Raw genomic sequence first — 57,671 nt, 5'->3', positions numbered from 1 at the left:
CAACGGCTGGCCGCTTTCGTCCAGCACCTGCAAATAATATCCTGCCGGAGCATCGGCCGAACCGGACGAGCCTGCTTTCGTCCAGCTCGCGCGGAACAATCCGTCGCCCGCAGGCTCCAGCTTCACTCCCGCCAATGCGCTCGGCTGATGAGGGTTCACGATGGAAACCGAACCGTCGGCATACCGGCTGCTATAGTTCGTGCCGTCCTTGTACAACACGGTTCGGACGTAATACGTTCCGCTCGCCAGCGTCTCCGGCAGCTCGATGTCCGCCGTTCCTTCGCTTGCCTCCAGGCCGTCGACCAGCTTGCGGCCGGGATCGACCGTATTATCGCCGCTCAAATAAATCGCGACCTTGTCGCCCGTGGATGTATGCGCCGCTTGCCAGTCTACGGTCAATCGGTGCGAGTCTGCCGCATCCGCGGTTACTTTCGCGCCGGTCAACGCAGGCGTTGCTTCGACGCCCATCAACTTCCATTCGACGGGTTTGTCCGAGGACAGCGTCCATGTCCCTTGCATCGGCTTCTTGAAGGAAACGTACATGCGCCGCTCCAGCGTCCCGGATTCGCTTTCGTCCGCAGGAATTTCTTGGACAAGGTAGTTGGCCTCCGCCCCGTCCTTCTTCAGCGCATACGGATTTCCTTCCGGATCGCGAATCTCGAGCTTTGGCGCATCGCCTTGATATTTCACTTCCATCAGCGCATAATCCCGTACATCCGGATTCGACGCATCGATCGTGAACGTATCGCTTGTCACGCCTGACGAGCTGATCGACGCCTTGCCGCGAGGAACCGACTTACCGGACGAACTCGCAACGGGCACCATATTGGTCCCGAAGGACATAACGCCCGATCTTGCTCCGCTCTCCGAGTCGTAATGAACCATGCGGCCGATGCCTTCCTCGGGCTGCAGCATCATGTCCGAAAGCCCTCTTGAGGCGATCTCCGCTTCTTTGCTTCCCCACTTGTATTTGAAGCCGACCGGGATGCCGATCACCTCCACGGAGCCGTACACCTCTTCCGTGCTCAGTTCGATTTGCGCGCCGGCAAGCTGAAGGCCGCCGACGAGCGGAATCTTCTTCGGCACGTATATTTTCACCCAGCCGCCGCCCGAAAGGGAGACCGGACCGAAGATGCCGTTCTTGGAGGAATCGAATTCGAGCATGGCGTGCACATTGCCTTTGATAATGTCCAGGATGTTCAGCGTCGCGCCCATTCTCGCGGCGACCGCAAAGCGGTCCAGCGAATCTTCGACGAGCACGCTGCCGTACACTTCCTCGAACAGATCAAGCTTCATCACCTGCAGCTTGCCGGAAAATTCGATGCCGCGCAGCGACATTTCGACCGTCACGTCGTCGCCGCCGATCACCTTGGCGATTTCGAAACCGCCGATGAACACCAGCTTGAGCGGCGGCAGGACGTTATAATTGCCGGTCGCCGTATCGTATAAGTTTTTGAAACCGCCGCCGCCCTTCGTAATATACGCGAGAACGTACGGAGGAACGAGCGGAATGCCCGGCTGCCCGCCGACGGTAAAGATGAGATTGTCCGGTATCGGCACATTGCTCTCCGTAAAACGCAGCGTTAGCAGACCATGCACCTCAACCACCTTGAACTTGACGTCAGCCTCGATCTCGTATTTGCGGCTGAACGTATCGACAAGCACCCGGCCCTTGGCGCCGAAATCCATGCCCGGCACGATGCCCGCCGGCAGTTGAGCCTGCCCTTCGGCATGGAGGCCCAGGAAGCCGAACTCGTTGGCAGGTCCGAAGAGATCGGCTTGCTTCCGAGTGCCGAATTTGGCTTCTTGCAAATTGACGCCGAACTTCAGTTTATCGGCATCGTCCTTGCCTTTGCCGACCCCGATGCCAAGCCCCATCGAACCGCTGAACGAAACCGATTTGTCCCCGATCGTCGCCATCCGGATGTTGACGGGAAAATAACCGATAATATTCATGTACGGCAGCCCTTGCAGCATCTCCCATTTCACGACGATCGGTTCTTGGCCGTCTTTCGGCTCCAGCTCATACCGTTTCCCGTCCGTCAGCTTCATGTTGAACGGCCCCTTCTCGAACGGAAGGTTCGGGATCGAAAGCGCGCCATTGCCGGAAATATCGACGTAACCGGGCTTGCCGCCGGCTGCGGCGATTTTTTGGATCGTTATTTTTTGCGAAGCGCCGCCGTATATTTCCTCGGCCATTCGATCCCGGTTATATTGAATCACGGAATTGATCGTCGCCGTCGTGTCGATCTCGTATAGGTCTCCGGACTGCTTCACTTTGCCGCGGATTTCCATCAAGATGCGCTTGTTGGTCTTTTGCTTGAACTCGGCCAGCTTTTGCTCGTTTTCGACCGCCTCGACGCCGTACGTTTTGTCGTCTCCCACGACGAGCAGGATGCCGTAGCTGCGCGACTTATATTTCTCCTCCAGCGTGAATTCGATCTTGCTTTCGAATTTGCCGTATTTCCCCGCGTCCAACGCGATGATATACGTCCCCGGATCCGCTTTGATCGCGAACTGGCCCAAGGCGTCGTCAATTTTCACGCTTAACCGGTTATCGTCGATGATGCTGATGCTCGAGCGCGAAAGCGGAATGCCGAGCCTGTCCTTTTCCCTTACCAGCTCCACCTTCAAGTCGGCGAACCCTTTCAGCAGCTCGAATCCTTTGCCGCCGAGCGTGATCGTCGGGCTTGTGTCGAGCGTGTAAATTTTGTCCGGTAGCGCGCTCGTGACCTGCACCGTCGGCAATTCGCCGGTCAACGCCGGCAAAATCACATAGCCCGCCTGAAGAACCTCTTCGCCGCCGTCCGCCTGAACGCTGACCCGGAATTGCGGAGCTTTATAGCTCGATTGCGGCTTCGCCTTCACCTTCCAGGTCACCGTCCGGGTCGCGTTTACCGCAATGTCTCCGACGAGCTGACTCGAAGGCTGTCCGTCCGCCAGCTCCAGCTCGTCCGGCAGGCCGAGCCTCGCAACGACGTTTTTCAGCGGCACAGCCCCTGTCGTGGCGTTGTCGATTTCCATCGCGACGTCGAACGGCTGCTCGACGTAATTGTTTTTCGCTCCGTTCACCGTTAGCTGTTTCGGAGCAACCAACTGCGTTGCATACTTGGCTTGCGTCAGCGATGTCGAAAAGCTGCCCATGCCGTAATAAGTTTCGAACGTCTTCGTATCGCCCGGAGCGATCGACATCGGGTCCCAGTATAGGGCGACGGCGCTGTCCGCGCTGCCGTATTCGTTCATCGCGTTCGTGAAATCCAAATCGCGGTTGACCGCATAGTCCCATTTGGTCGCGGAAATGCCTTCCCAATGGGCGATGATCATTTTGCTCGGGCTGATGTTGCCCCAACCCTTCAGGAAACCGTAAGCCGTCACCTTCGGCACGAGCGGATCGTCGGCCGCCTTCCAATAATAAGGCATGCTGCCGCCTTCGATCACCGTTTCCTTATGGATGAACCGGCTGTCTCCGGACACGGTGACCGGCGAGGCGTCCTGCGGCCCCAGCATCGTGTCGAGCAGGATGCGGGAGCCGACTTGAACGTTTTTCGCCGTCGTATTTTTCACCTGGTACGAAATTTTGACGTTGCCGACATTCGGATTTGCCGTGTCCTCAACAAGCGCCAGCGTTTGCGTAATCTCCAGCCCTTCCGCTTTCCAGACCGATTGGTTCGTAAGCCCTTGGGTCGTCGGATCGTAGGTGAAATAACCGCCGGAACCGAGAAATCCGTATTGATTGCCATAAATATAATCTTTGCCGTTAATGCGGAACGTCGTAAACGACGTATCCGGCACCCGGTCCTGGAACAGCAGCTGCTTGTTATCGTCCGTTTCCTTGAGCGGATGGCCCTTCGCCGTCTTGATGCTGAACCTTCCGTCCTGCTTGTGAATCGCCACGTCGACGAACTTGTTGCCGACCGTCGCCACTTCGTCCGCTGCCGGCTCGGCGAAGACAAGACCCGAACCGCCGGATAACCCGACCAGCATGCATAACAGCACAAGCGTTAATTTTCTCCAAAATCGCAACCGCGCCTTCTCCTTCATCTCTTCCATTCCCCCATCAACCCGGTATGACGAACACGCGGATCAGCTTGTACTGCCGCTCCTGATCTTGAATCAGGAACGTGTAATACCCGTACCGGTCAGCGACGAGCGTTCCGCCTGCCAGCGGTTGTCCCTTCGTTTTGAAATCGCCTTTGCCGTATTTTCCAAAAGCCCACTTCACGACGGTGTCTCCCTGCTGTCCGAACATTTGCAGCGTCAACGTCTTGCCGTATACCGTCAATTCATTCGATCGCGGCAGCTCCGAGTTCACGAACACCGTCAGCTTGTCGCCCGCGACGACAATCGCTTTTCGTTTCACGATCGCTTCGTTTCCTGCGCTATCCGTCGCTTTGTACGTGATCTCGTACTCGCCCGCCACCCGGCTGTCGATCTCGTGCGTGACCTCCGTCTTGCTTTTCAAATCGCCGTCGATGTTGTCGATAGCCGTCACGTCCGCCATCGGATCCACGGATCCGCCTTGCGGAATGAGCAGCTGCGCGCCTTGCGCGAAACGAATATCCGGTGCCGTTTTGTCAATGTTGCCGACCTTGACCTCGATCCAATATTCGTTATCCAGTGCATCCTTCGCTTGAACCCAACGGACGCCGTTGTCGGCGAACGTCACGACGGCGCTTCCGCCGTTGTTCAGGATCGTCAGCGGATGTTCCGCATCCGACGCAATCGTCGCTTTCACGTTCGACTGCGTTGGCGCCGTTATATCGTACGTGACGGTAATGTTCGCTTTATCTTTGTTGATCAGCGCGGTTTGCGCCTTGATTTCCGCCGTGTTGCCGGCAATATCTTGAATGTAGAACGTAAAGGTGCCGTTGTCCCTGAACACGTACTCTTTGTTCCGGTTATTGTTCAGCACGTAAAACGGCTCGTTCGCCGTCACCGTCGCCGTCACGCTGTCCTTCGTCGGCGTCGTCGTGCTGTAGCTCACCGCCGGCACCGGCGGGGTTTTATCGATGTTGGCGACCTCCGCCTTCACCTCGCTTGTATTGCCGACCCGATCCTTCAACAGAAACGTCATTGAGCCGTTGTCCGTGAAATCGTAATAATTCGCGCCGTTATGGTTCAGCACCGTCACCGGCTCGTCCGCCACGAGGATCGCCCGCACGGTGCCGTTTGTCGGCTGCGTCACGGAATATTGGACGGTTCCGCTTGGCGGCGTCCGGTCGATCCGATCGACGGTGGCCGTCACATCCTTGCGGTTGCCCGCCGCGTCGACCAGTTGGAACGTAAATTGCCCGTTGGCCGTGAATGTGTACCGATTGCTGCCGCCGTTGTTCAAAATCGTCGGCGCGACACCCGAATTGTCGGACGCCGTCAACGTGACGGTTATATCGCCATTCGTCCATTGATTCGTGCTATAGGCTAATACGGCCGTCGGCGGCTCGCGGTCGATATAGTCGACGCGTGCTTCCTTGCAGCCTTCATTGCCCGCCGCATCCCGGTAGCAGAACAAGAAGCTGCCGTTTTGCTTGAACGTGTACGTATTGCTGCCTTCATTGTTCGTGATGACGATCGGCTCCGGTTCCTCGTTCGTAAACGTCAACGTTGCAGTGACGTCGCCGTTCGTCCATCGGTCCGTGCTGTAGCTGATCTCCGCCACGGGCGCTTCCTTGTCGATATAATCGACGGTTGCCGTCGCCGTTCCGGTATTGCCCGCTTCGTCTTTGAATTCGTACGTAAACGAACCGTTTTCCGTAAAAATATACTGGCTGCTTCCATCGTTGTTCGTCACCGTGACGTTGCTTAGATCGTCCTGCGCGACGAGTGTCGCGATCACGTCGCCGTTCGTCCACCGGTGCGGTTGTTTCGGTACGCTGTATTGAATGGTCGCCGTAGGGGCGGTCTTGTCGATCGTATGAACGACGGCTTCCCCTTCGCCTTCCAGCTCCGTGTCCAAATCGCGGATTTTGAACTTCAGCGTGCCGTTAGCCGCAAATTCATACACCGCTTCCTTCACGGTCAACCCGTTCTCCGGTGCCGTCACCGTCCCTTTCTCGACGGTTTCCAGCCGGATGAGCTTTGCGTCCGCCGGCGCCTCGAAGCCAAACAACGATCGCGGCGGATCGCCCTGAACGCTTACCGTCACCTGCACGACGGCGTTCGTCCATCCTTCCGGCGTCATCGTTACGCGAGCGGTCGGCAGGCTGGCATCGATGTTGTTCACCGTCGCCGTCGCCGTGCCTTCGTTACCCGCTTCGTCGACGAAACGGAACGTATACGTGCCGTTCTCCGTAAACGTATGCTCTTTCTTGCCGTCCGCCGGTTCAATCACGGTGACCGGCTCGTTCACCGACAAGTAGGCCGTCACCGGCAGCGAAGTCCGGCTGCTCGTGCTGTACGTCAAGGTGCCGACCGGCGCCGTATTGTCAAGCTGAAACGGCAAGCTGTGGCCGACTTGCTCATTGCCAGCCTCGTCGATCGCCTTCACCCACAAGTACCATGCTCCATCGCCTTGGCTCAGCGTTATCGGGCTGCCGGAGGAGAAAGCATCCGACCACTCGGCCGCCGCAGGAGCTGTCGCGGCAGCCTTCGACCACGCGTGGAACAATTTCACCGCTTCGGCGGGGCTGGCGTTATCCGTGGCGTATACGCTCGTCGTGACCGACTTGCTCTTCGATGTCGATCCGTTCGGCGTCCAGCCGATTTGCGGTTTCATTTTATCGATATGGGCGACATGCACGATTGTAGAGCTCGCGTTGCCCGCCGCATCGGCGAATTCGATCGTATAATCGCCGTTGTCCGCCACAACGCGGGACACTTCCCCGGCCCCCGAGACGTTGTCGTTAAACTTGACCGTGATCGTCACGGGCTGGTTCGTCCAGCTTGTGGGGCTTTGCACGACCGCCGCAAGTACTGGAGGCGTCGTATCGTACACGACCTTGTCGGAGAACGGGCCGCTTTCGTTGCCGAGGCTGTCGCGGAATTTCACTTGCAGCGTGTGCTCGCCTTCCGAAGGTGAATCGAGCCCGATTTCCTTAACGGCCTCGTACTCCTCCCACGGGCTCCAGCTGCCACCGTTGTCCCATGAGTACGACATTTGGACGTCATTGGCATCCGTTGCCGTCAGTTCCACACGCACCCGGTTCTCTTTCGTATAATGGCTGCCGATCTTCACCTGCCCGACAGGACCTTCGTTATCGAGCAAAAACGGTTTGCTTCGGACGATCGTTACGTTGTCCGCGGCATCCTTCACTTTGGCATGGACGTAATACGTTCCGCTCAAGCCGGTCAAAGCAATGGCACCGTCGCCCGTATCTTGCCATCCGGCTTCGTTCCCGCTTGCGCTAGCCGACGTGGTAATCCAATATTGCATCCGGTAACTGCTTAGCCCGGACGTCAAGCCGTCGACCTGGAGCTGCGTCGCTGCCGAGCGCGCCCAGACGCCGCCATTCCCGTCCGGGACGAACACAACCGCAGGCGGCGTATTGTCGAGTTGGAACACGTTGCCGGAGTGCGCATATCCGGTGTTGCCGCTGCTGTCGCTCATTTTGATATGTAAATAAGGAGCCCCCGTCAAGCCGGGATCGGACGAAATCGTCGAAGAAAACGTCTTTTTCCCGCCCGAACCGTCGTAAAATGGCTTCCACCTGCTATCATCCGCCGCGGGTTGCGAAGCGGACGTATCCCACAAATACGATACCGCACCCAATGTACCTGTCGCTTCATTTAAAACGACTTCGACCGTATGTGACGATTTCGGCTGCGCACTGCCATCCGGCGTAAACGTGGCGCTCGGCGCGGTTTTATCCACCGTCACGGGAGTAGATTCGACGGTAGTCTCGTTGCCGGCCTTGTCCGTTGCCATTACGCTCAGCTTGTACACGCCGTCCATCGCCGGCGGACCGATCGTCACGGCATTGCCGTTATTGACCGGATAGGGGCCGTCTTTCAACGTCCCGGATGCGGCGTCGTTCCAGCTATATTCGAACTTGCTCACGCCCGAGCCGACGTCCGCCGGCGTAATTTTCGTCGCAGCGTCGGCGGGCGGCGTATTCGCGTTCACCGTATCGCTTGTCCGCGCAAAAGAAACGGCAGGCGGCGTATTGTCGAAGTCGAACGCGCCGGAGTCGATAATCTTCTCGTTGCCTGCCCGGTCCGTCGCCTTGACATGCAAATAATACGTGCCGGTCGGCGACATCGGATCAGGGATTTCCGCCCCGCTGGTCGCGATTTTGGAAGGGGCCCAGCTTCCCGGCGTTGACGGCGACTGATTCCATTCGTAGAGCAGCGACGCCAGCCCTTTCTCGTCGCTCGCCGTTGGCGTGACCCGGTGGCTTTTGCCATATGAGCCACTAGATTTGTTCAAGGAAAGTGACGGAACCGTCGTGTCAACGATGATATTTTTCGTAAACATCGAAGTTATGTCGGAGTTGCCGCCGTAATTGCCCACCCCGCTGTCGTAGCTGCAGCTCATGTCCGTGAAGTTCATTAACTTGAAGAGACCGTTGGTCGTATTAGCTGCTACCGTATACGAATAAATCAGCTCATCGATCTCGTTGCTATTGTTATATTGGATAACACCCCCAAGCCGCCTCTCCGGGTTATCCCAGATCATGTCGATTCCTCCGAACGAAACCCGCAGTTTCGCGACGCTGCATACGACCAGTCGGTTGAATTTAAACGAGACCTTGATCTCCGTTCCCTGCTTGTAGTAACCGTCCGCCAGCGGCGAAGTCACCGCAATGATGGTTGCCGGTTCGGCATTAGCATGACGGATTTGCCCAAAACCCGAGCCGAAAACAATCAAAAAAACGACAAAACTTGCAATAAACCTTTTCATCCCGCTCCTCATTCCCCCTTGCCTGCTTTTAACCACTCCCCAGTATAGAAACTGTAGTTTAAAACTGGTTAAAAAAACGAAAAAAATGTCGCATGAACGAAGATGTTGCCGATGGGCGCACGAAAAAAAACCCCGACGATGTCGGGGTCAATCTTGAATATGGAACTCGAGGTTATAAAATGATTCGTAGTGCATGGTTTTTTTACTTTATTTGGAAAAACCGTCTTATGAAACTCTTTCTTAAATCTCCTTTTTGTCGATATCCCCTTCGTTCAGGTTGTATGAGTACGTTTCATCAGCACCAACCTGGGTCCCGGCATGGCTTTGCCTTGCACTTAATCGTCCTGGTAACTCCACCGATATCTGTGATCACCCCAACGATGCATCACTTCGGCTTTCTCCTGAGCGAACGGGATTCCGGCAAAAGGACACTTCCATCGATATCAGCGTTCGACCCAACGATGCATCACTTCAGCTAGCTCCTGAGCGAACGGGATATCGGCTAAAAGGCGCAGTCCGGCAATCCTACACCGGTCCGGCGCCCCCCGCCGCCTTCAGCCTTATTCCTCCACGCGGCTCATATAGTGGTCGACCACTTTATCGAGACGCTTCAGCTGAAAGCCGTATTCGTAAATCGACGAAGCGACGGCGACCATACGCAGCCGATCCTCGGGCTGATCGTTGTAGTATCCGAGCACCTCGCGCATAAACTGCTCGTTGTCGGCTTCGACATCGTGGTGGCTGCTGCCGGGCTTGATTTTGCCTTCGTATTTGAGCAGGATGTATTCGTGGAATTTGATCAATTCCTCCATATGCCGGTCGAACACGCGATCGATCTCGTCATTGTGCGCCGAGGCGAAATAATGCTCCTCTACGTTGCCCAGTACGTCGGTGCCGCGATGCAATGCCCCGAGCAGGTGCTTGAACAGAACAAGCTGCCTGTTGTGACGGTGCTTGGAACGCTGGCGAATGATCCGTTCATCCTCAAAAACGCTATATTTCTCCTCCAGCCTGCGCAGGGTGCCAAGCAGCGCCTGATGCTCCGCTTTAAAAATCGCCTCTTTCATCTCGTTCGAAACGACCGTTCGCAGCAGCAGCGACATTTGGTTAAAGGCCGAAGAAATTTGCGTCGTAAAATGGTGCTTATGTTTCGGCGGAAATATGACAATATTTACGAGAAACGCCGATCCCATCCCGATCAGGATGATCAGGAACCGATTCAAGGCAAATTCCCAGCCTTCTCCCGGCGCTTCGATAATCGCCATCACGGTGACCAGCGTCAGCGCGATCGTGCTGTCCATCTTGATCTTAATGCACAAGATGATGACAATGATGCAGACGAAACCAACCGCCATCGGGTCGTTGCCGAACAACATGCCGGCCGCAAGCGCGATGACCGCGCCCAGCACGTTGGTCGACAGCTGTTCCCAGATATGCTGCCATGATTGATAGATCGACGGCTGAATCGTGAAGATCGCCGCCACTGCGGCAAAAATCGCCGGCGAATAGTTAAGCAAAGAACATATATATAGTGCAACGGAAACGGCAAGTCCCGTTTTGAGTACGCGTGCGCCAATCGTCATGTGTAAGAGCCCCCTCCATCATATCTTACACGGAAGGGGGCACTTCTTGCAAAGGTGCGTTACGTCGCCGGTATTATGGGATGCGCCGATAACGGAATACCCCAGGCACATCGTACTGCGGCTAATTCACCGTAAAGGCGTAGCTGCCGGAGCTCAGCTCGAACGCGATACCGCCATCGGCCTCCGCGCAGCCGGCAATACCGTCGACGCCCGTCCGGAAGCCGCCGGCACGCCAAACGGCGATTTCGGACTCGCTGACTTCCGCGGCTGCAGGATCGGAAACGGGAAGTATCGCTTGAACACGCATCCCTGCCGGAATGACGACATGAATGCGGTAAGCAAGTTCACTTTCGCCGTCAGGCCGCTCTCGTTCCCAGCATACGCTTACTTTACCTAGCGGCGTCGGTACGGCCGCTTCGGCAAACGTCAGCTCCTCCGGCATGTACAGCTTGATCCGCGCATCGGCAAAGCCGGGTGACAGGCATTGAATGCCTGCGACATACTCCTGAAGAAGCCGTGCAGGGTATCCGTTCCACGCATGGCAATGCGATTCGATATCGTCCCAGCCTTCCCACATCGTTGCTGCGCCTTGCTCGATCATATAGCCCCAGCCGGGATATTCCGTGCGGCTAATGAGCCGATACGCTTCTTCCTCGCGTCCGTTCTCGAACAGGACGCGCAGCAGGGGCAGCGATAAAACGGTTTTACTCTCCCACGGCATGGCGGTGACGGCGTCAATAACGGCTTGGCGGTCTTCCTGCGGCACAAGATCCGCGAACAGCGCAAGCGCATTTACGCCTTGATGCGTGCGCTCCGACCCAAGGCTGTCATGGAACAGCTTCAGCGACGGATCATACAGTCGCTTCACGATGTTCTTCTTCAGTGTCTCCGCGATGCGTGCATACGCCTTCCGGTCTTCCTTGCAGCCGAGTAGCGAAGCCGAGTCCGCAACAATCCGCAGCGCTTGATACAGCTTCATATTTTGCACGGTCAAATATTCGGAAGCATGCTCGACGGTCGGGTAAGGCCAATCGCTAATATGCCACCCTTTATCGATAGGCACAAGCCCATCTTGCGGGCTAACGATGCTGACATAATAATCGACCATCCGCTTGGCGGGCTCATAGTGCCGCTGCAATATGCGCATATCGCCGCTCGCCCCGTACGTCTTCCACATTAGCGTGCAATAGTGCAAATCCCACTCCGGAATTTGCAGGAAAAAGTCCGGATTCTCGTAGTTGGACGGAAACACGAACGGAAACGTCCCGTCGGCAAGCTGGGCATCGGCAAAATCGCTCACGACCTTCTCCAGCACGTGACGCGAATCGAAGTTGTACAGCAGCACCTCCGCCTGCAAATCGGAATCGGCCAAATATTGTGCCTGCTCCCGGTGCGGACAATCGACCGTTTGGCCGAGCGTATTGTTCTTCTGCGTTTGCATGGAAGCGTCGTACATCGCATTCAGCATCTCGTTCGAACAACGGAAGGCACCTTCATGCCGCATGCCGGTATGTGCCGAGATGACCCATAGATTGTCCCCGGGCACGATCGTCTCCGGATACCCCGTCACTTCGACATATCGGAAAGCCTTGTACGACAAATCCGGCTGCCACGTCTCAACGGCGTCGCCCCGCATCGTGTATTGATCGAAATACCGGTCTGATATTTCGTTGCAGACGTTGTGCTTTACGCGGCCGCGCTCGTCCAGGTCCTCGGAATACCTGAGCCGCAACGTTACGCCTTCGATCCCCTTAAGCGCGAGCCGCGGCCAGCCGGACACGATTTTGCCCGCATCGAACACCTGCGGGTTAACATCCATAGCTTCACCTGACCCGCCGGATATGTTGGGAACACCGGAGGTGAAGGGAACGGCGGAAATATCGCTGACATCGGAAGTCTCTTTTCCATCCCCGTCGTTGCGCTCGCCCGACAGCACCGCACGATATCTCCCGTCGCGCAAAGGTTCGATTGCCGTTATGCGCGTTGGGGCAATCATCTCCTCCTCCGCCCCTTCGGGGATACGTTGCCAGCACATCGGCCAATCCTCCGGCCCAATCTTCGCCGGAACGGCCTTGCGGCACAGCGTCTTGTCGAACCCTGGCTGCAGCCACGCATGATTTAGCTTGCGCGCATCGTAATCCTCGATCGCCGTCATGCGGCGGTTTTGCTGATAGGGCGTACCGGCGGCATGGGGCACGACTTTCAACGCTTGCCATGTCGCGTCCGTGCTTATCGTTTGGGACGAACCGTCCGCATAGGTGACTTCAACCTGCATGCGAAAGCCGGGCAGTCCATCGACGTAATTTTGCCCGCCGCCGCCCAGATAGTGCGCGATCGCCGCAATACAGTTGCCGCCCGTCCGCAATGCGGATGTAACGTCGTATGCCGTATAATATTTGCGCTTCTCCGGATGGCTCGGTGCCGGCGAGCCGAAGCCTCCGATCCGTTCGCCGTTCACATGCACCTGCATGACATGGTGCGCCGAAACGAACATTTTGGCATACACGGCCGTTTTTTTCAGTTGAAACTCTTTGCGCAAGTAGGCAAAATCGTTCACCTGCACCTTACGCGAGCTCCAGATCCACTGTGCCGACCAATCGTCCGGAAACAAGCCGGTGTCGAAACAAGCAGCCTCCGAACAAGCGTATGCGCCTGTCCCGTCCCACGCGCCAACCATCCACCAATACCGCGTTTTCCCCGTCAACGCCGGGAGGTTGCAATCTGCGTTCTGAGCGCGGGTATTACAGCGTCCGCTATCCCATACATCGGCCGCGCCGGCGGTCAGCAGATCCGCTCTCGACGCAATGATAAGGCGGTACGCCGCTTGCTCCGTCCCCCTTGCATCACTTTCCAGCCGCCACGAAAACCGCAAATTGTTATCGTCGATGCCCATCGGCATAGCCGCATCATCCACCCGAAGACCGTCCACCCGAAACGAAGACGATTCGCCCCCGCATGAAATCGCCGCGCCATGCTCTATTTCTTTCCCCATCTAGGCACATCCCTTCCTATTGCTGCTCGATTTCTACCTTATTCATGAAGCATAATACGGCAGACCGATTTAGGAAACGGGCGGATACGCGATAATTATAGGTGGATTGCACGTCTTTAGTCTTAGCTCCAAAGTTCGACACATTTTTTGTACAAACGCTCAAATATATGTAATTATGTTCTATTCATGCAAGACCAGAATATGCTATAGTAGTTTTGATCATGACGTTTAAAAGGAGAAGTGATTGCAGGTGCAAAACCAAGTTCAGAATAAATCTTCAACAGGGCTTGATGAGAACGTTGCCGCGCTGCTCTCTTATGCGGTAGGTTTTATTACAGGCATTATCTTCTTCGTGATTGAAAAAGACAGCCGTTACGTGAAATTCCATGCGATGCAATCGATCCTTCTTTTTGGGGCGCTGTTCGTAGTCAATATCATTCTAGGTTTCATTCCGATTATCGGATGGATTCTCGGCATTTTGATCGGGCCGCTCACCTTCATTCTCTGGATCGTGATGATGCTGCTGGCTTACCAGGGCAAACTAACGAAGCTGCCGATTATCGGCGATATCGCCGAAAAACAATCGCAAACGATGTAAGGCCCGCTGCGGCGCCTCTTAAAGAAAGCCGCACGAACGAAGAACCTCCAAAACCACTTCCTGCGTGGGCTTGGAGGTTCTTCGTTGTCGTTATGGCAACCCTTGCCTTGAAGAAGCATGGAGTTATGGCTTCACATTCCGCAGTCGCAAATTAGCCGCCGAACCATCCGTCTGGGCCAAAATTTGAGAAGCTTCTTTCTCCGACAACAGCGTATCCAGCTGCTTGCAGTAATAGGAACAAACTTCGCTAGCGGTAAACTTCATATCGCTTACGCCGATCATCCCGATCTCTTGTCTCGCTCTGAGACCGGCAAGCGACAGCCCGGGTATCGTACGGGTCCTAATTAACAAATGGAGATGACATGGAAGCTGCTCGAGAAAATCGCTTAAAGATGCGAGAATAGAAGGTTCCGTTATATGGTGAAAGTCGTCAAGTATAAGAACCGATTCCGCAGCCGAACGGAGCAGCTCGTCGTTCAAGCGCCGAAGCCCCGCTTCATAAGACGAACCGTCCATAAGCGACAAGATCCTGTCTTGGGCGGCAAAGCCTTCGTGTAACGGTTTGAGCGCGGCAAGCATTCGGGCCCAGAAGCGCTTGAAGTCGTTATCCCCATCGCTCAGCGCGACCCAGGAGGAAGCAAAATCGCTCTGCCGCGCCCATTGATGGACGAGCGTCGTTTTTCCATACCCGGCAGGCGCACAGATTAATACCAACCGTGCAATGGCGGCACGATGCAGCTTATCGACTAAACGCGGGCGAGACAACACGGCGTTCGGATCAACCGATTTCGGCGCTGTCTTATTGTCAAATATATGCATCGTCCAGCAGGTGATGGCAGCCGCAATCGCGATCCTCGGGCAAGGAGCGAATAGCCTCCAGAATAAGATCTTGAACGACCCCCAGGCGGTCTTTCATCACGTCTTTCACTTCCACGCCGGTAATCGGATTGTCACTGATGCCGGCCGCCATATTGCTGACGATGGCAATGGCGGTGTAACACATTTCGGCTTCGCGGGCCAATGCGACCTCGGGATAATTCGTATGCCCGACAAGGTCGCCGCCTAACGTCCGGAACATGCGGATTTCCGCCGCCGTCTCGAAACGCGGGCCTTCGGTGCAGCAATACGTCGCACCGGACTTCATTTCGATTCCTTTTGCCTGCGCGGCATCCTTGACATATTGCCCAAGCGACATACAATACGGATTCGTATTGTCCACATGCGCGATTTTCTCGCCGTTATTGCCTGTGAAGAACGAAGCCGGCCTGTTCTTCGTAAATTCCATGAACTGCTCGATCAATACAAAGTCGCCTACGCCGTATTGCGGGTTGATCGACCCGCTGCAGGCGGTCGCGAACAAATGCTTGACCCCGAGCTGCCGCAAAGCCGACAAGTTCGCGCGGTAATTGATATTGCCCGGCGCGATGCTGTGATTGTCGCCGTGACGGGTTAAGAAGGCCACCTTCTTGCCGTGGATTTCTCCGACTTTGACAGGTGCCGCGCCATAAGGCGTTTCCACGACCATCGATACGGCGTTTTCAATCCCGTTCAGGTTGTAAACGCCTGTACCGCCGATAATCCCAATGTTAGCGGTCATCATGCTTCCGATTCAACTCCTCGTATTTCGACTTCAGCTCCAGCAAACTGCTTTCAAACGGAGGATAAGCAATCCCCACGTCCGTAATAATCGCCGTAATATATTTGTTCGGCGTGACGTCGAAGGCATAATTGAGCACCGGCGTATCCGGCGGGGCGATATACGTGTCGTTGATTTTCAACACTTCTTCTGCGTCCCGCTCCTCGATTTCGATCTCGTCCCCATGCTTGATGGAAAAATCAAGCGTCGACATCGGCGCGAATATATAAACGGGGATGTTATGCGCATGCGCGTTGATCGATAGTCCGTAAACACCGATTTTGGCGGCGGTATCGCCGTTCGCGACAATCCGGTCAGCGGAGATGAACACCATATCTGCTTTTCCTTGCTTCATCACCCATGCGGCGGTATTGTCCGTAATCAACGTATAGGGAATGCCCATTCGTTTCAGGTCGAACGTATTGATCTTGGCACCTTGCAATCTCGGTCTCGTCTCGTCGGTATAGACATGAACCTTTTTCCCCTGCTGCATCGCCGTGTACACAACGCCCATGCCGAGTCCGTGATCGACCGTGCAGAGCGGTCCGGTGCTGCAGTGGGTAATGATATTGGCGCCCTCGTCCGGAATAAGCGTCGCTCCGAATTCGGACAACCGCTTCGCCCGCGCTACCTCGTCGTCGGCCAGCTTCACCGCAAACGCGGTCAGACCGGCGACGAAGTCGGCATAATTCGGCGTCCGGATCGAATGGGCATGCTCCACGATCGCTTCGACCGCCCACTTCAGGTTAACCGCCGTCGGGCGCACCGCTATCAGCTTGTCCCGCAACTCGTCGATCCCGCTGAAGAAAGCTTCCGTCGTTTGCTCCGGCAAATTGCGCGCCGCGGTCACGACGCCGAAGGCTCCCGCCGCTCCGATTGCCGGCGCTCCCCGAACAGCCAGCTTATAAATCGCGTCGCAAATTTCGTCCACCGTGGACAGCTCGATCGTTTTGAATTCATAAGGAATTAACGTTTGATCGATAATGACGACTTTGTCGTTGATCCAATCGATTGTTCTCATTGCAGTTCTCCTCCCCTAATTTCCCTTTCGCCTTACCTCATCCGATGAATCGGGAACTCAAACCAATCAGTAAAATAATCTTTCACGTACAGCACTTCCCGGTCGTCCTCGTCGAACAGCACCGTTTCGAGCAGAAGCAGAGGGATGCCTTCTTGGATCTCCAGCATCTCGGCGATCGTACGGTCGGCAATAATCGGCCGAACCCAGCCGTTGGCGTATTTGACGACAATATGGCGCGCCTCCAGCATCTTGAACACCGAGCCTTCAAAATCGGCCGCCGTCACTTCTTTCAAAATTTTGCACGGATAAATGCCTTCTTCATACACGATCGGCTTGCCGTCGGCCGTCTTGACCCGCGTGACTTTGTAAACGGCGTCGTAAGGGGCGATATTCAAATAATTGGCGACTTTCTTGTCCGGAAGGCCGGTTTCGAGCACGACGTTTTTCGAGCCGGGGGTATAGCCGTTCTTCCGGATTAATTCGTCGATGCTCCATAGCTCTTGCATGCCGTAGCTGATGTGCCGGGTCCGGACAAACGAACCGATGCCGTGAACGCGCGTAATGCACCCTTTGTTAATGAGGCTTTGAAAAGCTTCCCTCACCGTATTTCTGCTCACGCCGTGCTCTTGCGCAATGCTGCTTTCCGAAGGAAGCTTATAGCCCGGGGGCCATTCCTCGGAATTGATTTTGTCGTAGATGTAATCGAATATGACGTCGGAAGCCCGTTCTTTCAATGGAATCACCGTCTAATCTTGAATATGGTATGGTTTGCCTAAGGCGGCCGGCGGGTTGACTTTTTTCCAAAGCCCGCTTAATACGATCAACGTACATACATAAGGAATCATTTGAATAAATTGCGATGCGACCGGAAGCGTAAGCAGCCTCAATTGAATCGCTTCGGTCAATCCGAAGAACAGCGAAGCCATCAATGCGCCGACCGGATGCCAGCGGCCGAATACGAATGCGGCGACCGCGATATAACCCCGTCCCGCAACCATTCCGCTGCTGAACAAGCTCAGCTGTCCGATGGACAAATACGCGCCGCCCAGCGCCGCCAGCACGCCGGATCCGATCACCGCGATGTAACGAATCTTGTTCGCGCCGAGCCCGAGACTGTCGACGGCTTGCGGATGTTCGCCGACGGCTCTCAGCCGGATGCCGAACGGCGTCTTGAATAAAATGACCGTCCCCGCTATCGTAAGCACGATCAGGAGATAAACGAGCGCGTTCCATTCCGCGAAAATCGGCCCGATCCAAGGGATACCGCTTAACCCCAGGTCAATATGAGGCAAGCCGGCGACGGAAGGCGATTTGCCTTTGTTGTCCCAAATCGCTTCGAGCAGAACCGTGGTGAGGCCCAAGGCAAGAATGTTGATCCCAACGCCTGTCACGATCTGGTTCGACTTGCCCCTGATGCAGAACAGCGCATGAATGAGGCCGGTCAAAGCACCGCCGGCCGCGGCGAACAACAATCCGATGTAGGGACTCCCGGTGAGCCAAGAGCCCGCAACGCCGGAAAACGCGCCGATCAGCATCATGCCTTCGAGGCCTAGCGCGATAATGCCGGCTCTCTCCGACAAGACTCCGGCCAAGGCCGCGAAGGCCAGCGGGGTCGCCATCCGGATCGCTGCCGCCACAATGGAAACGATAAGCACCGCGTCCACGTTAAACCCTCCTTTTCTTCCAGAGCATGTAGAGGATTGACGGTGCCGAAATGACGATAATGACAACCCCTTGAAGCAGCACGACGAATTCGGAAGGAATATCGGTCGTGCGGTCCAGGGCAAGTCCCCCCGTCCTTAGCAGGCCGAACAGCAAAGAGCCGAACAACACGCCGAGCGGAGAACCTCCGCCCATGACGGCAACCGCAATGCCGTCATATCCGTATCCCGGCGAGAAGCCCTGGATCAGCTTTCCGTACGTTCCGAGAATAAGCACCGCGCCGCCGATTCCGGCCAGCGCCCCCGAAATCAGCATGGCGTTCACCTGTACGCGGCCTGTCCGGATTCCTCCCGCTTCGGCCACCTGCGCTTGCTCGCCCGTCGCGATCAGCTCGTAGCCCGTCGTCGTATATTTCAACAGCACGTGGATCATGAAGCACGCCAGCAAGGCGACGATCAGCGCGGATGACAGCTGGCTTCCCGCGAACAGCTTCGGAATGACGGCGGTTTCGGCGATTTTCACCGTCTGGGGCGTCATGCCCGGCGCCTTGAACGGATAGTTCACCATATAATTGATAAACAAAATCGCCACATAATTCAGCATGATCGTCGTGACGACCTCGTGAGCGCCCCTCTTCACCTTCAGAATCGCCGGGATAAAGGCCCACAGCGCGCCTGCAGCCATTCCTGCAGCCAAGCATAATACGATATGCAGCGGCGAAGGCAGGCCGGTAACGTAAATGCCCGTCAGCGCGCTTGCCGCTCCGCCCATATAAATTTGGCCCTCTACCCCGATATTAAACAAACCGCCCTTTAAAGCGACGGCTACGGCGAGCCCGCTAAAGATAAGCGGAATGGTGCGGTTTAACGTTTGTTCGATGGCGTAGGAGGAGCCGAACGCGCCTTTGATCAACACGCCGTAGGCTTGCCACGGCGAATACCCGCTTAAAGCTAGCAAGCCGGCGCCGATCAGCAAAGCGATCGCAAGCGATACGAGCGGATTAAAGTTTAGCGTGAGCCGCCTTAGCTGCCCCATGTTGATCTCCCCCTCCCATGTAATACCCCAGATCGCCCTGGGAAAATGTCTCGGAGGAGCCGCTTGCGGTAATCGCCCCTTCGTAGATAACACCGATCCGGTCGCTCAGCTTGAACAGCTCGTCCAGATCGGACGTGATCAGGAGGATGGCGGCCCCGTTCTTTCTGAGCTCCATCATCTTGTCATGAATTGCTTCCGCCGCCCCGATATCGACGCCTCTTGTCGGGTAGGCGGCGATAATAAGCTTCGGATTGCGGTAAAACTCCCGGGCGACGACGATCTTCTGCTGGTTCCCGCCCGATAGTTGTCCGCCCTGCAAACGAATGTCCCGCGGGCGAACGTCATATAACGCGAACTGCTCCTCTACCACCGCCGCAAGCTTCCTCTTGCTGAAAAGGTTGAACCGGTTCTTGAACAGCTTCTTCCGGTGATAGCCGAGCAGGAAGTTGTCCTTGGCCGATAACCCTTTGAACACCCCCCGCTCGAACCGGTCGGCATGGATGCACGCCATCCCCATTTGGAGCCGCTCGTAGGTGCCTTTCTTCTCGACGCCGACGCCGCCTACGGTAATGGTTCCCGCCACGGGCTTCGCAATCCCGACCAGCACGTCGACGAGCTCCTGCTGCCCATTGCCCTCGACGCCGGCGATGCCGAGAATTTCCCCGCCGCGCACATGCAGGCTGATCCCGCGCAGCGCTTCATTTCCCGCGCCGCTTCGGTACTTCAGGCCGCTCACGTCCAGGACGACCTCCCCCGGCGTCGCGGTTTCCTTGAACGAAGGCCGGAGACGATGGCCGACCATCATCTCCGTCAGTTCCTCCGGATTCGTTTCCTTCTTCATTTTTTTGCCGATCAGCTTGCCGCCCCGAAGCACGTAAATCTCATCCGCGATGTCCATCGTTTCCTTGAGCTTATGCGTAATGATGATGATCGACTTGCCCGCGGCCTTCAGCTTTCCGATAATCGCGAACAGCTCTTCGCTCTCCTGCGGCGTCAATACCGCCGTCGGCTCGTCGAGGATCAGTATTTCCGCGCCCTGATGCAGCGCCTTAATAATTTCCGCCCGCTGCTTCGCGCCAACCGACAGCTCTTTGACCTTCGCGGCGGGATCGACGTGAAGTCCATATTCGGCGGCTGCGCGCCGTACGATTTCGACGGCTGCATTCGCCTGGAAAATGCCCATCTTCGCCGGCTCCCGGCCCATCACGATATTTTCCGCCACGGTCAAATTGTCCACGAGCATAAAATGCTGGTGCACCATTTGGATGCCTAGCCGGATCGCATCCCGCGGACCGGAGATGTCGGCCTTCGACCCTCTGACGGAAATGTCGCCCGCGTCGGGCTTGTACATGCCGTAGGCGATTTTCATCAAGGTCGACTTGCCGGCTCCGTTTTCCCCGAGCAGCGCGACGACCGTCCCCGCTTCGCACGAGAAATCGACGTTATCGACGGCTTTGGCCGTGCCGAAAGACTTGCTGATCTTATTTAATTCCAGCAGAGGAGCCATCGCGTTAATTCTCCCCTCGATCTAAATTATTTGAGACTGCCGTATTTTTTTAGGAATGCATCTACATCTTCGATTTGTTCGGGAACGACGATGTCCCCTTTGGCGACTTGCTCGGAAAGCTTGGCCACCTTGTCCAATATAGCGGCGTCGACCGTAACGTTGGTTCCGTCCACCGTTACTTCGACCGCGCCTTCGCTTAAGCCGTATCTGTAGCCGCCGGCCACGAACGTTCCGCTAATCGCGTCTTTGGCAAGGTTGTACGCGATTTTATCCAAGCGCCGAATGCCGCTTGCAATAATATGATCGGGATCGAGCGTGTTTTGGTTGCCGTCGACGCCCATCGCGAATTTGTTCTTGTTCTTCGCGGCCGCGAATACGCCGAGACCGGATCCGCCCGCTGCCTGCCATACGATTTCCGCGCCTTTTTCGTACATGCCGTTCGCCAGCTCCGTCGCTTTATTCGGGTTGTTCCAGTCGCCAACATAAGAAACAAGAACTTCAATGTCCGGATTGACATATTTGGCGCCGGCCATATAACCTGCGACGAAATTGCGAATAAGCGGAATGTCCATGCCGCCGACGACGCCGATCACCTGCTTGCCGGAAGCATTCGGCAGCTTGCCTTCTTTCATCAGCAGTCCCGCAAGCGCTCCGATTTGGAACGTGTTCTCTTCGTTTTTGACCACGACCGATGAAACGTTCGACGCGCTGATCAGATCGTCGATCAAGATGTAGTTTTGATTCGGAAACTCGGCTGCGACCGTTTTTAGGCTTTCCGATTGCTCATAGCCTACGCAGACGATGACCGCATATTCGCCGGATTCCGAAAACGACCTTTGATTCGTCTCGTAGTCGGCCAGCTCTTTCGGTTCGACGACTTCGATTTTTGCGCCTTCTTTTTCAAGATCCTTCAAGCCCGCGTATACAAGATCGTTGTAAGTTTTGTCCCCCAGTCCGCCAAGACCGGTAATGAGCCCCACTTTTCTCGTTTCTCCTGAATTTTTCGTTGGTTCTCCACTGGTTTCTTGGGACTTCTCTTCCTTCGTCTCGCTGCCCTTTTTCTCGCTGCCGCTGCCCGAGCAACCGCTGATGATCAAACAAACAACCATGATGAATACAAACGATTTTGCAAAAAATTTCATGATTCCGCTCCCTACCTTATATTTTGGTATGATCGTGTGCACGTTATTTGCATTTGTTTTCTCGTGATGTTGAACATGCTCACCTAGTTGTTCTACAACCTCGAGTGGTTGTTTAACCATATTGTAAAACAATCCCTTTTTGTGCGCAATCCAAATTTTTCAATTTCATACTAATGTCCGAGAACAATTGACATGACTCGCGTTGATTCCTCAAAATTCACAAAAAAAAGACGTTCCGATTTCGGAACGTCTCGCGATAATATCAGATTGCCGCTTATGCGTATTTGGCGATCAGCTCGCCCAGCTCGTCAGCCAGCTCCCCCGCCCCTGCCGACATCAGCCATTTTTTGTCGATCCGATAGCTGACGAAGCTTTCGTCCCGATCGGCCAGCTCGGCGATAAGGCCGCCGAATCCGCGGCCTCTCCGGTCAATTTGCAGCACAAGCTCCAGCTCGCCGCCATAATCGTAGAAAATGACTTCGACCTCGTCCAGCCGGCCGTGGAAATGGGTCGTCGGCACAAACTCGAATTCCTGGACGAACGGAACGCCGTTGCCGCGGCGCGGCGCGTATTCGCAATCCGCCTTGCGCAGCCGGAAACCGAGCGTGTCGAACGCATCGAGCACAACCGCCATTTCGTCGTTCTGAATGACATCGATATAGTCTTTATCTGTAGGATCGACCGCACTGCGAATGTCGAGTCCGGTTCGGATCCATACGCTGGTTTTGCCGATCGTCAGCGGCGTCGTCCGCGGCAGCTCGAATGAAAACGGCACGTCGTGCTGCTCGTTCGGCTGCAGCGTAAACGGCTCGAATACATGGAACCGCGCGATTTCGCAGTTTTCCACCACTTTCCGGTCATTCGATTCGCGAAGGTATTGCGTATATACGGACACATAAATGTTATCGATGGACTGCTCTACGCTGCCGCCATTCATTCGGACGACGCCGCGCACAACCTCCCCGACTTCGTAGCTGTCTTTTTCCAGAAGCGTGTCGAGCCGCGCATTGCCGATGCCTACGCTTGCAAGCATACGATTAAAAAACGACATCCTGATCTTCCTCTCATCCATATTAATAGAACCTACCCGGTATTACGCCGTTTTCCGGATTATGTTTCATATAATTGGAGTCTTATTGTTAACATGATACGTATTCTTGAAGCACAAAAACGGCTTTTGCGCCTGAGCCCAAGCCAAAAGCCGTTCAAGGAAATCGGCCTATACCGCTTTCCGGTATTCGCTCGCGAACCGCTCGAATTCGGCGGCGGTCAGCGGCTTGCTGCAGTAGTAGCCTTGCAGGGAGTCGCAGCGGAGCGTACGCAAAAATTCGACTTGCTCCCGGGTTTCCACCCCTTCGGCGATCACTCGCATGTTCAAATGATGCGCCATCGCCACAATCGAGGCGACGATCGCGGCCGAATCGTTATCGCCCCCAATGTCGCGGACGAACGATTGGTCGATTTTGAGCTTGTCGATCGGAAAATTGCGCAAATAGCTCAGCGAGCTGTAGCCCGTGCCGAAATCGTCCATGCTGATCTGCACGCCAAGCGCCTTCAGCTCGATCAAGGTCTGGATGGCCCGATCGACGTCCATCGCCATGCTTTCCGTGATCTCCAGCTCAAAATAACGCGGAGGCAGCCCCGTTTCCGTCAAAATATTGCGAATCGAATCCGCCAGATGCCGCTGCTCGAATTGGCGGATCGACAGGTTGACCGACATGACGATCGGCGCAAGTCCGGCGTTTTGCCAAGCTTTATTTTGCCGGCATGCCGTTCGGATCACCCAATCGCCGATCGGATTGATCAGCCCCGTCTCTTCCGCCACCGGAATGAACAACGCCGGGGATACTAACCCTTTCTCCGGATGTTTCCAGCGCACGAGCGCTTCCACGCCGATCATGCTCCCGCTCGCCAAATCGATTTGCGGCTGGTAGCAAACCGTAAATTCATCGCGCTCCAGCGCTTGCCGCAGCCCCATTTCGATCTCGAGCTTCTGGGCGACCGCTTCGTTCATCGAAGGATCGTACATGGCGATACCGCCCGATTTTTTCGCGTAGGCGAGCGCCGTTTCCGCATGCTTGAGCAGCGCCTCGTGGTCGATTCGGCTGCCGGCCTGCATTGCGACGCCAACGCTTGCTGTCAGATGGACGGTATGCTCCCGGATCAAGAACGGGCGGCCGACCTCTTTCGCCAGCCGGCTCGCCGCCGCCTCGACGTCCCACAGATTGTTCATGCCGGACACAAGCAGCGCGAACCGGTCTCCGTCCAGTCTTGCGGCAACCGTATCCGGCGGCAAAGCTTTAAGCCGCTTTAACCGCTCGGCGAGCTGCGACAAGAGCAGGTCGCCTTTCGCATGGCCGATCGTATCGTTAATCGCTTTGAACCGGTCGATGTTCATATACAAAACGACAAGCGACGATCGGTCGTCCATCGCAAGGCCCGCCTCTTGCATTCGCTCCATGAACTGCCGCCGGTTCGGCAATCCGGTCAGCTCGTCATGATAGGCCAGGAAACGAATTTGCCGGGCGCTTCGCTTGTTCTCCGTCACGTCGCGAGCGATGAAATAAACGCCGACCGGCTGGGCATGCACATAGATCGGAATGCTCTTCATATGCAAATCGATGCGCCTTCCGTCGATGTCCTCGATCGCATATTCAAAATCAAGCGGCTCCCCGTTCGCCGTGCGTTGAAAATAACGCATGACCGTATGCGAGTCGCCGCGGAAGAGCGACTGGAGCGAAGAACCTACGAGAAACTGCCTTGGATATCCGGTAATGTCCTCCGCCGCCGGATTCACGAGCACGATCACGCCGTTTAGATCCACGGAAATAACCGCATCGGCATTGTTGTCGAATAGCGATTTGTAGCGCTGCTCGCTTGCCTTCAGCATCATCGCCTTATGGGCGAGCCGCTTGTCGAAGAGCGAGCTGACGATCGCAAAGCCGAGGATGACGAGCGCGGCGATGCCGACCTCGTAGGCGAGCAAGCTGGCGTCCACCGTCGACATCTCCCCGAGATCCTCGAGATCCCCGAGATGGGAAGACATTTCGCTGTGGTAAGCAGCCGAATTCATGCCGGTATAATGCATGACCGCAACGCCGGCTCCCATCATAAGGGCGCTTAGCGTTTTGTGAAAAAAGCCCCGTTTGGCGGAACCTTTGCGTGAATAAAAAGACAGCCATAATGATGACATTGAGGCTATGACCGCGATGATGACCGACAGAGCTAGCTGAATGGGCTTATAGTGCATATACGCGTTGATGCTAGCCGCCGACATGCCGACATAATGCGTCGCCGCAATGCCGAATCCGAGCAGGACGCCGCCCATGGCGAGCCGCGACAGCCACAGCGTCCTGCCGCTCATCAAGTATAACGCGGCAACGGATGCCGCGACGGCAATGCTTAACGAAAACATCACGATGCCAAAATCGTAGCTCATCGTTATCGGCAACGAATAAGCGAGCATCGCGACAAAATGCATCGACCAGATGCCGATGCCCATCGCAATGCCGCCCCCGAACAACCACATGATGCGGGCGATCCTGTTCGATGCGGCTACCCGGCCCGCTAAATCGATGGCGACATAAGATGAAATCACAGCAATGACGTAGGACAATAGGACTAATGGCAAGTTGTAGTTCCCTTGAAGCTGTTCCATATGCTCCCTTCCTCCATTGGCAGAGGTTTCTTCTTCTATCATCATAGCAGGTGTCGGGTAAAATTACTGTACGACTTTATCCCGGTTCGTTCCCGACCGGCTCATTCAATAGGACCAAAGATGTAAGTCTTTCGGCGAGCTCCTCGCTGATCGACATCATCGGCAGACGGACCGCATCGTGCGCAATGAGGCCTTGCCGCCCAAGCAGCCATTTGAGCGGGGCCGGGTTCGGCTCGGCGAACAGCAGCCGGATTAGCGGCAGGAGCCGGTCGAAGATCGGCTTCGCTTCCTGCAGTGCGCCACGGGTGAAGCAGCCGTACAGCCTGACGAAGCTCGCCGTCTCCGCATGCGCCGAAGCAAGCATGCCGCCGCGCGCCCCGCAAGCGAGAGCTGCGTAGAAATTCGAATCGTGGCCGCACAATACCGGCTTCGTATCGAATCGGGCCAGCTCGGATACGCGCTCGATGCCTTCCGTGCTATCCTTCAGGCCGATAACGCCGTCGATGTCCAATATCGTCCTCACGGTGTCTACGGCAAGGTGAACCCCGGTTCGATGCGGAACGTCATAGGCGATGATCGGCAGGCCGACCTCCGCCGCCCGCCGGAAGTGTTCGATAATCCCCTGCCGGGAAGGCTTGTTGTAGTAGGGCACGACGACAAGCGCCGCATCGGCTCCAAGCTCCCCTGCCCGCTCCGTCCTCCTCACCGTCGACGCCGTATCGTTCGTGCCCGTTCCGAGTACGATCGGCACCCGCCTTACATGCCTCTCCTTGCTCATGCTCCCCTCGCCGTGCCCGGTACCGTAAGCATCCACCGACTTACCGCAGCGCACTGCCTGCGCCACCGCATCGCGGGCAGCCTCCATCAGCAGCGCGACTTCCTCTGCGGCGATCGTCGGCGATTCGCCGGTCGTCCCGTTCACGACCAAGCCGTGAATGCCTTTTGCGATTAGCGAGGCTGACAACCCCCGGAACGATTCCGGATCGATCTCGCCGGATTTTCCGAACGGCGTGACAATCGGTACATAAATGCCTTGAAGCTCTTCGGCATGAAGCATAATACCCTCTCCCTCATATGAATTCTGATGAACTTACCATCACTGTAGCACGAACCGATCCATCGGAGTTATCTATAGATAACGATTTCTATTATTAATAAATTTAATGATCGGCACAGTGCCGATCCGGGATCATAACCGCAGAAGATTACGTCTAAAGGGTATGGAAAATGAAAAGGGGTTATCATAATGCGTACAAAAGGATGGAAACTTGTTATTGCCGGCATCGTTCTGATAGCGGTTATATCCGGTTCGGCCTTCGCGATGGACTGGGGCAAGAAGCCAGGCGGCAGAGAAGCCGACATTCGCGGTACGGTCACCCAGTTGGCCCGGGCACCGAAAAACATGCCGCCGAGCGATACCGCCGCGGACCCGAGTGCCTCGGTATCCAGCAAGGATGCGGTGCCGTACGAAGAAGACCCGAACGGCCCGATCATATCCGTCTTCGTGGAGGGGACTTCGGACAAAGCTTCCGTCTCCTTGACGAAGTCGACGAAGGTATATCGCAAGCAAGGAGACCGGTACGTATCCGCGGACGCGGAGCAGTTGTCGGTCGGAACCGAGGTGGAGGTTACGTTCGATGGCCCGGTTGCAGAGTCGTACCCCGTACAGGCGAAAGCGGGGACTATCGTCATCTTGAGCAGTCAATGATACTTGAGCGTTGAGCGGCGGCACATGGCTGTGACGCAGCATGAACCGAACAGAGGCGCCGACAACCGACATCCAACAACAAAGACAGGGCCGTTATGTAACGGCCCGTTCACGGGATCCGGCTGTACCGTTACATGGTTTTGGCCGCCTTTTTATTCGCAATAAACCGTTTGTCCACATATATGGCAATCAGCATCGACAAAATAATGATCAGGAGCGGGACGCCATAAGATTCGTAGGGGAACGGCTTCCCTTCAAGCTTCAGATCTTCCGCCCGATATTCCAATCGTTTCTGGGCAAAAGCGGCCGTTTGCCTGTCTTCCTGCACAGCCAAACGCTCGATCGGTCGTTCCATGGCGAACCGGTTTGGGTCATCGCTATGCATGTACACAACCTCAGCCTTGCCGCCCGAAGCTTGCCACAGGGCGACATCCTGAGCCGCTAATTTTTCGGCATTCGTTCCGGTCACGATCAATTCGTCGACCTTCGGAGCGTCAGACATCGTATGTCTGGCAACCAAAGTGAGACCATGCTTCGTTACGATCGGCTGCTCCGTGCTTGAAACGGTCAACGTCGTTGCCGTGCCGGATGCCGAATACGTATCGAATACCGAGACTAACGCGGTCTCTTCCACCCCGTCGTACAGGAGCACGCCTTCTTTTTTCTTATTCCACTGAAATGCGTTGTTCAGCACAAATACGGCGTCACTCGCCTGGATCGTAAAAGGTTCGATTTCCGGATGCAAAGCGAAGCGGTAGAACGGATAATTCATCGCTTCCGCCGTTTGTTGCGCTGCGCGCTCGCCCAGCTTTTGCGAGATGACATGCAGGACGGCGTCGATTCCGGAGGTAAGCCCTGCCGATGATACCAGGTTCCCGTCGTGCACGTAACGGCGATCCCGGATCCACTGCGTATCCGCGTATTCCTTCTCCAGCCTCCCGATTTCCGCCCAGAGCGTCGTTGCCGATTTCCCCTTTAACAAGCCCGTATCGGCGAGATTTTCCGCACCCGTGCAGATGGACATGATCGTCGTGTTCCCGCCTGCGTGCTTCCGAATCCAATTCCGTACCGGTTCGTACTTCTTCTTGTCCATGATCGGAATGTACGGAATGACAATTACATCCGGACTTTTGCCCAATACGCCGTCCATTTCCTCGAACGTATAGTGCGGCATGACATCGAGCCCGCCGGTCAACGATTTGACGTGACGGTCCGGAGCAACGGCAAATACGTTAAATCCCCTTGTCATGGCGAACATTTCGTACGGTGTCATGAAGTCGAATACTTCGGTCACCTCACTGCCGAGCAGGACGGCAACGGTCGGCTTACGCGGATCGTATTCGGGCATAACCACGTCGCTCCTCAAAGGCTCGGGTTTATCATAGACCGACATGATTTCCCCCATCGTCGCGAAATACCCGACCGTACCGACCGCGCCAACGGGAATAACGATCATGCACAAATAAAAAATGATTCGTAACAAGCCCTTCACCATCATTCCCCCTTATGAAATCATCATATGAAAAAGCGGCCTCTTCCTCATCCGTCCCGCGAAGGTTCCATCGTACGACCATTGGATAGGATCTTCCCCCGTCTGAAGCCCAGAGAAGAAAATGCAAAATAACCTACCTCCGATCCTTGGTATCGAGGGTAGGTTTGCTTTGCTGCCAGCCGGAGGAACATTGGCTAGTTTCGTTATCAGCTGCTATGCTTGGCGATGGCCCCTGCATAGGCTTGCTTCGGCCGCAAGCCTACAAGCTTCTCCACCGGCTGCCCGTCCTTGAACACGATAACGGTCGGCGCTGACATGATGCCGAATTCGGTCGTCGTCGCCGGGCTGTCGTCGATGTTCACCTTCAGAAACGCCACATCGCTGCCGTATTCCGCTTCAAGCTCATCCATAATCGGCAGCAGCGGCTTGCACGGCGGGCACCACGGCGCCCAGAAGTCGGCAACCGTCACCCCGCTGGCCTGCACGTTTTCCCGGAAATCACGATCGGTCACATTTTTCAAGCTCATTTCGCTCACCTTCCTGCACGGCTTTGTTTTCCGCTAGAATCGATTCGACGCGCTCCTCCAAATTGGCTTTGATCATAGACAGCATCCGGATCTGGTCGTCGATTTCCTGCAGCTTCTGCTTGTAAATCGGCAGGATTTCCTTGCAGAACGCTTCCTTGTTCTTCAGCACGCAATGCAGGAAACCGGATATTTGCTCCGTCGACAACCCGAGATTCAAGTACAGCTTGATCGTTTGCACCTGCTCCACGGCAAATGGGTGATAATCCCGGTAACCGTTCATCATGCGGCTGGACGTTAGAAGCCCCTGCTGCTCGTAATATCGGAGCGACCGGATGCTGACGCCCGTTTGTTTGGACAACTCGCCGATTTTCAAGCGGCTCCCTCCTTGCTATGAGGTCCTGGCTTCATTATAAACCGTGACATTAATGTGAGGGTCAATACCTCATTTCTATTATTGTACAGGAGTCGCGCCGATTAAGAAATCGGCGTAATCGTCGGCGTCTTCGGTCCGCTGCGCAAGGCGCGGGTTAATTTCAGCGTCGCGACGTAAGCGGTGAGCGACATGAGCAGCGCGCCCAACAAGCCGATCGGCTGGCCGAACCCGGAACGCGCCAGCATCGAATAAGCGGCAAGTCCGCAGATCGTCATCACGATCGCGCCCGCGCCTGCTTTGAATACGATCCGGAAATCAAAATAAAATCCGATCGAACCGGAAACGGACAAGAAGTTCAGCAAAGTAAGCAAGCAGATCCCGAAGCCGAACCCCCAGGCAACGCCTTCGATGCCGAATCTGGAGCCCAATACGAAAATCGCGGTTACCTCGACGATATTCGTCAGCACATGGTTCCACATGACCGTAGACGCTTTCCCGAGTCCGAGCAAAATCGCCTGCAGCGGCGCTCCGAAATAATACAAGAAGAACAAAGGCGCGATTAGCTTAAGCAAAGCAGCCGCTTCCGGCGCATGATAGATGACCGTCGCCAGCGGCTCCGCCCACAGGTACAGAGCAATCGTGCACGGCAAGCCGACGATCAGCGCGGTGCGCATCGCGACGTCCATCCGGCTGTGCATGAGTCGGCTGTTGTTGTCGACGCTCGCTTCGCTGATCGCCGGGATTAATGCCGTCGACAGCGATTGCGTGAAGAAGCTCGGCAGGAACAGCAGCGGAATGACGTAACCGGCGAGCAGCCCGAATTGCTTCGTGGCCATTTCAGTACCAACGCCGTACAGTACCAAGCTCTTCGTGATGATCATCGGAAGAAACGCGCGATAAATGGAATGGATAAATCCGCTGCCCGTCATCGGCAAACCGATGCGCAGCAGGTCGTACAAGGTACGGTCTGCTTTGCCGGAACTATGGGCGACAACGGTGCGAGTCTCCTCTTTCCTCCCCTTGTTCGACCATTTGAACATGGCGAACAGATAGAGCATTCCGCAGCCTTCGCCTATGACGGCGGCGGCCATTGCGCCGGCGGCCGCATACGAGATGCCGTAAGGGATCAGCCAATTGACCACGCCGATAATGACGATGATTTGCGCGACGTTCTCGATGATGTCGGAGAAAGCGAGCGGATTCATGTTCTGCCTGCCGCGGAAATAACCTTTCAACACGGCCGAAAAAGCGATAATCGGAATGATCGGCGTGATGGCGACCATCGCGTAATAAGCCCGTTGGTCCGCCAGAAACACCGAGGCGATCCACTTCGAGCCAAGCAGCGCCAGCAGCGTCAGCACGATACTTAACGTTCCCGTAACCGTTAAAGAAACGGTCAATATGCGCCTGACCCGGGCGGCATCCTTCTGAACCTCGGCCTCGGACACAAGCTTGGATATGGCGACCGGCAGCCCGAGCTCCGTTAGCGTAATGAATAACGGCAGCAGCGGATGCGCGATCATGAGCAGCCCGACTCCTTCCGCGCCCAAAAAACGGGCCAGCAGGATGCCGTTCACGAAACCGAGCCCCCTCGTAAAAAACGACGACACCGTTAAAATGAACGTTCCCCGAATAAAGGATTGCTTCTTCATTTCCATAGGTTCGCATCTCCTTCCTACCTTCTAACATATTCGAAAAATACGAATTCATGCTGACAAGCATTAAGGTTAACCGGCCTGAACCGTCTGAATCGGCGCATTCGTTCGAGCATTATGAGATATTCGCTATCATTAGGTCTTTGGTCGTATTATGTTTCCCAAGGAAATTGCCGATGAAAATGGACAAGCAATCATATCGAAACTAGACACCAGGAGGAATTATGAAAAGCATCAAGACAAAAATGATTACTTTTATTTCTTTGCTGCTCGCCGCCACGTTATTGTCTTTAGGCCTTCTGACCTACATTTCCACCTCAAGCTTATTCGAAAAAGAAACCGACAATGAAATCTCCTTGCGCTCGTTAGTCATCGTCGAACAAATCGAAAGTTTTTTATCCGTCAAAACTTCGATTCTCGAATCCTTCGCCAAAAGCGCAGTCGCTTATTATGGCGACAACCCGAAAATGATCGCGTTTATGAAGTCCTCCCTTGAACGAACACCCGACATGACATCGCTGGTGTATTCTCCCGACGTTACCGGCAAACAAGCAATTTCTAACGAAGGCAAAACCCTTGATATTTCCGAACGTCCTTATATCAAAGACTTGGCCGAAGGCAAATCCGTCATTTCCAATCCGCTTCTGAGCAAGCTGGACGGCAAGCTGTCCATCGTCGTTGGAGCGCCGATCCTCGTGAACGGCAAGCCGGTAGGCTTCTTGTCCTCGCCGATCGCCATCGACGAGCTAATGAAAGTGGTCGCCAAAGAAAAGTTCGGTGAGACCGGCTACGCCTTTATGCTGGATTCGAACGGGGTCGTCGTTACCCATCCGCAGCAGGAATTGATCATGAAGAAGAACGTCAAGGATTTGGGCGTACCGGAGCTGGAGACCGCCTTCAAGGATGCCGTGAACGGCGGACAAGGGAAACTGTCTTTCCTCTACCAAGGAACGCCGATCAAAGGTTATTATTTAAATACGTACAATCATTGGACGGTCATGCTGGCCGCGCCGACAAGCGAGTTAAACGAAGGCGTTCAAACGTTGTCCCGGAACATATTCATCCTGACCGGCCTGTTCGTCGTCATCGGGATTGCGCTCGCGTACCTGCTCGCCGTCACGTTCGTTCGTCCGATCGGGCGGCTGAATCGCGCGATTCAAGTTGCCGCTTCCGGCGACTTGCTGCATCGCGTCGAAGTGAGAGGCAAAGACGAAATCGCTCAAGCGGGCAACAGCTTTAACAGCATGGCCGACGCGTTCCGTCATGCGTTAACCGAAGTGAATCATTCGTCGCTTCAGCTTGCCGCAGCCTCCGAGCAATTGACGGCGAGCGCGAGGCAAACGTCTTCGGCAACCGAGCATATCGCGACTTCGATGGAGCAAATAATGTCCGGTACGGAGCAGCAAGTCGCTTCCGTCGAGCAAAGCCGTCAAACCGCGGATACGGTTACCGAGCACGTGCAAAATATTTACGGACTGTCCGAAGGGGCTGCCGAGCAGGTCAACAAAACGTTCCATGTTTCGGTGGAGGGCGAGAAGGCGGTACAATCGGCCATCGAGCAGATGAGCTCCATTGCGGCGACCGTGCAGGAGCTTTCAGGGGAAGTCCAGCAACTGGGGGCTTATTCGCAGGAAATCGGCAACATCGTTCAAGTCATTACCGGCATCGCGGGCCAGACGAACCTGCTTGCCTTGAACGCCGCCATCGAAGCGGCCCGGGCGGGCGAAAGCGGGCGCGGCTTCGCCGTTGTCGCAGGCGAGGTGCGCAAGCTTGCCGAGCAATCGGCGGCATCCGCGCAGCAAATCGCCGATTTGATTGCGTCGATTCAATCGAGCACCCGCCTCGCGGAATCAACGATGGAAACGACGACAAGGGAAGTCAGGTCCGGCATCGAGGCTGTCGACTCGGCGGGCGTTCTCTTCGATCAAATTAAGGTGGCGATCGGATCGATCGTCGAACAAACGAATCAGGTTGCGGAAGCATCGCAGCAGGTGATGAACGGTACGGTGGAGATGAGCCAATCCATCACGACGATCGCAGGAGCAGCGGAGAAAAATGCCGCCGGCTCGCAGAACGTATCCGCGGCGGCCGAGGAGCAGCTGGCTTCGATGGAGGAAATCGCCGCTTCCGCGGAATCGTTGTCCCATATGGCGGACGAATTGCAGCTGATGATTACGCGCTTCAAGATTTGACCGAAATTTATCGTCTTTTTTCGGATTGACCTAAGTTAACGAAAATCTCCCCTCTCTGCTCGATATAGACAAGAGAAAGGGGAGATTTTTTATGAAGCCGGCTATATCCGGTTATCGTTTCCGCGATTTCTTTTTCCCCGGCGCGTCGGACGAAACAGATAAAGCCTTTGCCAGCAATGTATCCTGATAACGGCTCAGCAGCATAAAAGCGAGCACCGCGCCGAGCAATGCGCTCGTCATATCCCATTGCGTATCCCACATATCGCCTTGCGGTTCAAGGAATCTCTCGGCAGGACCGCCCGTAATTTTGGCTCCGGCAAACTCGGCAAGCTCGTACGCTGCGCTTAATGCGAGCGTAAACGCAATCGCGATACCATTCAGCCATCCTTTTCTCGTCAAAGACATTACGCCGCGGCATACAAGCAGCTCCCGCAGGATAAGGAACGGAATCACCCCTTGAAAGACATGACCGAACCGGTCGTAGTCGTTCCGGCTGAGGTAGAACACATCTTTGATCGTATTGAACAGAGGGACCTTCGAATAGGTGTAATGGCCTCCGATCAGCATGAGGACTGCTCCCAAAACAATGAAGGTGTACGTCAGCTTCGTAAATCGAAAGCGATGGAAGGTGAATACGAGAGTCGTAATGCCGACGAACGTAGGCAAGGCTTCCCCGATCCATTCGGGTAGCCTCGCGGGATGAATGAGCGACCATACGAAAGTCGCGACGAAAACGGCGAGCAATACAAAGTGCCAAGCCCCGAGGCTCGGCCCTGCATGGATTTTAGCTCTCATGGTGACGCCTCCTGATCTGCATTCAAACAATCTGATGCCATTTTGTCCATAAAAGCGAAAAAGTACTCGTTAATTTTTCCAAATCTAAGGACAATAATTTGCCGTCGACGCCAGCTTTTTCATTGAAGCAGCATTAATGTGCCCTTGCCTTGGTCGGCAAGGACAGGAAAAAGAAAAAAATCACCCTGCACTCTCGGTGAAGGGTGATTTCTTCTTTAGATGATTAACGGCCTGGATCGAATTGAGTGGCAAAATAGTTCTTGATTCCGTCCACGATAGCCTGCGCCGTTCGGATCTGGTGAGCCTCGGTAAGCATTTGCGCTTCTTCGTTCGGATTCGTAAGAAAGCCCACTTCGAGCAATATCGCAAGATTTTCGCTTTCTCTCAGCACTTGCCAGTTATGGCGCTTCACGCCGCGGTCCTGAAAGCCGCTTGCCTTTGCCAGCTGCTTGTGCACCTCGTCGGCCAACGGCTTGCTTTCGTCGTCGTAGTAATACGATTCGGTGCCCGATATGTTCGGATCCGTATACGTATTCCCGTGAATCGAGACGAAGACGTCCGCGCCGAGATCGTTCGCAAGCTTGGCACGGTCCCCAAGCTCGATGAACGTATCGTCCGTGCGCGTCATATACGGCTCGAACTGCGGCTCCTCGCGGAGCAGGTCGAACACCTTCGTCGCGAGCGAAAGCGTATACAAATGCTCTCGGTTCCCGCTCGCACCTTCCGCGCCGGGGTCTTTGCCGCCGTGCCCCGGGTCGATGACGATTTTGAAGCGAGGCGAACTGTCCGGAAGCTGAGCCGCGGAATCGTTAAGCGGCTCCCCGGATTGCGCCCGAGGGGGTGCCTGGTTCGCTGAAATCGAGGTGGACCATTCGTACATCGACCAGACGAGCCCCATTAAAGCGACAAGGGCTGTCAAGTATAACGCTTGGCGGCGTTGAACCTGTCTTTTGCTTCTTTTCATGAGGCGCGCGTCTCCTTACTTCGATAAGTCGGCGAATGCGGCCGTATCCATCTGCCCGATCGTATCGTCGTAGGATCGCTGCATACGTTTTTTGTCTTCCGGCGACAGATTGTCACGATCGATAGATTGCTGAATCGGCAAAATTTCGTAAGCGAAAGTTTGCTCGTCGCCTGCCGAACCCGAGCCGCCTCCGCGGTATACCCATGTCGGCACATAATCAACCTTGCGGATGGCCGTTTCGTTCGTTTCCTTGTTTTTCCGAATATCGATTTGGATAATAAGTCCGTCTTCCGTATATACGTTATCTAATGTTTCCTGCCGCTGATTGGAGATGAAATTGCCCAGCGAATAAATGACGAACGCACTGTTCGCGCCGCTTGTCAGCCGTGCCGATTTTTGAATGACATGCGGGTGGCTGCCAAAAATAATGTCAACGCCTTCATCCGCCATCAGCTTGGCGAGTTTCTCCTGCTTCGCCGACGGGGCGCGCTCGTATTCAATGCCCCAATGCATGAACGCAATGACGACATCGGCCTTCTGCGCTTTCGCGTACGCGATATCTTCCTTGATCTTCTTCTCGTCCACGATATTGATGATGGTGTCGCGCTCCTCCGGCGTGAGCTGGCTGTCCAAACCGTTCGTGTTTTCCGTATAGGAGAGAAAAGCCAGCTTGACGCCTTTCACGTCCTTGATCAGAACCCGCGTATCCGGCCGCTTCTCATAGGTGCCTACCGTATCCAAGCCGCCCTCGCGAAGCACTTGAACCGTTCGGATCAGTCCTTTGCTCCCCATGTCCAAGCTGTGGTTGTTCGCGGTCGACATCACGTCGAATCCCGCGTAACGAATCGCGTCGACGACTTCATCGGGCGAATTGAACCGCGGATAGCCCGAATACGGGGCACGGTCTCCTCCCGTCGTCGTTTCGAAGTTCGCGATCGCCAAATCCGCGGCGCTGATAATCGGCTTTACCCCTTCGAACACCGATTTGAAATCGTATGTCTTCGTTTCTTTGTCGAACCCGCTACGCAACTGCGTGTCATGGAACATAATATCGCCCGCTGCCGCTATGCGAATGTCGCTGTACTTCGAAGCATCGCCGGAAGGCTGTTCCTGTTCCGCGGGCTGCTCCTGCTCCGCAGACTGTTCCGACGACTCGGGTGGCCGCGACTTGCCCGGACTCTTCTCGCCGCCGGTATCGGATGATGCCGTACAGCCTATCATGCCGATGCTTACGACGATCGCCGCCAGGACGACGGCAAAGGCTCTTGTCTTGATCGTCCGCCGACCGGGCTTCATGACGCATCCCCCTCGTCCAAATATTCTTCGTAGGAAAGGCCGCTCTCGTACACTTTCGTTGCCAGCTCGACGCCAAGGTAGCGAAGGTGCCACGGCTCGTATTTATATTTCGTGATCTCTTCCTTGTCTTGCGGATAACGGATAATGAATCCATAAAGATGGCCGTTCTCGCGAACCCACTGTCCTTCCTCCGTCTCGCCGAACTTCTCGGTCAGCTGGCGGTCGACGCTGTCGCTCGTCACATCCATCGTTAACCCGGTCTGATGCTCGCTTTGTCCCGGCTTGGCGCTGAAGCGGTTGGCGGCTTCTTCGCCGTTCTTCGCCGCATAGCTGTTGAAGAGCGACTTCTGCGTCTTATAGGACCGGTAGCCCGAGCGGGCATACAGCTTGTAGCCGGCATCCTTCGCCGCCGCAAACATCGTCTTCAGCGCATCGGCAGCCTCCTTGCGCATCTGGTTGACCTCGGGACTGGACAGCACGGTAGGCACGTCCACGGTCACGAGATCATCCGGCACATAATCCGACGCTAAGCTATTCTGCTTGTTAACCAGTACCTGGATCGAGTCATCCGGCAAATCTTTGCCGGCAACGGGCAGTTTCACCGGCGGTTTCGTAGCAGGCGGATTCACTACCGGCTTTTCGGCAGGCGGTTTCTCGGCAGGAGGCGAAGTCTTCTCCGGAGCATCCTCCTGGGAAGCCGTTTCTTGGGGAGCCGTCTCTTGAGGAGCCGCCGCTCCCGTACAGCCTGCAATTCCTATCGAAGCGGCGGTTATGCCCGCCAGCAGCATTTTTTTGTACGTCAACATATTCCGATCACCTAATCTCCTTGTTTTATCTGGAAGTCATGAATCTAGTATAATACGCGAATATATATTAAGTAAGATAGATTTGTAATAAAGTTGTAAAATGTTGTTGATTCGTGGCGAAATCGTGCAAAGAAACGACCCGTCGAAATAGCGGCAGGCCTTCGTGCCGGCGGTCGGCTTTACGCTCCCAAGTAATAGTTGATCATCGCCATCAGGTCTTTGTTGAATCCAAGCACTTTTTTCGTTCTGTAATCGACCATGATGCTATAGCCTAACCCCTGATTATCTTTGTGCATATAATACAATTCGGCGACAACGCCCCATCGGATCTCTTTGTCCTTTAGCGTCAAATCAGAAAGCGCGTAGCTTCCTTTATCCTCTATAAACCGGTTTGCGACATCAATGATATCATCCAAATCCCTTGCATTCCCGCCAGAGGCTGATTTCATGATGACCTTGGAAATTTTCAGAACATCGCCGTCTCTTGCGTTGAGCACCAGATCGTAAACTTCGTCCGGATGCGCCACGCGCGTCAAGGTCATATAAAACAAGCCGCCGGGGATCTTGTTCAATTCCGCTTCGGCATCCGTTTCGGCATCCGCCTTAAGCTTCGCTTCCGCATTGCCCCTTGATCCGGTTTCGGGACGCGAATTCATGACGTAGGCTATCTTGATGAGCAAATCCTTAAACTTCTTCTGATCCACCACCATCAGTTCGAATTGAAAATCGTTCACCGTCAGGTTAGCGTCAAAATATTTGTTGATCGCGTTAACGCTAAACGTTCGCGCCGCTTCCTGGGAAAGAACGCCCTCATAACTCGGCTCTGTCCCTTTGTGCTCGTTGTTTATTTTTTTCACCATGACGGTGTCTTTTTCGATGGCGTTGTAAAATCCGCTGCAGCCTGTCGTTGCCAGCATAAACGCTGCAATAACCGTCACGAGGATTAGCTTGTTCATCGGTTCTCCCCGCCTTTTGCACCGGACGGATCGAAGATGACGCGAACCGTCGTGCCTTGGTGTTCTTCGCTGACGACTTCGATCGCCGCATGATGGACCGCGGCGACGCTTTGACAGATCGCAAGCCCAAGTCCCGCGCCGTTGCTGCGTCTCGTTCTGGCTTTGTCCGCCATATAGAACGGCTCGAATATTTTGTCGCGGTGCTCTTCGGCAATGCCGATGCCCCGGTCGATCACTTCCAGAACGTAACGGCCATTGCTCCAATACCCGCGAAGGATTACGCTCTGCCCTTCGGCGGAAGCCTTCTGCGCATTGTCGACGAGATTAATAATCAAAATTTTGATCAAGTCCTTGTCCAGCAGCAGCTTGCCTTGCTCGCAATCGATGAAAATGCCAACCGCCTTCTCCTTCGCTCTTAGCTTCAGCACAGGCTCGATTTCGGCAATGACCGATCCAAGCTCATGCTCCTCCTTCTGGAAACGGTCCTCCTGCAGCAGAATTAAATCCATCAGCTTCTGCGAAAGCGCCTCCAGCCGCTTCCCTTCGCCATAAATGACTTCGAGCCCGTCTAGAAACAGCTCCTCGTTATACTTGGTCGTTCGAAGGAAATTCGCGTATCCGATAATCGAAGTGAGCGGCGTTTTTAATTCATGGGTAAAATTGTTGATGAACCGCTGCTTCTCCTGGTTGTGCCGCTCCAAATCGTTGATCTTGTCTTCGACCACTGCGGCCATATCGTTAAAATTGCGGGCCAACACGCCGATTTCATCCTTCGACTTTAATTGGACACGCTCCGAAAACCCGCCCTGCGCGATGACCTGCGCTGTTCGGTTAAGCCGGTCGATCGGCTTCGTCAGCCCTCTGCTAACGAAATACATAATAAGCATGTAGAGCAGGCAAGCAGCCGCATCCACCTGGACGAAAAAACGGTACTGATCGACCCGCTCTTGGTACAGCGGGGTGACATCCTTCATATATGTGAACACGTAGCGCTTATGGTTAATGTCCGTAATATTCGACGTAAACAATATCGTGCGTTCGCCGATATCGCGCAATATATACCGGATCTCGTCCGCAGCCAGCTTGTCCAGCTCCTCGCGCTGCGCCGGTATGTTGAAATCGGCGTTGCTGTAGACCGTTTTGCCGCTATCGTTCACGATTTCCAAATAAATGCGCCTGTCGCCGTTCTTCTCGACGAACTCACCCGCGATGCTCGTCAAGACGGATTTCTCGTAGTCGATGGAGTCGTAGATGCGGAGTATCGGCACGATCGCATCGACGCTCGAATGGATGCTGATGTTCTGGCTGAGCGCGCCGCCGATTTCCTGCTCCAACATTTTGCTATGGTTCCGCTCGATGACCATGATGGAAGCGGCATTAAAGATCAGGACGAACGCCACAATCGAGAACAAATAAATTTTGTGCCAAAACTTCATTGCCCCTTAGTCCTCCAGCCGGTAGCCGATTTTATAAATCGTCTTGATGTGGTCCTGCAGCTGAAGCTTTTTGCGGAGCGACTTAATGTGCATATCGACCGTACGCGTTTCGCCGTAATAATCGCCGCCCCACACTTTGTCGATGAACTGCTCTCTCGAGAGCGCGATGTTTTTGTTTTTCAGCAGAACGACAAGCAGGTCGTATTCCTTCGGCGTCAGCTCGACCGGCACGCCCTGCATCGTCACCTCTCGTTTGTCCACAGCGACCTGCAAGTCCCGAAACTCGATCACGTTCTCTTCTTTGCCGTATCGGCGCAGCACCGTTTCGATTCGGGCCAGCAGTTCGATCGCTTCGAAAGGCTTGACCATATAGTCGTCGGCCCCCAGCTTCAAGCCGTTGACTTTGTCGTAAACCGAATTTTTGGCCGTTAGAAAAATTACCGGAGTCCGGTGCGGCCGAATTTTCTCCATCAGCGCGAAGCCGTCCAGCCCCGGAATCATGACGTCCAGCAGGATGAGATCGAACTTCTCCCGTTTGATCGCTTCAAGTGCCGCGAGGCCGTCGTACACTTCGGTCGTCGCGTAGTTGACGATGTTCAGATTCATTTTCAAAATTTTGGATATATGGATGTCGTCTTCGACGATCAATATTTTTTTGGACATTTTCAGTTCTCCCGACAAGTCTAGAATGTTGTCTATGGCTTACGACGATCGATAGATGTCAAAGGAATTCGCATAGACGTAACATTTGACTCGTCCGGGGCTCGAAAGGTTCAATATCTGTCTTTGGCGGATTTTTCAACTAAGAAAAGCCGGTTCACGCAGGCGATGGACAGGTGATCACGTTCCATTGCACAATGTGCAATGGAAGCCCCCTGATTTCGCAAATTTAAGGCAACTCATTGCAAAATGTGCAATCAAATTCGCGTTTTTCAACTTGATGCACCTGTCGCGGTAATTTCGATTGTATGAAATACAATCAAATGAATCCATATTTGCACCACTATCTTTATCCGTTGTACAAAATACAATGGTAGAGTAGTAGATAAACGGCTAGCACCCTCCTAATCAGCGCATCGTTTACCGAGAAATATAAGCCAAGTATAGTGAAACTTATACTTTTATAACAATATAGAATTTATAAGTTTTCGGCAGATAACGCAGTGAATCAAAATTCTATTTGGCAAGAAAAGCTTCCTCTTACGCAGGGTCATTCATCGTGGAAAGGGCTTCGAATCGAAGCTTTTCTTATATTTCGAAAAAGCCGCAGTCATGTTGACTGCGACTTCTCGTAAAGCCGATTGCTGTCGCTGCGAATCCATTCCAGCAGCTGCACCAGATCCCGCAGCCGCTCCGGCTGCGATTCGTAATGGCGTTCCGGCAGCAGCCGTTTAATCGCGATCGCCTCGCGAATGAGCGGATGAAAGCGCTCGGGCAGACGGTCAAGGCCGTACGCCCCTGCGCCGGCTTTGCTCGTTACGCCGCGTTCCCGAATCGTGAACCACTGCCGCAGCATGCCGAGCACGTTCCATTCCACGGCCCAGTCGAGCTGCTCCCGCGTTGCGTGTGGCACCGGCTGGCCGGATGTTTCGGCTCCGAACCGGCGGCTCTGCTCGGACAGCCGATCGATCCACCCCGCCCAGTAGCTATTCATGTTGGCGATGACATAAGCGGCGAGTTCATCGTCCGGCACGTCGAACGCAAGAGATATCGACTGTCCGTAAACTCGAATGCCGTGATGCTTCAAGATGAACCATGTCACGGGATTCACGTCCGCCCCCGTTCCGTCGGTATGCAATCGCTTGTTGAAGTAGGTCGGGCACGGAGACGCCGGATCGAACGGCTGCCCGAGCTGCCCCCGCACCATGTAAGCGCCCATGATGTCGACACCGGGATCGGCCGACTCCACGGCTTCATGCGCCTTGCCGATCTCCGCGATGTCGTCGGCACTAGGCGGTCGATTGACCACGGCGATAAAGTCGATGTCGCTGGAGCCTTCGATATAAGCGCCAAGCGCCGTGGAGCCGTACAAGTACACAGCCTCCACCATGCCGGGCACTCGGGCTTCAAGCTCGCTGCATAAGCTGTTCATGATGGCATGAACTTTGTCCATAGGCATAGGACCTCCCACCTTTCGTATCGTTCTCGTTATTCCGCTTTCGCTTCCGGCTGCCTGTCCAGCTGGGAGAACAGCTTCGCCGCCCTCATCTTCGATACATTCCACGAGGACCAAGACGCACTCTCCTGCTTGTTCCGCAGCCGTTCAGCCTTGTTCTTCAGCATTTCCGCCAGCTCCTCCGGCCGGTTCGGGCTTTCGTACAGCTTCATGAGCGCCGGCACGGCATCCTCGGACAACGAGCCGAGGTACCATGCATCCAGCTTGCCGCTTCGTTCATAACGATCGATATTGCTGTTTGCCACCATCGCGTCGACGTTTATGTAATTAACCGCGACATATGCGATCACGCTGACTGCCAAATACACTTTAAGCAGCGGCAGCCGTTCGCGCCATATGCGATACAGCGCCACAAGGAACAGAACAGCCAAATACAGCATGAACGCATGCACCAAAATTCGGGTCACCGTGTAGCCGTATGCATCCTCGTACAAGGCAAGACGGAGGTGGGCCGACAACAGCATGATTCCCGTCGCTGCTACCAGCACCGTAAGCAGACACTGAATGATCCGGTGCAGGACGCGCTGGCCCCGATCCACGAATCGCAGCACGGCGAGCAAAATGCTCAGGTTGATCACCGTAACGGTGACAAGCTCGTTGAAGCCTTTCCGCGCATATTCGGCGTAGCTGGTGCCGCTCGGCAGCACGCTGTCTCCGGCCGCGAAAAAATACGAGAACTGGATGGCCACGAACGCGACGTATACCACGTTTACGGCGATCAGCAGCGTGAGAACGATGATCGGATCCAACTTGGGAAGCCATCCGGACTCCTCTTGTTTTCCCGCCAAATCCGGTGGTTCCGGCGACTCCGCTGACTCCGCTGACCCCACTGACTTCACTGACTCCCTGAGCCTTGCATTTTCCCCGATACGGATCATTCCGCCCTGGAACGGATGCTGGATACCCCATATGTAACAGAAGATATAACCCCCGACCAAGACAACCCAGAACAAGCGTCCGAACAACCCCCACAAGTTCAGCGAATCCAGCAAAGCAGGGATCTCCTTGATGCTCTGGGCGAACATCGTGTCCGCCGAAGAAAGCAGCGAGAGCACGACCATCAAGATCGGCAGCGCGATAAACAAGCCGAGCAGCACCTTCCAGAGTGCGGTTGCACGCCCGTTCTTCTTGCCGTCGCCTACCATGGCCGCCGTCATTCGGAACGGCACCGGCACCTGCCTAAGAGATTGCGGGAGCACATGCTCGAGCGAGCGAAGCATCAAGCCGGCCCGAAACTTCGGGGAGGAACGCTCCGTCCACCAGGTCGTCTGAAGGGCGATCAGCATGGGGATGGCCAGCACGTTCAACCACGCGAACAATTCATTGGCGAAAAACAAATAGGTGCACGATAACAGCGCGATCGGAGCGAGCATCAGCGGCGCCATATGATTCGCCTGCAAGCTCAGCGACCGCTTGTTGAACCGAATGAACAAGGCGTACAGCAAACCGACGAACAACGGGTGCGATATCCCGGCCGATTTGCCGTAAAATAAATAAACGTATGCGACGCCAAGCAACATGCAGCACAGGAATAACAGCTTGTGCTCTTGGGAGAAGCCGTAAGACCGATCGTTGCCCTTCGATTCCCCGCCTATCATAATCATAATCTGCTTATGCCTCCTTCCAAGTCCCCTGCAGCCCGGGATCGTGTCGAGTGCCGCAATATTGCTTCATGAAGCGGGCGAATCGCTTCGCTTCTTGCATACGCTCTTCCATCGTCACATACAACGAAGGCTCCTGAAACGCCCGGCGCCGAATGCGCAGCGCCTCCCGCACGATCGGATGCCAGCGCTCCGGCAGCACCTCCAGCGCGTAGTTTCCTGCCTTTTCCCTCGTTGCCCTTCCCGGGCAGTCCATCGTATACAATACCCGCGCCGCATTCAGCACCGCGTATTCAATCGTTTCCTCGTCGCCTTCCTGCAGCACAAGCTCAACCGCAGACATCGCTTGCCTGCTCCAATATCCGTTCCAATTCAACCTCGCCACCTCCGGTTACAATGTGACTCGCTTTTCCGTTAGGAGACGTAGGCGCCCCCCTGTACCCTATTCTAGCCTGTAAAATAGGAATAAAAAGAGTAACTTTGCGGCTAGGAATTTCATATTTTACGAGCGGCGCAGCTTCGTTTATCGGCACAAAAAAACTGCCGCAGGTTTCCCCACGGCAGAGTCGCTCTTCGTATATCGATACGCCGAACGATCCGATGAAATTCGGCCTACACGACGTTATTCAGCTCCAGCGGATCGTCTTCCGCCTTGTTAAATGCGGCACGGTCGAACTCTCCTTCCGATTTCGCCACGAGCAAGGAGGTCACCGTCGTGCCTGTTGCATTGACGGCGGTACGGCCCATATCGACGACGGCGTCGATCGCGAGCACGATGCCAAGCCCTTCGAGCGGCAGCCCCAGCGCGGTCAGGACGACGGTCGTCGAAATCGACGCAGGTCCGGGAACGCCGGCGACGCCGATCGACGAAATCATGCTGACGAGCACGATCAGCGCATAATCCGTGATGCCAAGCGGAACGTCATACACCCGCGCGACGAAAATCGCCACGACCGCCGGCCATACGCCGCCGCAGCCGTTCATGTTCATCGTTGCGCCGAGCGGAGCGATAAAGCTGGCGATCCGAGGCGAAACGCGAATTCGCTTCGTGATCACCTCCAGATTGACCGGAAGCGTAGCATAGCTGCTCCGTGTCGTGAAGGCAACGGCGATCGTCGGATACGCTTTTTTGAAGAAGCGCAGCGGATTCACCTGGGCCACGAGCGACACAAGCCCGCCGAACGTCAGCACGAAATGGATAATCAGCGCGACGTAGGTCGCCACGATGACCATGATGAGCGGAGACAACGTATCCGCTCCGTATTTGGCCGCCATCGAGCCGATGAGCGCATACACCCCGTACGGCGTAAGGCGAATGACGTATTTGACGACTTGGTACATAATTTTCGCCAGCGAATCGAACAGGTTTTTAATCGGCTGCACGATTTCCGGTTTTTTCGAGCCGACCTGCACGATCGCGACCGCGACGAAAATCGCGAAGACCAGCACCGGAACGACTTTGCCGCCGGCCATGTCGCCGATCGGGTTCACCGGCACCAAATCCAGAATAACCTGCGAGAATGTCGGAATTTCTCGTGCTTTGAAATCGGCCGGAACGTTCTGCGCGATGCCCGATCCCGGATCAAGCGCAAGCGCGACGAGCAGCCCGATTAACGCCGCGATCCCGGTCGTTGCGAGAAACCAGAGGATCGTTTTGACCCCGATTTTGCGTAAATGGCCGAGACTTGATATCGAAGCGATACTGTTGATAACGAGCACGACGACCAGCGGCATTACGAGCATTTTGACCAGATCGACGTAAATCGTGCCGATCGTTTTGACACTTGTCGCATCGAATTCGTAGGAATTGAACGCAATGCCTGCCACGAGCCCGAGTCCAAGCGCGATCAGTACGCGTAAACCGAAGCCGACGCGTTTTCTTGCCATGACATAGAGACCGGCGATAATGACGATCGAAACGAGCAGGCTGACCCAGTTCGATTCAATCGCTTTGATCAAGTTGTTCTCCAAGCTGACTCATCTCCCTTTTTGAACAGACTTCAATCGTAATCGTTTGCAATCCCTCCTCATAATCTCTATATTCACGCCGGAACAAAAGATGCAAGAAAAAAACCTAACGGCGACCGCAGTGAGGTTCGTTAGGTTAGCTCAGTTCAGAAGTTCCTTGCGTTTAATCCGCGAAAAATTCGGTGACTTCCGATCGTATTCGGCCATTCCACTTCTTCCCCTCCCTTGTAAAACATGAATGGAAGGTGTAAGTTTTTATCAAGGATTTTCATATTTAAATCGAAATCAGCGGAGGCGTAGCCTGTGAAGTTGGCTCAATATTATTTGCGGCTGCGTAACCATTACGTTCACCAAGCCGTGAAGGATGAAGTGCAAGTCACGTTGGACGAGCTGGCGGCGGTGCTGGATTGTACCCACCGCAACGTCGTCCTGCTTCTGCGCAGAATGGCGGACGAGGGGTGGCTCGCGTGGGAACCGAAGCGCGGCAGAGGCCACCGCTCGACGCTGCGGTTCCATCTGCGCAGCGAAGACATGGCGCTGCTGCTCGCCCGGACGCTCGTCGAGCGCAAGGACGTGCACGGCGCGCTGGAGCAGCTAAACGCCGCGTATGTGACCTCCGCCGCCAAGGCAGGCTTCAACGAATGGCTGTACGACTATTTCGGCTACAAGAGCGAGCTGCGCGACCGCAAAAAAATCGATACGCTGCGGTTCCCGCTCAGCCAGCAAGTCCATACGCTCGATCCCGCGTTTATCGACTTTACGAGCGAGTCGCATCTGGTCGGACAGCTGTTCGACAGCCTCGTGCGGATCGGCCCGCTGACGCAATCGGTTGAGCCTCACCTGGCGCACGCTTGGGAGGCCGACAGCGACGGGTGCGGCTGGACGCTATATTTGCGGAAAGGCGTCTTATTCCATCATGGCCGAGAGATGGAAGCCGGCGATGTCGTTTATTCGCTGAACCGTATCCGGCAAGCGCAGGTTCGTTCGTTATACCGCTGGGTGCATGAATCGATCGAAACGATCGAGGCGCTCGACCCTACGACCGTGTATGTGCGGCTGCGCCATCGCAACGAGCTGTTCCTGCCCTTTCTAGCCACGAACCGCGCCTCTATCGTCCCGGGGGACGTTTCGTCCGAATCGCCGGAACGGTTTGCCAAGCAGCCTGTCGGAACGGGGCCGTTCAAGCTGGTGCAGAACGACGGCACGGTCTGCGTGATGGAGGCTTTTCCGTATTATTTTCAAGGGCGGGCTCACCTGGATCGGGTCGAAATCTGGAACATTCCCGACCTGTACGACCGGACGAGCCTCGACAGCTTTCAAATTATGCATAATGTCCGGCTGCCGGAAGATCAGACGAAGGCATGGAGCCAGGTCAAGCAGCAGGGAACGACGTGCAAGTTCATTACCTTCAACCTGCTGAAGCAAGGCGTGCTGTCCGATCCCGCGGTCCGGCGGGCCGTCAACGCCGCGATCGACCGCGGCAAGCTCATTGCCGCGCTTGCCGGCGACGTCATTGCACCGGCTGAAGGTTTCGCCGGCAGCAGCGGTTCGGCGCAAGGCGAGACGACATCGGACGCGGACGGCAGCGTACCCATTCGGCCAAATACTGCACCTGCCCAGACCGGAACGTCGTACTCAGACAGCGCCACGAAGGCCGGCGTATCCGAGCCGCTTACACTGAAGCTGTGCACGATTCCCCAATACGAATCGGATGCGCGGCTCGTCCAATCGATCTGCCGGGAATCCGGCATCGACGTGGACATTACGCTTCTTCCGCTGCAGCAATTCAAGGGCGAGCAGCGGCTGGAGGCGGATCTGCTGCTGTTCGCGGTCATGCTCGACAACGATGCGGAGCTGCGCCTCATCGATCTGTACAAGAGCATGCAGCACCATCTGCATCCGGAGCTCGCGGCGCTGCTCGACCAAGGCATAGCGGGCCTATTGAAAGAGCCCTCCCGGTCTCGCCGTTGGGCGATGCTGGGAGAGCTCGAGCAAGTGCTGAAGGAACATGACGCGATTGTGTTCCTGTATCAAAAATATTTGAAAACGGCCTTCCACCCGTCGGTCAAAGGAATCTCGCTGGACTCCCTCGGCTGGGTCCAGTTCAAGGACATCTGGTTCGCCCGCTAAACCGCCTGCCCAACGATGGATCCAAGCTCCCTGGGGCCCATCGAAATGTTGATCGACGCCTCCACGGACAGCCTATTTCCTTCGAAACGGCACACGTGCGTTAGGCAAAACGGCGTTTCCACGAACAAAGCCGTGATGATGAAGGTGGAATCATCACGCCACGTGCCGCCAACCGCCGCGGGCATCGTGCTGCCCCACAAGCTCAACGGCTGCTCGTGCCAGCCATGAATGGCGCAGCGAACCTGAATACGATCGCCTCGAGAAGGTTTCACCTCAAGTGAAACGGCATCCGCTTCGAATCGAAACGTCATCTCCTCAATGCCCTGCTCGTTGCTTTCCATCGCATATCGCCGGCCATTGATTTCGGTTGCCAGGGGCGAGGTCGCGTTCAACTGCGGCCTCGCCCGCTTCAGTCCCTCAAGCCGTGCGGTCAAAGCCGCATGCGTCGGCGCATCCTCCGTCAGCGGCTCGCTTCCCATCGCCGGCAGCAAATGCTCCCAGATTAACTTGAAATAGCTGATGAGGAAATGCCTTGCTGCTCGGGGGTGCTGCGCGGAAGACCGTTTAGATGAGTCATGCGATTTCTCCTTTATGAACAGAGATTTGGAGGATGAATGCATAATAAGTATAAAACGCCGTAATAGACGATCTGAATCCTTGCAGCTATGACGTAGGAATATAGATTTCGGTCATGCCTTGAGGTTGAAGATGTTCCGCGAAAATTTCAAACCTCGGTTTTATAAAGTTCAAGTTGTATTTCGTTTGGATGGGAACCTTGCAAATTTGTCCCCAGAAGCTGCCGATGTATTTTTCTTCAAACCGGCAAACGGTATATTCATCCGCCGGAATGACAAAGCTGATCATCCCTTCAGGGATGGAACCGGGTTCGGTTACCGCGTGCCCGACAATCAAGCCGTTCGGAATGATGACCAGGTACTGATTCTCATTTTTCTTATTCGCTATCTCGTTTCTCCCGGACTCCAACTCCGCAAAAAGCCTGTTTTCATCCTGCGGGCCGTCTCCCTTCGCGCCTACGACTAGAACGGCTTCCCTTTTCTCATAGCGTACTTGCATAAACTCTTCAATATTTTTGTTTACAGCTTCATTCATTGGTCTCCCTCCTTAAGGAAAAAACAGAATATTTGTTCGTGTTAATCATAACATTATTTCTTACATCTGGAAATATTAAATATGTAATAATCCTTCAAATCGCAACGAAAAAAGGAGCCCTTGCGGACTCCTCTTCCATGTTTCTATACTTGCGATTACTTGCCGTTTGCCGCTCTCCACTCGTCATATTGCTTTTGAGCTTCGGCGATGACGTCTTGCAGGCCGGCGTCGTTGAATTTTTTGATCGCTTTCGGAATGAATTCCTTCGGATCGACCGTACCTGTCATGATCGAAGGATAGAATTCTTCTTTAACGTTGTTCAGGTTGCCGATTTGCGTAGCAACCGGCGTCGTGTCGAATTTGAAGCCAAGCGTCGGCGCATTCGTAGCCGAAGAGTTGAATTTCTGGAACTCTTCCCATTTGTTCGCCGGATCTTGCGGCGACAAGTAAGTCAGCATGATGTTGCCGAGCGAGAATGTAGGCATGTCATAGCGCTCTTTAGCTGCCGGCAAATCTTCTTTTACGTTTTCGCTTACTTTTTTATAGTGCGTTCCTTCGATACCGGAATCCACCATGTTGCGCACATATGGATCGGTGTTCAGCAGGTTCAGGAATTCCATCGCTTTCTTCTGGCGAGCTTCGTCGATTTGCGAGTTGATGCCGATCATGGAGCCTGTAACGGACCAGTTGAATACGATAGGCTCACGAATCGGTTTCGATACGATCGGGTAGCCCAAGCTTTCCGTCCACAGAATGTCGGCAAGCGGTTGCGTATCGGCTTTGTCGACGAACCATTTGCCCGTTTGCATCGTGTCGCCGTTTTGCAGCGTAGCGACGTCTTTAGGCAGATAGCCCGCTTTGTAGTAGCTATGAAGCGTTTCAAGATCTTTCAATACGTCGGCGTCTTCGAAAATATTAACGATTTTGTTGTCCGTCGAACCCAGCTTCACGCCGAACGGCAGTCCTTCTACGATGTAGTCGAAAGGAAACGCGAGGCTGAAGTTTTTGTCGGCGGAAATCGGCGCATAGCCTTCTTTTTCTTTAACCGCTTTGAGCAATGGCTCGAGGTCTTGAAGCGTCTTCACGTTGCTGAAATCAACGCCGGCCTTGTCGGCTACGTTTTTGTTGAAGCGCCATACCGGTTGGGCAGGAAGCTCTTTGTTCACAGGAACCGCGTAGTTGTGGCCGTTCACTTTGGAGCCTTCCAGGAATGCAGGGTCCAGAACTTTTTTGATGCCTTGGCCTTCTTCGTCAAGCATTTTGTCGAGCTCGGCGAATACGCCTTTGCGCGCGTTTTGCACGTAGTCGAACGCCCAGGAGCAAGTGAACGCGAGATCCCAAGGGTCGCCGGAAGCGGAAATCACTTGCATTTTTTGCGTGTAATCGCCCCAGTCGATTTGTTTCATTTTGATCGTGGCGTTGATTTTTTCTTTCGTATATTTGCTCAGTTCTTCCATGACCAGATCTGTATCTTTTTGCGGGGTTCCGATCGTGTACCACAGCAGTTCAATCGGTTCACCTTTGTCCTCGGTTTTCGCGTCGTCCTTGTCGGATCCTTGCGCGGTTTGATCTTTAGGAGCTTCATCTTTTTTGCTGCCGCACCCTGCCAAAACAAGGGACATGACGAGCATTGCGACAATCGTGATGAGCAAACTCTTTCTTTTCATCTCTGTTATCCTCCCTTTGTGCTTCTAAATTGTATTATTAAATGCAGGACGCCGCAACCATGCCGGCAAGCGCATGCGCCCCCATCAATAACCGAGCGGTGTTATTCCTTTACTGCGCCAATCGTCAAGCCTTGGATAAAATAACGCTGGAAGAACGGATACGCCAGCACAATCGGTCCCGTTGCCAGCACGACCATCGCCATGCGCGACGTTTCCTGCGGAAGCGACTTTAACAGCTCGAGGCTTTGCGCCGAACTAGCGAGCGCCGAGTTCGACGTAAGGAACTTCAGGCTGTTCTCGATCCGCATCAGCATCGACTGAAGCGGTACGATGTTCGGGCTGTCGATATAAAGCAAGGCGTTGAACCAGTCGTTCCAGTAGCCGAGTGTGCTGAACAACCCGATGGTGGCGATGCCCGGCAGCGAAATCGGCAGAACGATGCTGAAAAATACGCGGAACTCTCCGGCGCCGTCGATTTTCCCGGATTCGATAATGCCGTCCGGAATCATCGTTTGGAAAAACGTTCTCAGAATGAGAATGTAAAAGGCGTTGACGCACATCGGCAGGATCAAGGCCCAAATCGTATCCTTCAGGTGAAGCACCTGCGTCGTGACGATATATGTTGGCACAAGCCCGCCGTTGAACAGCATCGTGAAAAAAGCGATAAAGGAGAAAAATCTCCGGTATTTAAACGTCGGCCGAGAAATGGCATACGCATAAAACGCGATAACGACAAGGCTGATGATCGTCCCGACAACGGTGACGAAAATCGTTACGCCATACGAGCGAAGCAATTGGTCTCCCGCTTTGAGAATATAATCGTAAGCGGCAAAGCTCCACTTATCCGGGAAAATCTTATAGCCGTTTTCGGCCAGCGACTGTTCGTCGGTTAACGAAATAATAATGACGAACAAGAACGGAAAGACGCATAGGAACGCGAACCCTCCGGCGATCAAATGGCAAATCATATTCCAGAACGGAGACAGCTGATGGAAGTCCCGCCGCTTTCTGCGAACGGGTCGGCTTTGCGACGGCTGCCTTTCAACCGCGGTGATACTTGACATTGCTGCATTCCCCTTTCGTTAACGGCGATCCGTCAGAACAACGCGTTCTCTTTGTTGAATTTGCGTACGAGCCAGTTGGATATGATGACGAGCAAGAAGCCGATCGCCGACTGATATAAGCCTGCCGCTGCGGACATGCCGAGCTCGCCCGTTGTCTTCAAACCGCGATATACGAAGGTATCGATAACGTTCGTCACCGGGAACAGCGGTCCCGAGTTGCGCGGAACTTCGTAGAACAACCCGAAGTCTGCGTAGAAGATCCGCCCGATGGCAAGCAATGTCAACATAATGATGAGCGGCTTGATCATCGGAATCGTAATGCTGCGGATTTGCTGCCATTTGCTTGCGCCGTCGATCATCGCGGCCTCGTAATACGATTTGTCGATGCCGACGATAGCGGCCAAATAAACGACGCTGGAATAGCCAATTGATTTCCATAAACTCATGAACGTTAAAATATAAGGCCAATAGGTCGGATCATTGTACCAGAAGACCGGTTCGATGCCGAATACGCCGAGAATTTTGTTCAGCATCCCGAAATCGACGCTCAGGAAACTGAAGGAAAAAAATCCGACGATAACCCAGGATAAGAAATACGGCAAAAACATCCCTGTCTGGTACAGCTTCGCCAGCTTCTTGCTTGCCAGCTCGCTTAAGATAACGGCCATCATGACGGAAAATACCAGGCCAAGGCCGATAAACACGACGTTGTACAGGATCGTGTTGCGCGTAATGATGTAAGCGTCGTCAGTTTTGAACAAAAACTCGAAGTTTTTGAATCCAACCCATTTGCTGTGGATCAAATTGTTCAAGAAACCGCCGTGGCTGTTCCGGTATTGCTTGAAGGCGATAATCGCCCCGAACATCGGCAAATAAGCAAAAAAGAAAAACCAGACGGCACCTGGAAGCACCATCAGGAGCATCGGCACATTGCGTTTCAAGTCTTTCAAATATTCGACGACCGAATTCCGTTTTCGCATCGTTGTCATGCTTTCCCTCCTCGCTGATCTATTAATTACGATACCGGAAACGGCGCTCCGATCGAAAGTTAAAAAATTTTATATTTACGGTACAAATTAAAGAAATCGCTTTCACGAAAAATACACGGTTTTCGTTTATGTGTTATTCTAAGAGCACCCCACAAACTTAACCCCACAAAGTGGGGTTTGGCTTCGAGGCCGACTCAGGTACTTTGCGGGGACCCCGAAACCCAAAAAACAAAGTGGGGCTTGGCTTCAATATGCGGAAAGGAGCATCGACAGGTGAACATCGTCAACTTTTACAGAACCCACTTCCAGAAAAAGCTGTTCAACAAGCTGCTTCTCATCTACTCCGTCATTACGGTCGTTTCGCTTGCCGTGCTGTCGATCTTTATTTATAAATATTTTTCCGACACGCTCGTTAAGAAGGAGCTGGATTTTAATAAACAGGCTTTGGAAAGCGTTTCCGGATACTTGGACTCCAAGTATGTTGCCGCCCAACAAACGGTGAAGCAATTATACGAGGATAAAGCGGTCATGGATGACGTAAAATATTTTCTCGATAACGATTTGGACCAATATTTGCGTTACAGGCTCGACCGCTTCTCGAACAGCACCGGTTTTTCCATGCAGTCGCTGCCCAAATATTTCCGCAACCCGATGGATAATGACGGGGATATACGCGGCCTGAGCATCTATAGCTCCAAGCAAAAATTTGTCTATATGCTTCAGACGGGAGATTCGTTAAAATATTATCCGTCCAATAAAGTAATGACTTCCGCCGACGCCTTAGCTCTTGTGAAGCAGTATCGGAAGAACAAAGACGTCTACACGATCGTCAAAGAAATCAACGATACGGTCACGCTTCAGCCGCTAGGCGGCATCGTGATCGATTATGACGCCAAAGGCTTGGCCAAGGCGTTCCGCAATTACCAGAAAGATATGAAAGGTTACATCGTCGTCATGACGATGGACGGGAAAGTGGTGTACGATTCGTCGGAACGGTATGCGACCGGCAAGTTGTTTCCTTACTTCTCCAAGCTGGATATGACTTTATCGTCAAGCAATGTCGGAGAAGATTCGTTTATTAACATGAAAGCCAACGCATTCGGCTTTCTCATTGCAGGCATTGTTCCGAAATCGCAAATTTACGGCAATATTACCGGGCTGCGGAATACAATCATTTTGATAACGCTAATATGCGTAGCGGCAGCCATCGGGTTCACTTATATGACGATCATCAATTATTCGCGGCGGACGCAAGAAATCGTGCGGGCGATGAAGAAGCTGCAGGACGGCGACCTGTCGGTTCGCATCACGGTGGGCAAAGAAGACGAGCTGTTCGAAATTTCGACCCGCTTCAATCAGATGTGCGAAGATTTGTCGAGGCATATCGACCGCGTGTACAAATCGGAGATCAAGCAGAAGCAAGCGGAGCTCGTCGCCTTCCAAGCGCAGATCAAACCGCATTTCCTGTACAACACGCTGGAAGCGATCCGCATGCGGGCGATTTCGAAGGAAGCCCACGATGTCGGCGAAATGATTTATTTGCTCGGCACGCTCTTCAAGCATTCGGTCAAAAGCGATACGATCGTATCGCTCTCCGACGAAATCGAATATTCGCGGCTATATCTCGACCTGTTCCGTATCCGTTACAAGAACAAATTTTCCTATACGATCGATATCGACAGCGAATTGCTGCATTACAGCGTCATGAAATTATCCATTCAGCCGCTGATCGAGAACTATATCGTGCACGGCATACGGCTGCACCGGGACGACAATCATTTGGCGATCGACGCCCGATTGGGTCCGGAAGGCAAGACACTTATCGTGACGATGCGGGATAATGGCAAGGGCATCGATCCAGATAAACTGGCCGAAATTCGCGAGCGAATCGCGGATCCGCTGAATCACCCGTCTTCTTCCATCGGCATCACGAACGTGAACGAGCGGCTTAAAATTATTTTCGGCAACGACTATGGCTTGTTGATCGACAGCACGGTGAACGAAGGGACAACCGTAGAGATGATTTCACCGGCAATCAAAAGGGGGGATTCTTTTGTTTAACGTATTTATCGTAGACGACGAACCTTTTATTCTGGAGGGGCTTTCCTTTATTATTCCTTGGCATGAATACGGACTGGCGATTTCCGGCCAGGCTTCCGATGGACTGGAAGCGCTGGAGGCGATGAAGACGACGCCGGTCGACATCCTGATCACCGACATTACGATGCCGCGCATGAACGGACTGGAATTGATCCGCGAAGCGAAGCAGCTCAATCCGGAGCTGAAATGCATTATTTTGAGCGGCTATCATGAATTTGATTATATCAAGCAAGGGATGGCGCTCGGGATCGAAAACTATTTGCTCAAGCCGATCAACATCGAGGAGCTGCGGGCGACCGTTCAATCGACCGTGCAAAAAATTACGGCGACGTTCCGCAAAGAAATGTACAGCCGCAGCGATTTGGATATACTACGCGATAACATCTTATACCGATGGATGACCGATTCGATCGACTCGCGCGAACTGATGCACCGTTCCGAGCTGCTTGGCTTCCGGCTCGACCACGCTTATTATGCCGTCGCCGCCGTGAAGCTTGCCTTCGAAGCGCCGGAGCAGCGCGGTTTATCCCATTTGGAGCGGGATCGTCTCATTTCCAGAGCGTACCGGATTTGTCAGATGCAGTTGGAGAATCACGCCTTCAGCGAAACGTTCATCGACGGCGACGGCGATATTATGACCATTTTTGGCTTCCAGCATGCCCAGGAGGAACGGGTACGCATCCGCGAACGGCTGCAAAGCATCGGAAATGCCGTTCAAGAGAAGCTGGGCATCCACGCGGTCATTACGCTGGGCGATACGGAGTCCAAATACGCGGGTGCCGGCCGTAGCTACGATTCGGCGAAGCAGCTTCAAGAATATTATTTGATCCGTTCGGACGATACGATCATTGAACGCAATTTGCAGGGCAGCGCGGATATCGCAGAGCCATCTGCAGCCGACGCTGACGCCGCCGACGGGCACCATACTGCCGCTGCAGCCATCGATTTCGATACGTACGGGAAGCTGATGTTCGCCAAAGACAAGCCGGAGCTGTTCGCTTGGATCGATGCGTTCTTCCAGCAGTTGACGGCCAAAACCGCGCCGCCCGCACAAATCCAGAACAGCGCCGTCGAGCTGATCATTCATACGAAACAGCTGCTGAAGGACGTAAAAATGAGCAATGAGCTGGCGTCAGGCGATTACAAGGAGCTGTTCTCCACCCTGTTCCGCATCCAAACGATGGAGAAGCTCAAGAAGCATGTCAAATATATTGCGGGTGCCGCAGTCGATTGTCTCGTATCCGAGGACGACGAACTGAGTCCCGTCATCCGGCAAGTGTTAAAGCACATTAGCGCCCATTATGCCGATGAGCTTTCTTTGAAGACGCTGAGCCAGACGTTCAACATCAACCCCGTTTATTTGGGGCAGCTGTTCCAGAAGGAAACGAACGAGTCGTTCTCGGATTACGTCAACAAATTCCGGATCGAAACCGCGCGGAAGCTTCTCGTAAATACCCACTTGAAAACAAGCGATATCGGCAAAAAGGTCGGGTACGCGGATACGAGTTATTTTTATAAGCAATTCAAAAAGTATGCCGGCATCTCGCCGACCGAATTCCGCGGCCTGACGGCGGAAGCCGAGGTGCTGTAAAGTCACGTTCCCGGGAAGGAGCGGTTGCAATCGATGAGGGTACCCAAATTAATCCAAGCAGGCATCAACGAAAAAGACCGCCTTCGGCTCACGCCTCCCCAAACGCCGGGGATTATGAACACGGAGAAGGAAATCCGTTACGATCTTCCGTTTGACGTACGGCTCGGAAATCTGGCCTACATCGGCATCGTACGCCACGAGACCTGGTTTGTCGGCAATCATATTCATAGCCATTTCGAGCTGTGTTACGTCGAGGAGGGGCAAGGCTACTTCACGATCGAAGATGCCTATTACGAAGTGCGCGAAGGCGATCTCTTCCTGACCAAACCAGGAGAAATGCATCAAGGAGCCGCCAAGGGCGATTCGCCTTTCCGGTTATATTATCTCGGCTTCCAGCTGGAGCATTTGCGCAGCCTGGAGGTCGCTTATTACAACGTCGGCATGAACCGTGTGGAGAACGACCGGGAAGGCACCGTGAAGCGGATCAGCGACGCTATTTTCGGCGAGCTGCGAAGCAAGGCGCCTTTCAGCAAGCAGATGACCGAAGGACTGCTGATGCAGATGCTTGTTGCCGTGCTTCGCATCTACCAGGGCGGCGGCGACGGCCCCGGCATTGAACCGCCGAAGCGGCTCAGCTCCAGCTTGATTCAGCTGCTGAATCAGCTGCATGAGGATATACGGGCGAATCATGACGTCGAGGAGCTTGCCCGTTCGCTTCATATGAGCCGGTCGCATCTCGCCCGCGAGTTCAAGCGGCAGATGGGCGTGACGCTCGGCAGCTACATCCGCTCGTTATGCATCGACAAAGCGAAGCACAGCCTGCGGGAGAGCGACGACACCGTCTCGGCGATCGCCGATCGGCTGCGCTTCACGTCGATCCATACGTTCAGCATTTTCTTCAAGCGGCATGTCGGCATTTCGCCGCAGGAGTACCGCAACCAGTAGCGGGAGCGCGGGGCACTGCAATTTGCACAACACGCGCGGCGCTCAAGGCATTGCGGTCGTTTCATCGAGTTCAAACGCCACGTTCGAATGTCACGAGCGTCGCGTTTGAGCTTCTCGAGCGTCGTTCGAGCGTCGCGTTCGAGCGTCGTGTTCGAGCGTCGCGTTTGAGCTTACGAGCGTCGCGTTCACCGCCTTGTTTGACTATCTTGTTTGACTATCTTGCCCGATCATCGCTTTCGAGCACCCTCTTCCGACAAGAGCTGCAAAAGTGCAGTTATTTATGGCTATTTCACCGCATGGGAGCGAAATACCTGCAAATTTACATCTATTACCTGCCGGGTTGGCCAATAGCGGTCAAGTCCAATATTGTGTGTAAAATCCTCGTTTAGGATTACACAGGTACTTTTGGATTTTGGGTCTTTCGCCAATCGTAGTACTCTTTCATATCGAGATACTTCTT

The 57,671-nt window shown here is 54.4% G+C and carries 42 protein-coding genes (1 of these 42 running past the window's edge); 7 read left to right on the top strand and 35 right to left on the bottom strand.

The genetic code is table 11. The annotated features are described in order from the left end of the window. The 4 genes from AC0LWM_RS16130 to AC0LWM_RS16115 form a co-directional block, all read right to left on the bottom strand. On the bottom strand, window positions 1-4,050 hold the 5' portion of the coding sequence (locus AC0LWM_RS16130; protein WP_474675990.1) for an S-layer homology domain-containing protein. It extends 2,361 nt beyond the left edge of the window; the window shows 4,050 of its 6,411 coding nt (coding positions 1-4,050); the start codon lies at window positions 4,048-4,050; its stop codon lies beyond the left edge, outside the window. Window positions 4,051-4,057: 7 nt separating this feature from the next. Beyond that, entirely contained in the window at window positions 4,058-8,836 is a 4,779-nt protein-coding gene (locus AC0LWM_RS16125) for an Ig-like domain repeat protein (RefSeq protein ID WP_474675989.1), read from the bottom strand. Window positions 8,837-9,396: 560 nt separating this feature from the next. Beyond that, on the bottom strand, window positions 9,397-10,419 hold the full coding sequence (locus AC0LWM_RS16120) for an aromatic acid exporter family protein (RefSeq protein WP_474675988.1): 1,023 nt from the start codon (window positions 10,417-10,419) through the stop codon (window positions 9,397-9,399). Between the two features lie 121 nt (window positions 10,420-10,540). Then, on the bottom strand, window positions 10,541-13,411 hold the full coding sequence (locus AC0LWM_RS16115; RefSeq protein ID WP_474675987.1) for a family 78 glycoside hydrolase catalytic domain: 2,871 nt from the start codon (window positions 13,409-13,411) through the stop codon (window positions 10,541-10,543). Window positions 13,412-13,661: 250 nt separating this feature from the next. On the opposite strand from AC0LWM_RS16115, the gene AC0LWM_RS16110 reads away from it, so the two are divergent. Further along, a complete protein-coding gene (locus tag AC0LWM_RS16110; RefSeq protein WP_474675986.1) occupies window positions 13,662-14,009 on the top strand; it encodes a DUF4870 domain-containing protein in 348 nt (115 codons plus the stop codon). A 123-nt stretch (window positions 14,010-14,132) separates the two neighbouring features. On the opposite strand, the gene AC0LWM_RS16105 is transcribed toward AC0LWM_RS16110, so the two are convergent. From AC0LWM_RS16105 to dapA, 11 genes are all read right to left on the bottom strand, one after another. Next, window positions 14,133-14,828 carry an AAA family ATPase gene (locus tag AC0LWM_RS16105; protein ID WP_474675985.1) on the bottom strand — a complete coding sequence of 232 codons (696 nt, stop codon included), beginning with the start codon at window positions 14,826-14,828 and terminating at the stop codon, window positions 14,133-14,135. Next, a complete protein-coding gene (locus tag AC0LWM_RS16100; protein WP_474675984.1) occupies window positions 14,815-15,609 on the bottom strand; it encodes an S-methyl-5'-thioinosine phosphorylase in 795 nt (264 codons plus the stop codon). The genes AC0LWM_RS16105 and AC0LWM_RS16100 overlap by 14 nt, the downstream gene beginning before the upstream one ends. After that, window positions 15,596-16,666 (bottom strand): S-methyl-5-thioribose-1-phosphate isomerase, encoded by a 1,071-nt coding sequence (gene mtnA / locus AC0LWM_RS16095; RefSeq protein ID WP_474675983.1) that lies wholly within the window; start codon window positions 16,664-16,666, stop codon window positions 15,596-15,598. Before mtnA ends, AC0LWM_RS16100 begins: the two co-directional genes overlap by 14 nt. A gap of 32 nt (window positions 16,667-16,698) precedes the next feature. Next, window positions 16,699-17,409 (bottom strand): GntR family transcriptional regulator, encoded by a 711-nt coding sequence (locus tag AC0LWM_RS16090; protein WP_474675982.1) that lies wholly within the window; start codon window positions 17,407-17,409, stop codon window positions 16,699-16,701. Window positions 17,410-17,412: 3 nt separating this feature from the next. After that, window positions 17,413-18,330 (bottom strand): ABC transporter permease, encoded by a 918-nt coding sequence (locus tag AC0LWM_RS16085; protein ID WP_474675981.1) that lies wholly within the window; start codon window positions 18,328-18,330, stop codon window positions 17,413-17,415. A gap of 1 nt (window position 18,331) precedes the next feature. Next, entirely contained in the window at window positions 18,332-19,363 is a 1,032-nt protein-coding gene (locus AC0LWM_RS16080) for an ABC transporter permease (RefSeq protein ID WP_474675980.1), read from the bottom strand. Beyond that, window positions 19,329-20,870, bottom strand: coding sequence for an ABC transporter ATP-binding protein (locus tag AC0LWM_RS16075; RefSeq protein WP_474675979.1), 1,542 nt, complete (start codon window positions 20,868-20,870; stop codon window positions 19,329-19,331). Before AC0LWM_RS16075 ends, AC0LWM_RS16080 begins: the two co-directional genes overlap by 35 nt. Before the next feature lie 26 nt (window positions 20,871-20,896). Next, window positions 20,897-22,012, bottom strand: coding sequence for a BMP family lipoprotein (locus AC0LWM_RS16070; RefSeq protein ID WP_474675978.1), 1,116 nt, complete (start codon window positions 22,010-22,012; stop codon window positions 20,897-20,899). Window positions 22,013-22,286: 274 nt separating this feature from the next. Next, window positions 22,287-23,063, bottom strand: a complete 777-nt coding sequence (locus AC0LWM_RS16065; protein ID WP_474675977.1) for a sporulation protein — start codon at window positions 23,061-23,063, stop codon at window positions 22,287-22,289. A gap of 168 nt (window positions 23,064-23,231) precedes the next feature. Next, on the bottom strand, window positions 23,232-25,670 hold the full coding sequence (locus AC0LWM_RS16060) for an EAL domain-containing protein (protein ID WP_474675976.1): 2,439 nt from the start codon (window positions 25,668-25,670) through the stop codon (window positions 23,232-23,234). A 76-nt stretch (window positions 25,671-25,746) separates the two neighbouring features. Beyond that, window positions 25,747-26,727, bottom strand: coding sequence for a 4-hydroxy-tetrahydrodipicolinate synthase (gene dapA, locus AC0LWM_RS16055; RefSeq protein WP_474675975.1), 981 nt, complete (start codon window positions 26,725-26,727; stop codon window positions 25,747-25,749). Between the two features lie 189 nt (window positions 26,728-26,916). Between dapA and AC0LWM_RS16050 the strand changes: the two genes are divergently transcribed. Continuing rightward, window positions 26,917-27,378 carry a DUF3221 domain-containing protein gene (locus AC0LWM_RS16050; RefSeq protein ID WP_474675974.1) on the top strand — a complete coding sequence of 154 codons (462 nt, stop codon included), beginning with the start codon at window positions 26,917-26,919 and terminating at the stop codon, window positions 27,376-27,378. A 130-nt stretch (window positions 27,379-27,508) separates the two neighbouring features. On the opposite strand, the gene AC0LWM_RS16045 is transcribed toward AC0LWM_RS16050, so the two are convergent. From AC0LWM_RS16045 to spoVB, 4 genes are all read right to left on the bottom strand, one after another. Next, window positions 27,509-28,870 (bottom strand): DJ-1/PfpI family protein, encoded by a 1,362-nt coding sequence (locus AC0LWM_RS16045; protein WP_474675973.1) that lies wholly within the window; start codon window positions 28,868-28,870, stop codon window positions 27,509-27,511. Between the two features lie 206 nt (window positions 28,871-29,076). Further along, the gene (gene trxA / locus AC0LWM_RS16040; RefSeq protein ID WP_474675972.1) at window positions 29,077-29,397 is read right to left on the bottom strand and encodes a thioredoxin; all 321 of its coding nucleotides are present in this window, start codon (window positions 29,395-29,397) and stop codon (window positions 29,077-29,079) included. Beyond that, the gene (locus AC0LWM_RS16035; protein WP_474675971.1) at window positions 29,369-29,770 is read right to left on the bottom strand and encodes a MerR family transcriptional regulator; all 402 of its coding nucleotides are present in this window, start codon (window positions 29,768-29,770) and stop codon (window positions 29,369-29,371) included. The genes trxA and AC0LWM_RS16035 overlap by 29 nt, the downstream gene beginning before the upstream one ends. A gap of 101 nt (window positions 29,771-29,871) precedes the next feature. Beyond that, window positions 29,872-31,428 (bottom strand): stage V sporulation protein B, encoded by a 1,557-nt coding sequence (spoVB, locus tag AC0LWM_RS16030; RefSeq protein WP_474675970.1) that lies wholly within the window; start codon window positions 31,426-31,428, stop codon window positions 29,872-29,874. A gap of 221 nt (window positions 31,429-31,649) precedes the next feature. Between spoVB and AC0LWM_RS16025 the strand changes: the two genes are divergently transcribed. After that, window positions 31,650-33,617: a methyl-accepting chemotaxis protein gene (locus AC0LWM_RS16025; protein ID WP_474675969.1), complete on the top strand. Its 1,968-nt coding sequence runs from the start codon at window positions 31,650-31,652 to the stop codon at window positions 33,615-33,617. Window positions 33,618-33,728: 111 nt separating this feature from the next. On the opposite strand, the gene AC0LWM_RS16020 is transcribed toward AC0LWM_RS16025, so the two are convergent. The 11 genes from AC0LWM_RS16020 to AC0LWM_RS15970 all read right to left on the bottom strand — a co-directional run bounded on the left by AC0LWM_RS16020 (window position 33,729) and on the right by AC0LWM_RS15970 (window position 45,618). Continuing rightward, entirely contained in the window at window positions 33,729-34,412 is a 684-nt protein-coding gene (locus tag AC0LWM_RS16020; RefSeq protein ID WP_474675968.1) for a DUF2238 domain-containing protein, read from the bottom strand. 223 nt (window positions 34,413-34,635) lie between these two features. Further along, window positions 34,636-35,376: an N-acetylmuramoyl-L-alanine amidase family protein gene (locus AC0LWM_RS16015; RefSeq protein WP_474675967.1), complete on the bottom strand. Its 741-nt coding sequence runs from the start codon at window positions 35,374-35,376 to the stop codon at window positions 34,636-34,638. Between the two features lie 15 nt (window positions 35,377-35,391). Further along, entirely contained in the window at window positions 35,392-36,672 is a 1,281-nt protein-coding gene (locus AC0LWM_RS16010; RefSeq protein ID WP_474675966.1) for a CapA family protein, read from the bottom strand. Beyond that, a complete protein-coding gene (locus tag AC0LWM_RS16005) occupies window positions 36,669-37,478 on the bottom strand; it encodes a M15 family metallopeptidase (protein ID WP_474675965.1) in 810 nt (269 codons plus the stop codon). Before AC0LWM_RS16005 ends, AC0LWM_RS16010 begins: the two co-directional genes overlap by 4 nt. A 179-nt stretch (window positions 37,479-37,657) precedes the next feature. Then, window positions 37,658-38,434 carry a hypothetical protein gene (locus tag AC0LWM_RS16000; protein WP_474675964.1) on the bottom strand — a complete coding sequence of 259 codons (777 nt, stop codon included), beginning with the start codon at window positions 38,432-38,434 and terminating at the stop codon, window positions 37,658-37,660. After that, window positions 38,431-39,870 carry a sensor histidine kinase gene (locus AC0LWM_RS15995; RefSeq protein ID WP_474675963.1) on the bottom strand — a complete coding sequence of 480 codons (1,440 nt, stop codon included), beginning with the start codon at window positions 39,868-39,870 and terminating at the stop codon, window positions 38,431-38,433. Before AC0LWM_RS15995 ends, AC0LWM_RS16000 begins: the two co-directional genes overlap by 4 nt. Window positions 39,871-39,876: 6 nt before the next feature. Continuing rightward, complete coding sequence (locus tag AC0LWM_RS15990) at window positions 39,877-40,533, bottom strand: response regulator transcription factor (protein ID WP_474675962.1); 657 nt, start codon at window positions 40,531-40,533, stop codon at window positions 39,877-39,879. Window positions 40,534-41,140: 607 nt separating this feature from the next. Then, a complete protein-coding gene (locus tag AC0LWM_RS15985; RefSeq protein ID WP_474675961.1) occupies window positions 41,141-41,983 on the bottom strand; it encodes an aminoglycoside adenylyltransferase domain-containing protein in 843 nt (280 codons plus the stop codon). 35 nt (window positions 41,984-42,018) lie between these two features. Next, complete coding sequence (locus AC0LWM_RS15980; RefSeq protein ID WP_474675960.1) at window positions 42,019-43,650, bottom strand: DUF4153 domain-containing protein; 1,632 nt, start codon at window positions 43,648-43,650, stop codon at window positions 42,019-42,021. A gap of 7 nt (window positions 43,651-43,657) precedes the next feature. After that, complete coding sequence (locus AC0LWM_RS15975) at window positions 43,658-44,023, bottom strand: aminoglycoside adenylyltransferase domain-containing protein (protein ID WP_474675959.1); 366 nt, start codon at window positions 44,021-44,023, stop codon at window positions 43,658-43,660. Window positions 44,024-44,259: 236 nt separating this feature from the next. Then, window positions 44,260-45,618 carry a dicarboxylate/amino acid:cation symporter gene (locus AC0LWM_RS15970; RefSeq protein ID WP_474675958.1) on the bottom strand — a complete coding sequence of 453 codons (1,359 nt, stop codon included), beginning with the start codon at window positions 45,616-45,618 and terminating at the stop codon, window positions 44,260-44,262. Window positions 45,619-45,918: 300 nt separating this feature from the next. On the opposite strand from AC0LWM_RS15970, the gene AC0LWM_RS15965 reads away from it, so the two are divergent. Beyond that, window positions 45,919-47,745, top strand: coding sequence for an ABC transporter substrate-binding protein (locus AC0LWM_RS15965; protein WP_474675957.1), 1,827 nt, complete (start codon window positions 45,919-45,921; stop codon window positions 47,743-47,745). Here AC0LWM_RS15965 and AC0LWM_RS15960 read toward each other — a convergent pair. From AC0LWM_RS15960 to AC0LWM_RS15940, 5 genes are all read right to left on the bottom strand, one after another. Next, on the bottom strand, window positions 47,742-48,236 hold the full coding sequence (locus tag AC0LWM_RS15960; protein WP_474675956.1) for a hypothetical protein: 495 nt from the start codon (window positions 48,234-48,236) through the stop codon (window positions 47,742-47,744). The two genes, AC0LWM_RS15965 and AC0LWM_RS15960, sit on opposite strands and share 4 nt — an antisense overlap. Before the next feature lie 172 nt (window positions 48,237-48,408). Then, on the bottom strand, window positions 48,409-48,855 hold the full coding sequence (locus tag AC0LWM_RS15955) for a GyrI-like domain-containing protein (protein ID WP_474675955.1): 447 nt from the start codon (window positions 48,853-48,855) through the stop codon (window positions 48,409-48,411). Between the two features lie 155 nt (window positions 48,856-49,010). After that, window positions 49,011-50,522 (bottom strand): ABC transporter substrate-binding protein, encoded by a 1,512-nt coding sequence (locus AC0LWM_RS15950; protein WP_474675954.1) that lies wholly within the window; start codon window positions 50,520-50,522, stop codon window positions 49,011-49,013. A 101-nt stretch (window positions 50,523-50,623) separates the two neighbouring features. Further along, window positions 50,624-51,586, bottom strand: coding sequence for a carbohydrate ABC transporter permease (locus AC0LWM_RS15945; RefSeq protein ID WP_474675953.1), 963 nt, complete (start codon window positions 51,584-51,586; stop codon window positions 50,624-50,626). Between the two features lie 32 nt (window positions 51,587-51,618). Beyond that, entirely contained in the window at window positions 51,619-52,575 is a 957-nt protein-coding gene (locus AC0LWM_RS15940) for an ABC transporter permease (protein WP_474675952.1), read from the bottom strand. Between the two features lie 273 nt (window positions 52,576-52,848). Here AC0LWM_RS15940 and AC0LWM_RS15935 point away from each other — a divergent pair, with 273 nt between their 5' ends. Genes AC0LWM_RS15935 through AC0LWM_RS15925 form a run of 3 tightly spaced genes read left to right on the top strand, consistent with a single transcriptional unit; the run spans window position 52,849 to window position 57,211 of the window. Continuing rightward, complete coding sequence (locus tag AC0LWM_RS15935; RefSeq protein ID WP_474675951.1) at window positions 52,849-54,636, top strand: sensor histidine kinase; 1,788 nt, start codon at window positions 52,849-52,851, stop codon at window positions 54,634-54,636. After that, a complete protein-coding gene (locus AC0LWM_RS15930) occupies window positions 54,629-56,266 on the top strand; it encodes a response regulator (RefSeq protein ID WP_474675950.1) in 1,638 nt (545 codons plus the stop codon). The genes AC0LWM_RS15935 and AC0LWM_RS15930 overlap by 8 nt, the downstream gene beginning before the upstream one ends. Before the next feature lie 33 nt (window positions 56,267-56,299). Next, window positions 56,300-57,211 carry an AraC family ligand binding domain-containing protein gene (locus tag AC0LWM_RS15925; RefSeq protein WP_474675949.1) on the top strand — a complete coding sequence of 304 codons (912 nt, stop codon included), beginning with the start codon at window positions 56,300-56,302 and terminating at the stop codon, window positions 57,209-57,211. The last annotated feature ends 460 nt before the right edge of the window (window positions 57,212-57,671 follow it).

The sequence above is a fragment of the Paenibacillus sp. sgz302148 genome, from assembly GCF_056120465.1.
Note: the sequence above shows the minus strand (reverse complement) of the source record. Positions and strands in the feature narration are given on the sequence as shown.

Excerpts from the sequence above, each read along its gene's own strand:
- AC0LWM_RS16125 (WP_474675989.1), bottom strand. The coding sequence starts at position 8,836 with ATGAAAAGGTTTATTGCAAGTTTTGTCGTTTTTTTGATTGTTTTCGGC.
- AC0LWM_RS16120 (WP_474675988.1), bottom strand. The coding sequence starts at position 10,419 with ATGACGATTGGCGCACGCGTACTCAAAACGGGACTTGCCGTTTCCGTT.
- AC0LWM_RS16115 (WP_474675987.1), bottom strand. The coding sequence starts at position 13,411 with ATGGGGAAAGAAATAGAGCATGGCGCGGCGATTTCATGCGGGGGCGAA.
- AC0LWM_RS16105 (WP_474675985.1), bottom strand. The coding sequence starts at position 14,828 with ATGCATATATTTGACAATAAGACAGCGCCGAAATCGGTTGATCCGAAC.
- AC0LWM_RS16100 (WP_474675984.1), bottom strand. The coding sequence starts at position 15,609 with ATGATGACCGCTAACATTGGGATTATCGGCGGTACAGGCGTTTACAAC.
- mtnA (WP_474675983.1), bottom strand. The coding sequence starts at position 16,666 with ATGAGAACAATCGATTGGATCAACGACAAAGTCGTCATTATCGATCAA.
- AC0LWM_RS16080 (WP_474675980.1), bottom strand. The coding sequence starts at position 19,363 with ATGGGGCAGCTAAGGCGGCTCACGCTAAACTTTAATCCGCTCGTATCG.
- AC0LWM_RS16075 (WP_474675979.1), bottom strand. The coding sequence starts at position 20,870 with ATGGCTCCTCTGCTGGAATTAAATAAGATCAGCAAGTCTTTCGGCACG.
- AC0LWM_RS16070 (WP_474675978.1), bottom strand. The coding sequence starts at position 22,012 with ATGAAATTTTTTGCAAAATCGTTTGTATTCATCATGGTTGTTTGTTTG.
- AC0LWM_RS16065 (WP_474675977.1), bottom strand. The coding sequence starts at position 23,063 with ATGTCGTTTTTTAATCGTATGCTTGCAAGCGTAGGCATCGGCAATGCG.
- AC0LWM_RS16060 (WP_474675976.1), bottom strand. The coding sequence starts at position 25,670 with ATGGAACAGCTTCAAGGGAACTACAACTTGCCATTAGTCCTATTGTCC.
- dapA (WP_474675975.1), bottom strand. The coding sequence starts at position 26,727 with ATGCTTCATGCCGAAGAGCTTCAAGGCATTTATGTACCGATTGTCACG.
- AC0LWM_RS16050 (WP_474675974.1), top strand. The coding sequence starts at position 26,917 with ATGCGTACAAAAGGATGGAAACTTGTTATTGCCGGCATCGTTCTGATA.
- trxA (WP_474675972.1), bottom strand. The coding sequence starts at position 29,397 with ATGAGCTTGAAAAATGTGACCGATCGTGATTTCCGGGAAAACGTGCAG.
- spoVB (WP_474675970.1), bottom strand. The coding sequence starts at position 31,428 with ATGGAAATGAAGAAGCAATCCTTTATTCGGGGAACGTTCATTTTAACG.
- AC0LWM_RS16025 (WP_474675969.1), top strand. The coding sequence starts at position 31,650 with ATGAAAAGCATCAAGACAAAAATGATTACTTTTATTTCTTTGCTGCTC.
- AC0LWM_RS16020 (WP_474675968.1), bottom strand. The coding sequence starts at position 34,412 with ATGAGAGCTAAAATCCATGCAGGGCCGAGCCTCGGGGCTTGGCACTTT.
- AC0LWM_RS16015 (WP_474675967.1), bottom strand. The coding sequence starts at position 35,376 with ATGAAAAGAAGCAAAAGACAGGTTCAACGCCGCCAAGCGTTATACTTG.
- AC0LWM_RS16010 (WP_474675966.1), bottom strand. The coding sequence starts at position 36,672 with ATGAAGCCCGGTCGGCGGACGATCAAGACAAGAGCCTTTGCCGTCGTC.
- AC0LWM_RS16005 (WP_474675965.1), bottom strand. The coding sequence starts at position 37,478 with ATGTTGACGTACAAAAAAATGCTGCTGGCGGGCATAACCGCCGCTTCG.
- AC0LWM_RS16000 (WP_474675964.1), bottom strand. The coding sequence starts at position 38,434 with ATGAACAAGCTAATCCTCGTGACGGTTATTGCAGCGTTTATGCTGGCA.
- AC0LWM_RS15995 (WP_474675963.1), bottom strand. The coding sequence starts at position 39,870 with ATGAAGTTTTGGCACAAAATTTATTTGTTCTCGATTGTGGCGTTCGTC.
- AC0LWM_RS15990 (WP_474675962.1), bottom strand. The coding sequence starts at position 40,533 with ATGTCCAAAAAAATATTGATCGTCGAAGACGACATCCATATATCCAAA.
- AC0LWM_RS15985 (WP_474675961.1), bottom strand. The coding sequence starts at position 41,983 with ATGGACAAAGTTCATGCCATCATGAACAGCTTATGCAGCGAGCTTGAA.
- AC0LWM_RS15980 (WP_474675960.1), bottom strand. The coding sequence starts at position 43,650 with ATGATTATGATAGGCGGGGAATCGAAGGGCAACGATCGGTCTTACGGC.
- AC0LWM_RS15955 (WP_474675955.1), bottom strand. The coding sequence starts at position 48,855 with ATGAATGAAGCTGTAAACAAAAATATTGAAGAGTTTATGCAAGTACGC.
- AC0LWM_RS15950 (WP_474675954.1), bottom strand. The coding sequence starts at position 50,522 with ATGAAAAGAAAGAGTTTGCTCATCACGATTGTCGCAATGCTCGTCATG.
- AC0LWM_RS15945 (WP_474675953.1), bottom strand. The coding sequence starts at position 51,586 with ATGTCAAGTATCACCGCGGTTGAAAGGCAGCCGTCGCAAAGCCGACCC.
- AC0LWM_RS15940 (WP_474675952.1), bottom strand. The coding sequence starts at position 52,575 with ATGACAACGATGCGAAAACGGAATTCGGTCGTCGAATATTTGAAAGAC.
- AC0LWM_RS15925 (WP_474675949.1), top strand. The coding sequence starts at position 56,300 with ATGAGGGTACCCAAATTAATCCAAGCAGGCATCAACGAAAAAGACCGC.